The sequence below is a fragment of the Streptomyces sp. NPDC048197 genome (assembly GCF_043202395.1).
Classification (GTDB): Bacteria; Actinomycetota; Actinomycetes; order Streptomycetales; family Streptomycetaceae; genus Streptomyces; species Streptomyces siderophoricus.
This window is the reverse complement of the sequence record NZ_JBIDAJ010000030.1, coordinates 1-57,671: the sequence shown is the minus strand read 5'-3', so window position 1 is coordinate 57,671 and position 57,671 is coordinate 1. Positions and strand designations below refer to the sequence as shown.

Genomic DNA, 57,671 nt, shown 5'->3' with positions numbered 1-57,671 from the left:
GCGCGGTGGCGTCGGTGGTGACCAGCTCGGCCGGCACGCCCTCGCGCACCCGGTCGGGGCGGCGCACCGCGATCCCGGCCAGCTCCACGGGCGCGCCGATCCGGGCCGTGAGGTCGTCCGCGTGCGTCGTCATGATGCGCGCCACCTCTGAGCCGACAACACCACAGCCCAGCAGCGCCACCTTCAGCGGACGCGTACGCATCATTCGACCCCTGCTTCTCATCGATCAGCGATTTCCGTCTTGCTCCGCGCAAGACTCATGCACCAGTCTCACGCACCGGACGCCGGTTTCCGTCCGTCGTCCGGATACCGAGACATTTATTTCATCCCGGGCCGGGCCCCGGCGATCCGGCCCTACCCGACATCCAGGCGCAGGAGATCTTCCTCCGTCTCGCGCCGGACGATGACCCGGGCCGCACCGTCCTTCACGGCCACGACCGGCGGCCGCAGCGCGTGGTTGTAATTGCTCGCCATGGACCGGCAGTACGCCCCGGTCGCCGGCACCGCGAGCAGGTCCCCCGGCGCGACGTCGGCCGGCAGGAAGGCGTCGCGGACGACGATGTCCCCGCTCTCGCAGTGCTTGCCGACCACCCGCGAGAGCATCGGCTCGGCGTCCGAGGTCCGGGAGACCAGGGCCACGCTGTACTCCGCGTCGTACAGGGCGGTGCGGATGTTGTCCGACATCCCGCCGTCCACGGACACGTACGTCCGCAGCCCCTCCAGCTCCTTGACCGTGCCGACCTCGTAGAGCGTGAAGGCCGTCGGCCCCACGATCGCCCGGCCCGGCTCGACCGACAGCCGCGGTACGCCGAGCCCGGCCGCCTGGCACTCCTTCGTCACGATCTCGTTCAGCGCCTTGGCGATCTCGTGCGGCTCACGCGGATCGTCCTCGGAGGTGTACGCGATCCCGAGCCCGCCACCGAGGTCGATCTCCGGCAGCTCGATCCCGTGCTCGTCGCGCACCTCGGTCAGCAGCTGCACGACCCGCCGCGCCGACACCTCGAAGCCCGCCATGTCGAAGATCTGCGACCCGATGTGGCTGTGGATCCCGATCAGTTCGAGCCCGTCCAGCTTCAGCGCCCGCCGCACGGCCTCCGCGGCCTGTCCGCCGGCCAGCGCAATGCCGAACTTCTGGTCCTCGTGCGCGGTCGCGATGAATTCGTGCGTATGCGCCTCGACACCGACCGTGACCCGGATCTGCACCCGCTGCCGCTTGCCGAGCCGCTCGGCGATGTGCGCGACCCGCACGATCTCCTGGAACGAGTCGAGCACGATCCGCCCCACCCCGGCCTCCACGGCCCGGGTGATCTCCTCGGTGCTCTTGTTGTTCCCGTGCAGTGCGATCCGCTCGGCGGGCATCCCGGCCGAGAGGGCGGTGGCGAGCTCGCCCCCCGAACACACATCGAGGTTGAGCCCCTCCTCGTGCAGCCACCGCACGACGGCCCGGGACAGGAACGCCTTGCCCGCGTAGAACACGTCGGCGTCCGTACCGAAGGCGTCCCGCCAGGCCCGGCAGCGCGCCCGGAAGTCGTCCTCGTCCAGGAAGTACGCCGGCGTACCGAATTCCTCGGCCAGCGCACGGACGTCCAGCCCGCCGACGGTCACCGCGCCGTCGGCGTTGCGCCGGACCGTACGCGACCAGACGTGCCGGTCAAGGGTGTTGAGGTCGGCGGGCGGCCCGGCGTAGTGCCCCTCGGGAAGGACGTCGGCGTGCCGGGGCCCGGCGGGATGCGCGGAACGGCTCATAACAGGAAGTTCCCCTCAAAATTTCACAAGCTCAGAGGTGTTCGGGTGCGGAGATGCCGAGCAGGCGCAGGCCGTTGGCGAGCACCGTCCCGGCGGCCTCGGCAAGGGCCAGCCGGGCACGGTGCACGGCCAAGGGTTTCTGCTCCCCGACGGGCAGCGGCGGACAGACGTCGTGCCACCGGAAGAACGCCTCCGCCGTCGCCTCCAGATGCCGCACCACCCGGTCCGGCGCCCGCAGCCGCGCGGCGACCTCGAGGACGGAGGGGTAGGTGGCGAGCAGACCGTGCAGCTCCCGGATCCGGTCACGCAGCGCGGCGAGCTGGTCGGACCGGGAGGCGGGAACGGCGGCCGGGTCGTCCCCGAGGACCTCCCCCGGCCGGGACGCGAACCCCAGGTCATCGGCATTCCGGACCAGCGCCCGCACCCGCGCGTACGCGTACTGCACCAGGAACCGCGGGTTCCCCTCCCGCTGCACCGGCCGCTCGGGTATCCGCACCGGATCATGGGCGGCGGGCCGCAACAACACCCACCGCGCTTCGTCACTCCCGAGCCGAGCGACCAGCGCGGCCAGCTCGTCGGACTCGTGGAGCTTGCCGGACTCGTGGAGCTTGCCGGACTCGTCGGGCTCGTCGGGCTCATAGGGCCGCTGCTGGGCGGGGGGCTGGACGCCCTCCCCCACCGCCGCATCGATCCGCGCCAGCGCCTCGGCGACGACAACGTCCCGGGCACCGCGACGATCCACAGCGCCCGACGAGGACGCGGCATACGGACGGGCACCGTACGAGATGTCGCTGGCGGGGGCACCGCACGAGACGCCGTGGGAGGCACCGTACGAGGCGCCCTGCGTCAGGATCTGGCGCACGAGGTCGACCAGCGCCCCGTCCCCCAGCGTGAAGTTCAGAAAGCCCGGCCCGGCGATCTCCACCCGGTCGATCCCCGGGCTCCCCGCCAGCCGCTTCCGCAGGATCTCGGCGACCTCCCGGGCCGGCCGTCCCGCGGGCTTGGCGAGCTGCAGCGCAACGTTCGACGCGTAATCCCCGGACCCGGGCCGCTTGGGCGGCCGCACCACGATCCGCGCCGGCACCGGCACACAGAGCTCGCGATCCTCGACGGCACCGCGCACGGAGCGCAGGACGGTACGGGAGAGCTCAGCCGGGGTCACGGGACAAGCGTATGGGAGAACGGAGTCGTCGACGCGACCGGTTTCGCCCTGTGGACAGCGAGGCGCCGCGCCCCGCGGGCCCGCCCGCCAGCCGCCCTGGGCACGAGGTGGCCGCGCGGCTCAACCACCCGGCTCAACTACCCCGCCCCATGTTGCTCCCCGCCCGTACCGACATGCCCACGGGACGAGGACGGGGCGCCTTCCCCCGCCCCGACGTGCCCACCGACGTGCCCACCGGCCGGTGCACCCTCACCCTCGGACCCGGCCCCGGTTACCCCGGCTCCCCCGGCCTCCTGTCCACCGCCGTACTCCGACTCTCCGCCCCCGCCCTCGGGCCCGACCGGACTCCCTCCGGAACGCTCTCCCGGCCCACGCTCCCGCTGCTGCCGTCCTTCACGCACCAGCTTCCCCACCGTCCGCACCAGCTCCGTCGGCTCGAACGGCTTCGCCAGGAACGCATCCACCCCCACCGACTCGCCGTTGTCGACCTCGCCCTCCGTGCAGGCGCTGACGATGGCGATCGGAATGTCCCAGGTCCGCGGATCGGACCGCAGGCGTGCCGCGGTGTGCAGACCGTTGAGCCGCGGCATCACGACATCAAGGGTCACGACATCAGGTCTCACGTGGTGCACGACATCCAGACATTCGGCACCATCAGCCGCGGTCACGACCTCGAAGCCCTCCAGCTCAAGGTTGACCCTGATCAACTGCCGGATCACCTTGTTGTCGTCCACGACAAGGATCCGACCGGACAAGCCAGGCACACCATGAGACTAGGGGCCCACCTGCGGCGCCGTCCCGGTTTTGCCCACTTCCGCCCCCATGCGAGGGACCTTTCCCGGACCACCACCGCCGCACCATCGCGATGCGCTAAGGCCCCCCTCCACCCACCCGAGTCGGGCACCGAAACACCTCTCCCCCACCCCTCCCCAAACCTGTTCATGAACACCCCATCGGAGCTGGTAGGGTTCTACCCGTCGCCGCAAAACACAGCGGCAACGCCCCCGTAGCTCAGGGGATAGAGCAACGGCCTCCGGAGCCGTGTGCGCAGGTTCGAATCCTGCCGGGGGCACTCTGCGGAAGGCGGCTTGATCAAGCTGCTGATCTGCTTGAGTGCGATGAAGGAAGAGCCGGACCTGTTTTAGCGGGTCCGGTTTTTTGCTGTTCTGTCGCCGATTCTCAGGGCAGCTTTTGTGTTGTTCTGTTGCCAGTCTCGGTGCGTGATCGGCGCGGGTTGGTGATCAGCTGAGTGCGGCTCCGCCGGAAGATCCGGACGGAGCCGCTTTTCGTGCGGGTGCCGGGGAAGCCGCCGGAAGCGGACATCGATTCCGTAGCGGTGCAGGAGGGTGAGGCCCTTGTCGGCCGGCCGGCCCGGGAAGAGGGCGCTCAGGCGGTCCGCCGGACGGGGGCTGTGCGGGGCGTGGCCCAGCAGCTGGGCGAGGGCCGCTCGTAGGTACGTGCTCGTGGTCGGTGCTGCTCTTGGCTTCGGTGATCTCGACGCGGTCAGGGCCCGTCGCGATCTTTAGCGCGCGCTCTTTCCGTCGGTAGGCGGCCGATGGGGTGTGCAGCGCCTCCATCGGTGTGACGGAAGGAGGCGCCCGGGCACCTGTGGGGCGTCAAGTGCCCGACGGCTTTGGGGTGTTGGGGTGTTGGGGTCAGCCGTTCAGGTAGACCGGGAGGGATTCGACGCCGTAGACGATGGAGAGTTTGCGGAAGTCGAGGGTGTCGGGGGTGGTGGCGAGGCGCATGTGGGGGAAGCGGCGGGCCAGGGCCGGGTAGGCGGTGCGGAGTTCCATGCGGGCGAGTTCGGCGCCTACGCAGCGGTGGATTCCGTAGCCGAAGGCCAGGTGGGAGGGGACGTTGCGGGAGGGGTCGAAGACCTCCATGTCCGGGCCCAGGTTGCCGTCGCGGTCGGCGCCGCTGAGGGAGCAGAGGACGACGTCACCGGCGGCGATCTGGACGCCGCCGATTTCCAGGTCCTCGCGGGCGAAGCGCGGGAAGGCGACCTGGACGACGGTGAGATAGCGCAGGAGTTCCTCGACGTAGCGGTCGACCGCGTCGTCGCCGTCGTTGAGGGCGGCGAAGTGCTTCGGGTCCTGGAGGAGGACCAGCGCGCCGAGCGCCAGCATGCTGGCGGTGGTTTCGAAGCCGCCGGTGAGGACGCCGTCGGCCAGGCCCGCCAGTTCTTCGTCGCTGACCGTGTCGCCGTGTTCCTTGACGATCATGCCGAGGAGACCGTCACCCGGGTTTTCCCGCTGCTTCTTGACGATGTCCCGGAAGTAGGAAAGGGATTCGGATATGGCGCCGAAGGACGCGTTCGCTCCGCTGAAAAGGTCGAAGCGGGCGGCGCTGAGTCGTTCGAAGTCTTCGCGGTCCTCGTAAGGGACGCCGAGGAGTTCGCAAATGACGAGTGACGGAATGGGCAGCGCGAAGGCGTGGACGATGTCGACCGGGTCGCCGTTTTTGCCCGCGGCTTCCATCGCGTCGAGGCGTTCTTCGACGATTTCGTGGATGCGCGGGGTGAGCCGGCCAAGGCGGCGCATGGTGAATTCGGGCGTGAGCAGGCGGCGGAGGCGGGTGTGGACCGGCGGGTCCGCGAATCCCAGGCCGCCCGGGTTCTGTTCGGCGCCGGCGCCCGCCTTGCCGACGAGATTGGTGAAGTCCGAGCTGAAGGCGTTGGCCTTTCCGAGCACGGCCTTGACCTCGTCGTAACCCGTCACCAGCCATACGTTGGCGGCTATCGGCACCGGGAGCTTGCTGATGGGCTCGCGTTCACGGACGGCCGCCAAATCGCCTACGGGGTCGAGCCCTTCGCGCCGCAGCGGCATCAGGACGGACTCGGGCAAGAAAGACATTCGAGACAGATCGAATCCCTTCTTGCGCGTTCTCGACAGATACATACGGCCGGCCCAGGCGATGATCCGGGAACGGAGAGTCGTCATGACGCTAATACTGCCTTTCGTCGAGGGGGACGGTCACCCGCGCGCCCGGCCGCACAGGGCGGCCGGAGCAGCGCGGACCCTCCACTCGGCGTGCTCGGAGGTGACGTACGCCATAGCCCCTCGCTCGCGGCGGTCATGGCGCGGGTCCATGCCGTCGACCGGTGTCTTCGGTCGTCCGCTTCAGCGTGACGAGCTCGGCCTTCTGCTTTTCGGTCTGTTCGTTCGAGAGGAGTTTACAAACTGTCATTGGGTGCGTTCGCGGAACAACCCGGGAAGCCCCCGGGACGACCCTGGGAAGACCCTGAGGACTGCGCGATTCTTCCCTTAGGGGTTGGTCGGAGTGGGTCGGAGTGGGGCGGAGTGGGGCGGGATGGGCCTCGCAGTACCCTGCGCCGCCGGGTGCGGGGTACGTGCCGGTGAGCCGGTGGGCCGGTGAGCCGGTGATGGCACGCCAGCCCTCGTCTCCGCCCTCGCCTCCGCCCTCGTCCTTGTGCTCGCGCGCCGGTGGTGTCACGCAGACCGGTGCCTGGGCGGGCGGCGATGCGGCCGTTGGGCTCCGCGCCCTTGCCCTCCATCCGTACGAGGGGGTGGGGCGGGTCACGGCGAACTGACGCTTCCGGTAGGCGAGGAGGGCGCCGAGCGGGAAGCGAGGCGGAGGGGGTGGAAGGGGGTGGAAGGGGGAGGGGGTGGAGAGGCTGTGGGGCGAGGAATTTCGGTGGTGTTCGTTGGTGGCGGAATGTGGGGGTGGGTTTTTGTGGTGGCCGGCGAGGTGTAGCGGCCGGCGAGTTATGGGGAGACATTTGCGCTACGTAGCGTAAGCGGTTGCGGACGCTATGGGGTCTCCTTAGCGTGAGGGAGAGGTTCTCGGGGTTTCGCTCGGGGTCTTGCTCGGGGTCTTTTCTCCTTGGGAGGACGCGCATGTTTCCGCAGCGTTCGCACTCGCGGTATTCGCCTTCGCGGCATTCGCCTTCGCGTTATTCGTGGTGGGGGGATTCGCGTTCGCGGGGTTCGCGTGCGTGGCAGAGGAAGGCCGGCCGGGTGGGTCTCTGGGTCGTTTCCGGTGCGTTGGGCGGGGCCGTCGTGGCGGGGCCGTTGGCCCTGGCGGAACCGGCCGTGGCGGCGGGCGACCACCCTGGCAGTCCGGCCCGGCCCACAGGGCGGGTGGTGGCCAAGGAGGGGCTGGTGGTGCGGACCGGGCCGAGCAACCGGTACCGGGCCGTCGGGGCGAAGCGGTACGGGACCGTGGTGGGGATCGCCTGCCGGGTCAACGGGCAGCGCGTCAAGGGGAACCCGGTCTGGTACCGGCTCAGCGATGCCTCGTACGCCTGGTCTTCGGAGCGCGGGATCGTGAGCGAGGGGGCGGCCCCCCGCTGGTGCTGATCACCGGCCCCGTACGCACGCCCCCGCCCCCGCAAGCACAGCCACCCGCCCCCACACGCACGGCCACCCGCCCCGGACGTGCGGGCCCTCCGGTCGCCGCATCCGACATACCGGTCGCGACATCCGACATAACGGAAATACCGGCCACTGCTTGCTACGTTGCCAGGCATGACGGCGAGGGCAAGGGCGGGCGTCGCCGGACGGCATCCGGCGGAGCCTTCCCCCGCGCTGCCGCCGGGGACCAAGCAGCGCGGTATCGAACTGGCCCTCCTCGTAGGGGCCGTGCTGATCAGCGTCTGCGGGTACGTCGTCGTCGGTCTGGCCCGTTGGCATGCGGTGCCGGGCGGGGCGGTCCGGTACGGCGCGGGGCTCGGCGGGCTGGCGCTGCTCGCGCACCTCGTGGTGCGCTTCCGCGCGCCGTACGCCGATCCCCTGCTGCTGCCGACGGCCGTGCTGCTCAACGGGCTCGGGCTGGTGCTGATCTTCCGGCTCGATCAGGAGACGCCCGGGGACCGGGCCGCGCCCGCCCAGCTGATGTGGTCGACGGTCGGGGTGGCGCTGTGCATCGCGGTGGTGCTGCTGCTGCGCGACCACCGGGTGCTGCAGCGGTACGCGTATGTGTGCGCGGCGCTCGCGCTGCTGCTGATGGTCGCGCCGATCCTGTTCCCCGCCGTGAACGGGGCGAAGATCTGGATCCGGCTGGCCGGTTTTTCGCTTCAGCCCGGTGAGTTCGCCAAGGTGCTGATCACGGTGTTCTTCGCGGCCTACCTGGCCGCCAACGGCGGCGCGCTGGCGCACACCGGCCGCACGGTGGGGCGGCTGCGGCTGCCGGCCGGGCGGGTGCTGGGGCCGGTGGTGGCGGTCTGGCTGGTCAGTGTGGCGGTGCTGGTCCTCGAACGCGATCTGGGCACCTCGCTGCTGTTCTTCGGGATCTTCGTGGTGCTGCTGTACGTGGCGACCGGGCGGACCGGCTGGATCGCGGTCGGGCTGCTGCTCGCGGCCGTCGGGGCGGCCGCGGTGGGGACGTTGGAGCCGCATGTGCACAGCCGGGTCGAGGACTGGCAGCATCCGTTCGCCGGGATCGCGGCCGGGAAGGGGGCCGGGCAGCTCGCCCAGTCGCTGTTCGCGTTCGCCGCGGGCGGGGTCTTCGGCACCGGTCTCGGGCAGGGCCACTCGTATCTGATCGGCTTCGCCATGAAGTCCGACTTCATCCTGGCGACGTGCGGTGAGGAGCTGGGGCTGGCCGGGCTGTCGGCGCTGTTCGTGCTGTACGCGCTGCTGGTGGGCCGCGGTTACCGGGCCGCGCTGGGGCAGCCCGATCCGTTCGGCAGTCTGCTGGCCGTGGGGCTGGCGGCGCTGCCGGCGATCCAGGTGTTCGTCATCGCGGGCGGGGTGATGGGTCTGATCCCGCTGACCGGGATGGCGATGCCGTTCCTCGCCCAGGGCGGGTCGTCGGTGGTGACGAACTGGATCATCGTCGCGCTGCTGCTGAAGGTCAGTGACCGGGCGCGGGCGCCGCGGCCGGCGGGGCGGCAGCCGGCCGGGGGCGGGAGCTGGGTGGTGGGGTTCATGACGCCGGTGCGGGCCCGGGACGCGGCCGGTGGCGCGCCCGCCCCGGAGGCCGGGCGTTGATCCGCGGTATCCGGCACACCGCCGCGTTCTCCTTCCTGCTCCTCGTCGCGCTGCTGGTCAACGCCGCCCGGGTGCAGGTGTACGAGGCCGGGAGTTACGACGCCAGCCCGGCCAACCGGCGGGCGGCGATCGCCCGGTACGCCCAGCCGCGGGGCGCCGTCCTCGTGGCGGGCCGGCCGGTGACCGGCTCGCGGGACAGTGGTGGGCGGCTGCGCTACGAGCGCGCGTACGCCGACGGGCCGCTGTACGCACCGGTGACCGGCTACTCCTCGCAGACCTACGGGACCTCGCTGCTGGAACGCGCCGAGGACCCCGTGCTCGCCGGCACCGACCCGCGGCTCGCCACCTTCCCCTGGTGGGACCGGCTGACCCGGACCCACCAGCCCGGCGGTCAGGTCCACACCACCATCGATCCGCGGATGCAGCGCGCCGCGTTCGCCGGGCTGGGCGGCCGGAAGGGCGCGGTGGCCGCGATCGAGCCGCGCACCGGGCGGATCCTGGCGCTGGTCAGCTCCCCGTCGTACGAGCCGGGGGTGCTGTCCGGCAACGGGCCCGCGGTCGACCAGGCCTGGCACCTGCTGAACGCCGCCGCGGACCGGCCGATGCTCAACCGGGCGCTGGCAGAGACCTATCCGCCCGGGTCGACCTTCAAGGTCGTCACCGCGGCCGCCGCGCTGGAGAGCGGCCGGGTCACCGACATCGACGCGCCGACGGACTCTCCGGATCCGTACGTCCTGCCGGGGACCGCCACCCGGCTCGGCAATGCCGCGAAGGACTGTGCGGACGCCTCGCTGAAGGAGGCGTTCCGGGCCTCCTGCAACACCGTGTTCGCGCGGCTGGGCGTCGACGTCGGGCTGCGCGGGATGGCCGCGACGGCGCGGCGGTTCGGCTTCAACGACCGCGGGCTGCGCATCCCGTCGCCGGTCGCGCCCAGCCGTTTCGACACCCGCATGGATCCGGCGCAGGTCGCGCTGTCGGCCATCGGGCAGTACGACACCGCGGCGACCCCGCTCCAGATGGCGATGGTCGCGGCGGCGGTCGCCAACGGGGGGCAGCTGACGCCGCCGTACCTCGTCGACGAGGTGACCGACGCGGACGGGGTGATGGTCGCGGCCGGTCCGCATCCGGCCACCCGCCAGGTGATCAATCCGGCCACCGCCGAGCAGCTCCAGGAGATGATGGTCGACGTGGTCGAGCACGGCGGTGGCCGGCGCGCCGCCGTCAAGGGCCTCACCGTCGGCGGCAAGACGGGCACCGCCCAGCACGGCGTGCACAACGAGGGCACGCCGTACGCCTGGTTCATCTCCTGGGCGCGCACGAAGGACACCTACGAACCGACGGTCGCGGTGGCCGTGGTCGTCGAGGACGCGGCGGCCGATCGCGCGGACATCAGCGGCGGGGGGAATGCCGCGCCGATCGCCCGGGCGGTGATGACGGCCGCGCGGTGAGGCGCTCCCCCCGGGCGCGGTGAGCCGCTCCCCCGCCACCGTGGCCGGGCCCGGGCCACAATGGCCGCATGGCTGATCCGACCGCGTCCCCTTCCCCGTCCCGGGCGTCCCGTCCGCCCCTGTCGCTGGCCGAGGTGGAGGCGCTGGCCCGGCGCGCGCACGAGGGGCAGACCGACAAGGCGGGCCGCCCGTATGCCGAGCACCTGGCCGCGGTGGCCGCGGGCGTACGCGAACGGGGCGGCAGTGACGAGCAGATCGCGGCGGCCTGGCTGCACGACGCGGTCGAGGACGCCGCGCTGAGCGAGGAGTGGCTGGCCGGTGCGGCGCTGACCGGGGCGACCAAGGCGATGGTGCGGGCGGTCACCAAGCGGCCGGGCGAGCCGGTCGAGGAGTACACCGCGCGCATCCTGGCCACGCCCGGTGCGCTGCTGGTCAAGGAGGCGGACCTGGCGCACAACGCCGATCCGGCCCGGCTGGCCGTGCTGGACGCAGCGACCCGGGAGCGGCTGACCGCGAAGTACGCGCGGGTGCGGGGGCTGTTGGGCCTGGCCTGAGCGCGTGGGCCGGCTTCGGCCGGGTGGCGCCGGCCCGGTCCACACCCCGGACGCCCGCACGGAAAGGTGGTATGCACAGCTAGTCTGCGGCGATGACTCCCACCCAGCCTTCGGACCCGCAGTCCTCGGATGCCACGGCCCCGCGGGCGGCGCGCGTGATCGCCGCCCTGGAGGGCGTCGGCGTCCGCCGCTACACCACCGGACAGGTCATCCTCGACGGCATCGACTGGACCGTGCGGTCCGGTGAGCACTGGGCGCTGCTCGGCGCGAACGGCGCCGGCAAGACCACCGTGCTGCGGCTCATCGGTGCGCTGATGTTCCCGACGGTCGGCAGCGTCGAGGTGCTCGGGCACCGGCTCGGCTCGGTGGACGTCCGTGAACTGCGGGCGGTGATCGGGCTGGTCTCCGGCGCCCAGAAGGTTCCGCAGGACGCCACCGGCCACACGGTCGTGCTGACCGGCGCGACCGGGACCGTGCAGCCGCTGTGGCGCACGTACGACGAGGCCACCCGCGAGCGCGCCCACGCCCTCCTCGCCGAGCTGGACTGCAAGGAGCTGGCGGACCGGCCGTACGGCGTGTGTTCGGGCGGGCAGCGGGCCCGGCTCCTGATCGCCCGGGCGCTGATGGCCGATCCTTCGCTGCTGCTGCTCGACGAGCCGTTCAACGCGCTGGACCTGCCGTCCCGCGAGGACCTGATCGACGCCCTGCACCGACTCGCCACCGGGCGGCCGGAGTTGGCGACGGTGACGGTCACCCACCACCTGGAGGAGCTGTCCCCGGCCGTCGGGCACGCGGTGCTGCTGCGGGACGGCCGGGTGCAGGCGCGCGGGCCGGTGGACGAGGTACTGACCGGGGAGCGGATGACGGCCTGCTTCGGGCGCCCGATCGAGGTGTCCCGCCACGAGGGCCGCTGGCTGGCCCGCTCGGGCCGCCGCTGACCAAGGCTCCGCTACGGGCCTTCCGCCGCCTCGCGGACGCCGTCCAGGAACCGCCGGATCGCGTCCCGTTCGCCGGCGTCGAAGGTGGCGAGCAGGGCGAGCGTGCGGTCGATCAGCGGGCCGAAGAACGACTGGCCCAGGTCGACCGCGCGCTCGTCCACCTCCAGCAGCACCCGGCGCCGGTCCTCGGTGTCCCGGACCCGGCGGATCAGACCGAGCCGCTCCAGGCGGTCGACGAGTGCGGTGGTGCCGGCGGAATTCAGGCCGAGGTGCGCGCCGAGCCGGCCGGGCGTCGAGGGGACGCCGGCCCGGGCCGCGTCCAGCAGGCTGATCAGGGCCCGCAGGTCGGTGGGGTGCAGACCGTTGCGGCCGGCGAACTGCGCGCCGGCGAGGTCGAGTTGGAGGGTCACCTCGCGCAACAGATGGATCAGCTCCATCCCCGCCGGTTCCTGCCGCTGCACCATGTCCGACCGCCTTTCCGTTCCCGCACGTATTCTAATATCTCGCTCATCGAGATACTTGGTGAACGAGATGATGTACGGGAGGACGGCCGTATGGCAGCCACCGACCCCAGCACCTTCCCCGCCGCCTACGCGCAGGCCATGGCGCGCTGGCCGATCACCGTGGAACGACTCGACCTGCCCTCGGAGTTCGGCACCACCCGCGTCCACGCCTGCGGTCCCTCCGACGGCCCCCCGGTGCTGCTGCTGCACGGCGGCGGGACCACCTCGGCCGTCTGGTACGCGCTCGCCCCGGCGCTCGCCGGCACGCACCGGGTCCACGCGGTGGACCAGATGGGCACCCCGGGACTGAGCGTGCCCGGTGGCCGCCGGGTGCGGCGGCCGGCGGACCTGATGGAGTGGCTCGACGGCGTGCGGGACGGCCTCGGGCTGACCTCGGCCACGCTGCTCGGGCACTCGTACGGCGGCTGGGTCGCGGCGACCTACGCGGCCCGAACGCCGCGGCGGGTGGACCGGCTGGTGCTGCTCGATCCGACCGGGTGTTTCGCCCCCTACCGGCCGTCCTATCTGGCGCGGGCGGTGCCGCTGTTCGTACGGCCCGGGGAGCGGAGCACCCGCCGGTTCCTGGAGTGGGAGAGCGGGGGCGCGCCGCCGGCGCCGGAGTTGGTGCGGCTGATGGGCGTGGGCGCGGTCGCCTTCCGGGGCGCGAAGGTGGTGACGGGTCCGCGGCCCGACCTGTCCGGGCCGGCGGCGGCGGGGCTGCCGGCGCTGGTACTGCTGGCGGGGCGCAGCCGGGCGCACGACCTGCGGCGGGTGACGGCCGGGGCCGCACGGGCGCTGCCGGGCGCGCGGATCGAGACCGTGCCGGGCGCCGCCCACCACTCCATGCCGGAGGACACGGACGGTGAAGTCGCCCGGCGGGTGCTCAGTTTCCTGGCAGCGGTTCCCGGCGCGCCCGCCACTCCTCCGGCAGCGCCGCCACACCCGTACGGGCCGCCACCACACCGCCCGTGATGGCGCAGGTGGTGTCCACGTCGCCGAAGCCGGCGGCGGCGGCCCAGAGGGCGGATTCCAGGTCGCCGCAGGTGGGGGTGGCGCCCTGCCCCTTGAGAGCCTGGGGGACGGTCGCGCACCACAGGGCGAACGGGACGGTGTCGTCGGCGCGGATGCGCCCGCCGCTGCCGAGTACGGCGGCGGCCGCTTCGGGGGTCGTGCCGGGCGGCAGGGCGGCGGCGCGGAGCAGGCCACGGCGTACCGGGCCGTCGGGGGTGCGGGCCGCGACGGCGGCGAGGGAGGGCACCTCGCCGCGGGCGGAGAGCGCGGCAGCGACGGCCACCGCGACCGCGCCCGCGATGCCTTCGGGGTGGGCGTGGGTGACCCGGGCGGAGCGCTCGGCCTGTTCGGCGGCGCGGTCCAGGTCGTCGTGGAACCAGGCACCGAGCGGCGCCACCCTCATGGCCGCGCCGTTGCCGAGACTGCCCTCGCCGCCGAAGAGGAGGCCAGCGAGTTCCTCCCACTGCTCGGGGGTGGCGGCGACACGGGGCAGCAGCGCGTGCATGCCGGATCCGTAGCCGCGCCCGGGGTCGGCCCGGTAGGTGGCGGCAAACTGCTCGGCCAGCGGCCGCTCCTCCACCTCGCCGTACTCCTCCAGGACGGCGAGCAGGTCGAGCGCCATGGCGGTGTCGTCGGTCCAGTGCCAGCGCGGGTCCGGGGGCGGGGTCCGGGTCGCGATCAGCTGCCGGGCCGCCTCCGGCGGGCGGAAGAGGCGGAAGAAGCGCTCCCCGAAGGCGTCGCCGTACGCCAGCCCTTCGAGGGCGGTGCGGGCGGCCCGCCGGCGGTCGTCCGTGTCCATGCCGGGATCCTGCCACCCGCACCGGGTCCGTGGGGGCCGGTCCGGGTCAGCCGGCCGCCGCACACCGACCCCGTGGGCGCCGCTCCGGGTCAGCCGGCCGCCTCGCCCTGTGCGATGGCCGCCGCGACCTCGGCCGTACGGGCCGCCTCCTCGGCGGCGAACCGCTCGGCGTCCAGTTTCTCGGCGAGTTCCTCGTCCTGGGCCATCAGCAGATCGAGGTTGGCGTCACCCAATTCGAAGACGCCCAGGTCCACATAGGCGCGCTGGAGCCGTTCGCCCCACAGGCCGATGTCCTTGACGCACGGGACGATCCGGCTGAACAGCAGTTTCCGGAAGAGGTGCAGGAATTCGGAGCGTTCGGTGAATTCGGCGGCCTCCTTGGGCGGAATGCCGAAATTCTCCAGGACTTCGAGACCACGCAGCCGGTCACGCATCAAGTAGCAGCCCTCGATGACGAAGTCCTCGCGTTCGCGCAGTTCGGCGTCGGTGAGCTGCTTGTAGTAGTCGCGCAGCGCCATCCGGCCGAAGGCCACGTGCCGGGCCTCGTCCTGCATGACATAGGCCAGGATCTGCTTGGGCAGCGGCTTGTCGGTGGTGTCCCGGATCATGCCGAAGGCGGCCAGCGCCAGGCCCTCGATCAGCACCTGCATACCGAGATAGGGCATGTCCCAGCGGGAATCCCTGAGGGTGTCGGCGAGCAGCGCCTGGAGATTGTCGTTGATCGGGTAGAGCATCCCGATCTTCTCCTGGAGAAAGCGGCTGTATATCTCGGCGTGCCGGGCCTCGTCCATGGTCTGGGTCGCCGAATAGAACTTCGCGTCGAGGTCCGGAACGGATTCCACGATCCGGGCCGCGCAGACCATGGCGCCCTGTTCGCCGTGCAGGAACTGGCTGAACTGCCAGGCGGTGTAGTGCTGGCGCAGATCGCCGCGGTCCTTCTCGGTCATCTTGCCCCAGTACTTCGTGCCGTACAGGGACATCGACTCGTCAGGGGTGCCGAGCGGGTCCTTGGGATCGACCTCCAGGTCCCAGTCGATCCGCAGGGTGGCGTCCCACTGCTTGTCCTTGCCCTTCTGATAGAGCGCGAGCAGCCGGTCCCGCCCGTCGTCGTACTCCCAGTTGAACCGGGCCGCGCCGGTGGCCGGCACCGCCCACAGGTCGTCGCCCGGATCGCGCACGTACAGGTCTCGGGTGGACACGGGGCCTCCTCGGCTCGCCAAACGCCACGCCATCGGCGGTCGTTGGCAGGCTCACACGTTCCTTACCGGCGGGTCAATAACTCGTGCAGAAGGGATTGACGAGCTTGCTGACACGCAGTCTCATAAGAGCTGACCGCGGGTAACACGCCACTAGCGAGGTAGCCACAGCCATGACGAGCGCGCCCACCGCACCGACCGTGACGGACACCAAAGCCCTCCGGGACGCCCTCGGCCTGCTCAAGGACCGGGAACAGGTCGCCGAGCGACTGCTCGACTCCTCCGCCAAGCACTCCTTCGACCCCGACACCGAACTCGACTGGGACGCGCCCCTCGAAGAGGGCAAGTGGTTCTGGCCCCCGGAGCTGGTCTCGCTCTACGACACCCCGCTGTGGAAGAAGATGTCGCTGGAGCAGCAGCAGGACCTCGCCCGCCACGAGGCCGCCTCGCTCGCCTCGCTGGGCATCTGGTTCGAGATCATCCTGATGCAGCTGCTGGTCCGGCACATCTACGACAAGCCGGTGACCAGCGCCCACGTCCGGTACGCCCTCACCGAGATCGCCGACGAGTGCCGGCACTCCAAGATGTTCGCGCGCATGATCCAGCACGGCGGGGCGCCCGCGTACCCGGTCTCCCGGCTCAACCACAACCTCGCCCGGATCCTCAAGACGGTCTCCACCACCCCGGGTTCCTTCGCCTGCACCCTGCTCGGCGAGGAGATCCTGGACTGGATGCAGCGGCTGACCTTCCCGGACGAGCGGGTGCAGCCCCTGGTGCGCGGGGTGACCCGGATCCACGTCGTCGAGGAGGCCCGGCACGTCCGCTACGCCCGCGAGGAACTGCGCCGCCAGATGGTCACCGCCCCGCGCTGGGAGCGCGAGTTGACCCGCCTCAGCTGCGGCGAGGCGGCCCGGGTGTTCTCCGTCGCCTTCGTCAACCCCCAGGTGTACAGCAATGTCGGGCTCGACCGGCGGGAGGCGGTCGCCCAGGTGAAGGCCAGCGGCCACCGCCGCGAGGTCATGCAGTCCGGCGCCCAGAGGCTGACCGACTTCCTCGACGAGATCGGCGTACTGCGCGGCGTGGGCCGCCGGCTGTGGCGCCGCTCGGGCCTGCTGGCCTGAAGCGGCCGGCCGCGGCGACCGTTGGGGGCGAGCACCTGTACGAGCCGAAATCCGGGACGGATACCCTGCTGCCCATGAACGGCAGCGGCACCGCCCCAGCAGTACCCCGACCCGCCTACCGCAGGCTGAGCGTCGAGCAGCGCCGCAGCCAACTGCTCGCGGCGGCCCTCGGGCTGTTCGCCCAGCACGCGCCGGAGGACGTCTCGCTGGACGACGTGGCCACCGCCGCCCAGGTCTCCCGGCCCCTCGTCTACCGCTACTTCCCCGGCGGCAAGCAGCAGTTGTACGAGGCCGCGCTGCGCAGCGCCGCCGACATCCTGGAGCGCTGCTTCGCCGAACCGGAGACCGGGCCGCTCACCCAGCGGCTGTCCCGTGCGCTGGACCGCTATCTGGCGTTCGTCGACGAGCACGACGCCGGTTTCAGCGCACTGCTCCAGGGCGGCAGCGTCGTGGAGACCTCCCGTACGAGCGCGATCGTGGACGAGGTACGGCGCGCCGCGGCCGACCAGATCCTGCGCCACCTGGGCGAGCCGGAACCGGGTCTGCGGCTGCGGATGACCGTCCGGATGTGGATCACCGCCGTCGAGGGCGCCTCCCTGATCTGGCTCGACGAGGGCAAGCAGCCACCGCTCGACGAGCTGCGCGACTGGCTGGTGGACCACTTCGTCGCCCTGCTCACCGCCACCGCGGCGCGCGATCCGCAGACCGCGCGGGTGACCCGGGGAGCGCTGCGGATGGAGGCCTCCGAAGGCCCGGTCGGCGACCTGGCCCGCCGCATCCTGCCGGTCGTCAGCGACGCCGGGCACCTGCTGTGACCTGCACGGCGACCCCCGTGATGTGAGACTGGGAACGTGCGAAGCGAGAACACGCCCTTCGTCGGCGGGCCCCTCGACGGCCGGGTGCTGCCCGTGCTGGTCGGGATGACCGGCCAGCCACCGAAGACCTACGAGGTCCCGGTCCCGAACGACGACGGGCGGCCCCCGACCGTACATGTCTACCGCCGCGTCCCGGGCCCCACGGGCCGCCTGGGCCTGCCACGGGGGTGGCGCTACGAGTACACGGGTACGCGGTAGCTCTTTGCCCCACGTACTCGGCTGCAGCGCCGTGGTTGTTGCTCGCCGTTGCGCTTTGCGGCGCCCCGCACGTAGCCGTCTGCTGCGCCGCGGGGCGTCTCGCCGTTGCGCTTTGCGGCGCCGCGTACGTAGCTGTCTGTCCCGCCGCGGGTGTTGTTCGCCGTTGCGCCTGCGGCGGGCTGGGTTGTTGTTGGGTGCGGTGACGGGCCTCCGGGGCCTTGTTCGTGGACTGCTGACGCTTTACGTCCACGAACAAGGCCCCTCCGGCCCGTCCCCTCCCGTTGGGGGAGTGTGCGGGTGAGTGGGGGCGCGCGTTGTTGTCCGTACACCTCACGTCGCCGGTCAGCGGGAATAGCTCCGCCCGCGTGTCCGGTTGTGGCCCCGCAGGGGGCCCTCACGACCCTTACGGGTTCTGTTCGACCGTCCCCTACGGGTCCCAACGACCCCTTGCATCCCCAACGCCCACCCCCACCCACCGCATTCCCCTCCCCTCAACGGGAGGGGACGGGCCGGAGGGGCCGGTTGTGTGGACGAAAAGCGTCAGCAGTCCACACAACCGGCCCCGGAGGCCCGTCACCGCACCCGACACGCACCCAGCCCGCCGCAGGCGCAACGGCGAACAACACCCGCGCCGCCGCAGACAGCCACGTACGCGGCGCCGCAAAGCGCAACGGCGACCAAGCCCCGCGGCGGGACGGCCAAGTACGTGGGAGGCGCCGCAAAGCGCAGCGGAACGGCGGGAAAGCCAACTACGTGGGGATCACCCCAGCGACGCGAGGTACGCCGCCGTCTTGTCCGGGTCGAAGAAGAAGTTTTCGAAGTCGGACGGGTCGTCGAAGCCGTTGGCGAAGCGGTCGGCGATGGGCTGGAGCTGGCCGGCGGCGCCGATGAGGTTCAGGACGTGCTCCGGCGGCGGGGCCAGCATCGCGTTGGTCCACTTGGTGACGTGCTGGGCGGTGGCCCAGTAGCGGTCGAACGTGGCCTGCATCCACGCCTCGTCGAACGGTTCCTCGCCGCGCTCCACGATGGAGGCGAGGTAGGCGGCGGCGCACTTGGAGGCCGAGTTGGAGCCCTGGCCGGTGATCGGGTCGTTGGCGACGACCACGTCGGCGACGCCGAGGACCAGGCCGCCGGAGGGCAGCCGGCCGATCGGGTTGCGCACGGTGGGGGCGTAGCGGCCGGCCAGCGTGCCGTTGGCGTCGGTCAGTTCGACCTTGGTGCAGCGGTCGTACTCCCAGGGCAGGAACGTCTTCATCAGGTCCAGGGTGACCGCCAGGTGCTCGGCGGGGTCCTTGACGTTGCCGAAGGCGTCCAGCGGGCCGCCGGGGATGCCCTCCCAGAAGAGGATGTCGGCCCGGCCGGAGGTGGTGAGGGTCGGCATCACGAAGAGCTCGCCGACACCGGGGACGAGGTTGCAGCGCACCGCGTCGAAGTCGGGGTGCTCGGGGCGCGGGCCCATGCCGTGCACGTAGGAGACGGCCAGCGCGCGCTGCGGGGCGTCGTACGGCGAACGGGAGGCGTCGCGGCCGAACATGGAGACCAGCTCGCCCTTGCCGGCCGAGACCAGCGTCAGGTCGTAGCGGCTCGCGAAGAAGTCCAGGTCGGAGACGGCGGCGCCGTGGATGACGAGCTGGCCGCCGCGCTGGGCGAAGGTCTCCATCCAGCCGGCCATCTTCACCCGCTGGTCGACGGACTGGGCGTAGCCGTCGAGCTTGCCGACCCAGTCGATGGCGCGCTGGGAGCCGTCGGGGCCCTCGTGGCTGCCGGGGGCGGCGACGGAGACGCCGAGGCCCTCGATGCGCGGGGCCTGGCTCTCCCAGAAGTTGATGCCGAGGTCGCGCTCGTGCTGGAGGGCGGTGTGGAACATGCACTGCGTCGACATGACCCGGCCGGAGCGGATCTCGTCGGCGGTGCGGTTGGACATGAGGGTGACCTCGTAGCCCTTGGACAGCAGGCCCAGGGCGAGCTGGAGACCGGACTGGCCGGCTCCGATGACGAGTATTTTCCGCATGGCGGCACTCTTCTCTGCTACTGCGATGTTCGGGTGAGGGGTGGGGTCGTGCGAGGGGTGTCCCCTCAGGGGGCGGGCCCGTGGGAGTGGACGGACCCGTAGGAGGACCGGCCCGTACGAGGACCGGCCTGTACGAGATCCGGCCCGTGGGGGGCCGGCTCGTAGGAGGGCCGGCTCGTGGGAGGAGCGACCCGTTATTCCGGCGCGGCTTCCAGGGCGTGGCCGACCAGGGCGAGCAGCGACTGGATCACGGTGGTCCGCTTGCGCGCGTCCATGATCACGATCGGTACCTCCGGCGGCACGGTCAGCGCCTCCCGGACGTCCTCGGCCTGGTAACTGTCGGTGCCCTCGAAGTGGTTGACCGCCACGATGTAGGGCAGCCCGCAGCTCTCGAAGTAGTCGAGCGCCGGGAAGCAGTCCTCCAGCCGCCGGGTGTCGGCCATGACGATCGCGCCGATCGCGCCGCGCACCAGGTCGTCCCACATGAACCAGAACCGCTGCTGCCCGGGCGTGCCGAACAGGTACAGGACCAGTTCCTGGTCGAGGGTGATCCGCCCGAAGTCCATCGCGACCGTGGTCGTGGTCTTCTCCGGAGTGGCGGTCAGATCGTCGGTGCCCTCGCTGGCCTGGGTCATCACCGCCTCGGTCTGCAGCGGCGTGATCTCCGAGACCGAACCGACGAAGGTGGTCTTGCCGACACCGAAGCCGCCGGCCACCACGATCTTGGTGGCGATCGGCGCCCGCGACCGGTCCGTCTGCCAGCTCTGCAGCCCCGCGTCGGCGGCCGTGGCCACCGGGCCGGCCTGACCCACGGAACCGGCGGTCGTCGTCGGCCCGGCCGATATCGTGTCAGAGCCTGTGAAGTCCACTCAGCACCCTTTCGAGCAGCGCGCGGTCGGGCCGGCCGGTGCCGTGCCCGGTGCCGTAGACGCGAATCTTTCCCTGGTCGGCGAGGTCGCTGAGCAGGACGCGGACCACGCCCAGCGGCATCTTGAGGAGGGCGGAGATCTCCGCCACCGAGCGCATCCGGCGGCAGAGCTCGACGATCGCCCGCATCTCCGGCATCACCCGGTCACCCCAGCCGCCGGACGTGAGCTCGCGCCGTTCTTCGGGGGCTTCCAGCGCGGCCACGAAGGTCTCGACGAGCAGCACGTGGCCGAATCGCGTGCGGCCGCCGGTGAGCGAATACGGCCGTACGCGCGAGGGTTTGCGGTCCCCGCCGCGCACGGGGAGTTTCGGAGTCTTGCTCACTGGGCGCTCTCCATCGACTTGCGGAGTTCGGTGCGGAGTTCGGGGGTGAGGACATGACCGGCCCGGCCGACGAACAGCGCCATGTGATAGGCGATGACGTTCATGTCGCAGTCCGGTGCGGCGTGCACGCCGAGCAGCGAACCGTCGCTGATCGACATCACGAACACGCTGGCCTCGTCCATCGTGATCATCGTCTGCTTGACGGCCCCGCCGTCCATCAGCTTCGCGGCACCCTGGGTGAGGCTGCCGAGGCCGGACACGATGGTGGCCAGGTCTGCGCTGGACCCGCGGGGCCCGCCGGCTCCGCCGGGGCGGGCCGCCTCGTCCGCCCGGTCAGGGTCGGAGCTGAGCAGCAGCAGCCCGTCGGAGGAGACCACCGCGACCGAGCGGATGCCCGGCACCTCCTCCACCAAGTTGCTCAGCAACCAGTGGAGATTGCGGGCCTGGCTGCTCAGTCCATGTCCGTAAGCAGTGGGCGCTTGCGCCTTCACTCGCGTGCCTCCTCGACAATGTGGCTCTCTTCCGGGGCCCCCGCTCCGTCGGTGTCGGGTCGTCGGTCGGTCTGTTCGGTCGTGCCTTCCGCGAGCTCGGCCGCCACGTCGCGCCGGCCGGTCCGCGCCCCCTGCTGGAATCCGCCGAGCCGGCGCCGCAGCGCCTCGGCGTTGGCCGCACCGCTCTTGCGCGGGACGGTGGGCGCCTGCTGCTGCGCCACGATCTTGGGCGTGCGCTTGGGCAGGCCCAGGCTGGTCCGCTGCTTCTCCTCGGGGCCCGCGGGCGCCGCGTCGTCGGGCGCCGCGTCGTCGGACGATGCCCCGGAAGTGGGCGCCGGGGCCGTGGCCGGGGTGGCCGCCTCGGCGCGGGTGTGCTGGTCGGGGCCGATGGCGTACGGGTCCGCCGCGGCCGGGGCGGCGGCCGGTGCGGGCTCCTCCGGCGCGTCCTCCCGGGGCCGGGTGTGCTCGGTGGTCCCGCCGGCCGGTATCCCGGCCGCGTCGATCGCGCGCTCGGCGGCGGCGACGAACGGGTCGCCCCCCGGGCTGCCGGCGGGTCCGTCCTGGCCGGGTGCCGGACCGGCGGCCCGTTCCGGTGCCGGCGCGGGCTCCGCCGCGCCGCGGCCCGCCGCCGGGTCCAGTCGCGGCACCCGCGTCTGCAGGGCGTTGGAGTTCGCCTCGGCCACCGAGCCGGGCAGGCCCGGGGCGTGCGCGTCGTGCGCGACGGTCAGCGCGGACGCCGGGCCGGGGCGGGTCGGCAGGATCGAGCCGGGCAGCACGATGACGGCGGTGACCCCGCCCTGCTTCGCGTCCCGCAGCTGGACCCGGACGCCGTGCCGGGCGGCCAGCCGTACGACCACGTACAGCCCGAGGCCCAGCGCCTCGTCGATGTTCTCGGCGGTCGAGGCCGCCTCCGCGTCCGACAGCCGCTCGTTGAGCTCGGCCATCCGCTCCGCGGTCATCCCGATGCCCTCGTCCTGGACCGAGAGCATGACCTCACCGCTCTCCAGCAGCCAGCCGGACAGCTCGACATAGGCGTCCGGCGGCGAGAACGCGGTGGCGTTCTCCAGGAGTTCGGCGACCAGGTGGCTCAGGTCGTCCGCGGCGAACCCGGCGACCTGGGAGTGCGGCGGCAGCGACTGGATGCGCACCCGCTCGTAGCGTTCGATCTCACTGACCGCGGCGCGCAGCACGTCAAGCAGCGGGACCGGGCCCGGGTGGTTGTTGCCGTGCTGTTCGGCGCCCGCCAGGACCAGGAGGTTCTCGCTGTTGCGGCGCATCCGCGCGGCGAAGTGGTCCAGCTTGAAGAGGGTGTCCAGCCGTTCCGGGTCCTGCTCGGTCTCCTCCAGGCCCTCGATGACGCCGAGCTGGCGCTCCACCAGGCCGAGGGTGCGCAGTGCGAGGTTGACGAACCGGCCCTGTACGCCGCTGTGGGCGGCCTTGAGCCGCTCGGTGAGGTCGGCGATCTCCTCCTTGAGCGCCTCGCCCTGCTCCTGGAGCACCTCGCGCTCGGCGACCAGCCGCTGCCGGCCGCCGATCAGCCGCTTGCGCTCGCCCTCCAGTTCGGTGGTGCGCCGCGACAGCTCGCCCACCTGGGTGTGCAGCGCGTTCACCGACCGTACGGTGGCGGCGAATTCGTCGTTGCGGCCCTTGTAGGTGATGGGGTCCTCGTGGGCCGGGTCGGCGGCCACCCGGCGGGCGCCGATCCGCAGCGCGGCCAGCGGCTGGGTCATCGAGCGCGCGGCCCAGATGCCGGCGCCGACGGCCAGCAGCAGGCAGAGGCCCTCCAGGCCGATCCGGATCTCCAGCTCCGTGACGTCGTCGTCGCGCAGCTGGCCGAGGCGCTGGATGTCGGCGGTGGCCATGGCCGATTCGACGCCCCGCATCAGCCCGATCCGGGTGGTGAGGGCGTTCTCCACCCGCTGGCGGCTCAGCCGCAGATCGGCGGCGTCCAGGCGCGGCTGGTCGGTGAGCCGGGTCAGATAGCGCTCGGCGGTGCTGATGTCGGTGCCGGTGACGGTGCGGTCGTAGCGGTCCCGGGCGCCCTGGCCCGCGGTCTCCCGGAAGTCGCCCAGCGACGCCTGCTCACGGACCCGCGCGACCTGGGCGAGGCCGGTCAGCGTGGGCTGGCTGCCGCCGGCGTTGAGCCCGGCGAGCAGCAGGGCGCGGGTGCCGGCCGCCTGGTCGGTGGCGCGGGCGAGTGCGGGCAGCGCCCGGGTGTCGGCGTCCGCGGAGTCCGCCCGGGCGGGCAGTCCGCGGGCGATGTCGTCGCTGATCGCCCCGAGTGCCTGGATGATGTCGGTGTACGCGCGGTAGACCTGCTCGGCCGATTCCGTCCGGGCCAGCGCCTTTTGACGGGTTTCCGGGAGGGTTTTGAGCAGTTTGGCGGCGGTCGCGTAGACCGCGCTGTCACCGGAGGCGTCCTGGGCCTCGGTGCGCAGGTCGTCGATCTGCCGGTCCACGCGGGCGCGCTGGGGGCGGGCGACGGCGGCGTCGTCGGCACCGGGCCCGCTGGTGACGGCGGCGCCGGCCGCGGCCGTGTTCGTCCGGGTGCCGTTGACGCCGGGGAGGCCGGTGCCGGTTCCGCTTGCGGTTCCGCCCGTTGTGGTGCCGGTCGTTCCGCTTCCACCGGTCGTGCCGGTTCCGCCGGTTGCTGCCCTTCCGCCGGTTCCGGTCGTGCCGCCGGTGCGGGTGCCGTTGACCGCGCCGGTGCCGGCGCTGCTGCCGGTTCCGTTGACCGTGCCGTTTCCGGGACCCGTGCTCCTCCCCGGGTCCGCGCCGTTGTTGACCGTACCCGTACGGCCGTTGCGTCCCGCGGCGGCGTAACCGGTCATGCCGTCGCGTTCGTCGGCGAGGGAGTGTGCCAGCGCGATGGCGCGGGCGTTGAGTTCGGCCAGGTCGACCAGGTGCTGGCTGTTGCCGGCGTCGTCCGCCGTGCCGAGCAGACCGGGGGCGCCGGCTCCGAGGACCGCGACGGCAACGACGGCCACCGCTCCGACCAGCCGGTTGCGCACCCGTGCGGGACGGTGCCCCGCGAGGTCCGCACCGCCGGTCGCGCCCGGTCCCGCACCGGAACCGGAGCTCTTGCCAGGACCCGAACCCGTACCCGGTCCGGAGACCGAACCGGCCGGTGAACCCGGCTTCCCTGCGCCGCCCCGAAGCCGCATCTTCCGCACCGCTGCTCGCATTCCTGTCTCGCCTGCCCACGCCGTATGGCGTCGCGGACCCGGCTCGCTCTCCGCTCGCGGGCGGACCTGCGCGCACTCCGCAGCAGCGCATACTTCCGCGAGGGGGAACGGTCCGGCTCTGCGCGTCGCGACGAATGTCCTGGCCCCCCGTGATCCGGGCAACGACCATTCCACCGGCCCCGCGCAGTGGCTCGGCATCACATGCCCGGCCACCTGAACGAGTGAACATCAATCGGAGTTTGACCATCAACTTCCGCGCGGCAACGATTTTCACCGCACCCCCGCGCACCCCCCGGACGGGTTTGGAGATGCCGCGCCGTCCTGGCAGGATGCGCGCCCGCACGCCGCCGGAGCGCCGGTCCGTACCTTCCGCGCGGCGCTGACCTGCCCGTACGCCACACGGGCCCGGTGCGCCCGGTCACCCGGCCACATCCGCGTCCTCCGGCAGACTTGCCGGCATGCGCATCGCACTCGCCACCGAGCCGGGCGATCCCCAACGCCCCAACGAGGACTACGCATCGGTCGCCCTGCCGGCCTCCGGCCAGGGCGGAGTCCTGGTCCTGCTGGACGGCGTGACCCCGCCCGAGGCGGACTGCGGATGCCGTCACACGGTGCCGTGGTTCACCGCGCGGCTCGGCGGCGCAATGCTCGAACTGTCGGTTTCACACCGGGATATGACGCTGGCTGAGGCGCTCGCGGCGGCCATCTCCCGGACCGCCGCCGTTCACCGGGGCACCTGTGACCTTTCTCACGCCCGCACTCCGCAGGCAACTGTGGTGGCCGCCAGGTGGTCCACGGACACCGTCGAGCACCTCGTACTGTCCGATTCGGTGCTCCTCCTGGAGCACGCCGACGGGTCGGTGCACCCCGTGCTGGACCCGCGGCTGGACGAACTGCCGCCCGGGGTCCGGGCCCTTGGCGCCGCCGTACGGGCACTGCCCCGCGGGTCGACGGAACGGGCCGCGGCGGGCCGGGAGTACGGGCGGGCCGTCGAGGCGCTGCGCAACGTGGAGGGCGGTTTCTTCACGGCGGCCGCGGATCCGGCGGTGGCGGCCCGCGCGGTCACCGGCACCACGCCGCGGGCCGCGGTCCGCTCACTGACCGCCCTCAGCGACGGCGCGGGCCGCTGGGTCGAGGTCTTCGGCGAGGGCTCCTGGGCGGACTGCGCGGGCCTGGTGGCCGAGGAGGGGCCACAGGCCCTGATCGACCGGGTGCGGGCCGCGGAGGCGGCGGACCCGGAGTGCGCGGCCTACCCGCGGGGCAAGGCCCGGGACGACGCCGCGGTGGTCTTCGTCATGCCGTGACGGGCCCGGACGCGGCGCAGCACGACGCGGCTTTCACCCCTCTTCGCCCTCTTGCTCCGCGTTCAAGCGGTGCAGCAGCCGGGCGAGTTCGGCCACCTCGTGGCGGTCCCAGGCGGCGAGGCGCCGGGCGTACTGGGCGCGGCGGGCGTTGCGGACGCGGGTGAAGCGCTCCCGGCCCTCGTCGGTCAGGCGCACCAGGACGGCGCGGCCGTCGGCCGGGTCCGGCGCCCGGGCGACCAGGCCCAGCTGTTCCAGGGCGTGCAGCTGGCGGCTCATCGTGGCCTTGCCGACGCCGAAGAAGCCGGCGAGGTCGGTGGCGCGCTGCGCGCCGGCGTCGGCCAGCCGGACCAGCAGGCCGTAGGCGGACGGCTCCAGGTCGGGGTGCACCTCCCGGGCCAGTTCGCCGGACGAGGCCCGGGCCCGGCGGAGGAACACCGCCAATTCGCGTTCCAGGGCGAGGAATACGTGGTCCACACCCACCGGCTCGCCGTCCGCCGCCATCCCGTCGGCCCCGGTGTCGTGCACGTCAGCGCCCCTTCCCGCATTTCCTGGTCTGAAAGTTTCCGCCCCCGTCGGCCGAAGCCGCAGCTCGGCCAGTATTTCGCAGGATTAGACCAACGGCAGCCCAGGGACCCTCTTTTGTCACGCCGGTCTACGCGCGTATCGTCATTTATGGCATGGCCACACCAAACGGCGGGCCGTTCGCCAAAGGTTCCGCCGCGCGTCCCGCACGTCCGCACCGCCGTGCCGGCCGCGCCCACGCCATGCCGGCAGATCCCCCCTCAGATCAGCACGCATCCCCCCTCAGGTCACACCGAGATCTCCGGAGACACGTATGTCCGTGCTCAGATCCGGCTCCCCCCATCGCCCCGCACGCTCGCTCGCGACCGTGACCGGGGCCCTCCTCACCCTCCTCGCGCTGCTCCTGGCGCTGCCCGCCACCGCCGGTGCCACGGCCGTGCGGCGCGCCCCCGAGCCGAGCCACCCCGGCCAGGACTGGGCCGGCTCGCAGATCGCCAGGCACGAGGGCACCGCGGCCGGCCGCACCGCCCCGCCGGCGGGCTCGCTCGCGTCGTCCGTCGAAGGCGTGGACGTCAGCAGCCACAACGGCAACGTCGCCTGGTCGACGCTCTGGAACAGCGGCGTCCGGTTCGCCTACGTCAAGGCGACGGAGTCCACCAGCTACACCAACCCGTACTTCGCGCAGCAGTACAACGGCTCCTACAACGCGGGCATGATCCGCGGCTCCTACCACTTCGCGACGCCCAACACCTCCAGCGGCGCCGCCCAGGCCAACTACTTCGTCGACCACGGCGGCGGCTGGTCCCGGGACGGCAGGACGCTGCCCGGCGCGCTGGACATGGAGTACAACCCCTACGGCGCGACCTGTTACGGCCTCAGCGCGGCCGGCCTGGTCAACTGGATGAAGGACTGGTTCGCCACCTACAAGGCGCGCACCGGCCGGGACGCGGTCATCTACACCTCCACCAGCTGGTGGAAGCAGTGCACCGGCAATTCGTCCGCCTTCGGCGCGATCAACCCGCTGTGGGTCCCGCGCTACGGCTCCTCGGTCGGCGAACTCCCGGCCGGCTGGGGCTTCCACACCATCTGGCAGTACACCTCGACCGGCCCCACGGTCGGTGACCACAACCGCTTCAACGGCGCGATGGACCGGCTCCAGGCACTGGCCAACGGCTAGCGCGGCCGGCCCGGCGGGCGGACCGCCCGCCCGCACCCGGGACCCCTCCCGCCTGCCGCGGGAGGGGTCTTCCGCTCCGGTCGCGTTACCGTCACGCCGCGACCGGAACCTCCGGTGCCGCGCCGTTGCGGGCCGGGGTCAGCGCGAGCTCCAGCACCTGGCGGACGTCCGAGACCGGGTGCACCTCCAGGGCCGCCAGGACCTCGGCGGGCACGTCGTCCAGGTCCGGCTCGTTGCGCTTGGGGATGATCACGGTGGTGATCCCCGCGCGGTGCGCCGCGAGCAGCTTCTGCTTGACGCCGCCGATCGGCAGCACCCGCCCGGTCAGCGAGACCTCACCGGTCATCGCCACGTCCGGCCGGACCTGCCGGCCCGACAGCAGCGAGGCCAGCGCCGTCGTCATCGTCACGCCCGCGCTCGGCCCGTCCTTGGGGACCGCACCGGCCGGTACGTGCAGATGCACCCCGCGCTCCTTCAGGTCGCCGACCGGAAGCTCCAGCTCCGCGCCGTGCGAGCGCAGGAAGGACAGCGCGATGTGCGCGGACTCCTTCATCACGTCACCGAGCTGGCCGGTCAGCGTCAGACCGGAGGCCCCGGTTTCCGGATCGGCCAGCGACGCCTCCACGTAGAGGACGTCACCGCCCGCGCCGGTGACCGCGAGACCGGTCACCACGCCCGGCACGGCGGTCCGCCGCTCGGCCGGGTCCTGGGCCGACTCGGGGGTGTGGTGCGGCCGCCCGATCAGCGGGCGCAGCTGGTCCGCGCCGACACCGAACGGCAGCTCCCCCTCGCCGATTTCGTGCTGTGCGGCGATCTTGCGGAGCAGCCGGGCGATCGACCGCTCCAGATTCCGCACGCCCGCCTCCCGGGTGTACTCGCCCGCCAGCTTGCGCAGCGCGTCCTCCTCCAGCGTCACCTCGCCGGCCTCCAGACCGGCCCGCTCCAGCTGACGCGGCAGCAGGTGGTCCCGGGCGATGACGACCTTCTCGTCCTCGGTGTAGCCGTCGAGCCGGACCAGCTCCATACGGTCGAGCAGCGGCTCGGGGATGGCTTCCAGGACGTTGGCGGTGGCCAGGAAGACCACGTCGCTCAGGTCGAGTTCGACCTCCAGGTAGTGGTCGCGGAAGGTGTGGTTCTGCGCCGGGTCCAGGACCTCCAGGAGGGCGGCGGCCGGGTCGCCCCGGAAGTCGGAGCCCACCTTGTCGATCTCGTCGAGCAGGACGACCGGATTCATCGAACCGGCTTCCTTGATCGCCCGGACGATCCGGCCCGGCAGCGCGCCGACGTACGTACGGCGGTGGCCGCGGATCTCCGCCTCGTCCCGGACGCCGCCGAGCGCGACCCGGACGAACTTGCGGCCCATGGCGCGCGCCACGGACTCGCCCAGCGAGGTCTTGCCCACACCGGGCGGCCCGACCAGCGCGAGCACCGCGCCGCCCCGGCGGCCGCCGACCAGCCCCAGGCCGCGCTCGGCCCGCCGCTTGCGGACGGCCAGGTATTCCGTGATCCGCTCCTTCACGTCCGCCAGGCCCGCGTGGTCGGCGTCCAGGACCTCCTTGGCGCCGGCGATGTCGTAGGCGTCCTCGGTCCGTTCGTTCCACGGCAATTCCAGGACGGTGTCGAGCCAGGTGCGGATCCAGGAGCCCTCGGGGCTCTGGTCGCTGGCCCGCTCCAGCTTGTCGACCTCCTTGAGGGCGGCCTTGCGGACGTCCTCGGGCAGATCGGCGGCCTCGACCCGGGCACGGTAGTCGTCGCTCTCGTCCTCGGGATCGCCGTTGAGCTCGGCGAGCTCCTTGCGGACCGCCTCCAGCTGGCGCCGCAGCAGGAACTCCCGCTGCTGCTTGTCGACGCCCTCCTGGACGTCCTTGGCGATGGACTCGGCGACGTCCTGCTCGGCGAGGTGGTCCCGCAGCGCCTCGGTGGCGAGCTTCAGCCGGGCGACCGGGTCGGTGGTCTCCAGCAGGCGCACCTTCTGCTCGACGGTCAGGAACGGCGAGTAGCCGGAGTTGTCCGCCAGCGTCCCGACGTCCTCGATGCCCTGGACGCGGTCGACGACCTGCCAGGCGCCGCGCTTGCGCAGCCAGCTGGTGGCCAGCGCCTTGTATTCGGTGACGAGTTCGCTGACGGCCCCCGGATAGGGGCCTCCCCTGCTCGAACGGAGTTGAGAGCTTGGGGAAGGATCGGGGACGTTCTCCTCAACCACGGTGCCCTCCACCCAGAGGGCGGCACCGGGACCGGTCGTGCCGGACCCGATCCGCACCCGGCCGAGGCCCCTGATCAGCGCTCCGGGATCGCCGTCGGACAGCCGTCCGACCTGCTCGATCCGCCCGAGTGTGCCGATGCCGGCGTAGTTCCCGTCGACACGGGGCACAAGGAGCACCCGCGGTTTGTTGCCCGAGGAGGCGGCGGCCTGCGCAGCCTCCACCGCGGCACGCACCTCCGTGTCGGACAGGTCCAGCGGCACCACCATGCCGGGGAGCACGACCTCGTCATCGAGGGGCAGCACGGGCAGAGTGAGCGGTGTGGACGTCGAAGCCATGATCTCCCCTTCGGCAAGCAAGTTGAGCTTTACCCACTCAATGCCGGGAGCCGGGGAGATGTTCCCCGCCGCGCGTTCGCTGTGAGCGATCAGGCGGCGGGCCGCCAGTGGCCGGGGCGGGCCAGACCGGACGGGAGCTTGGTGGCGGCATCACCCTTGGCCGCGTTCAGTTGGGACTGGGTCAGGAAGAGCGCGCCCGTCAGATCGGCGCCGCCGAGGTCGGCGTCCCGCAGGTCCGCCCCGATCAGGTCGGCCCGGCGCAGGTCCGCCCCGGTGAGGTCGGCGGCGATCAGGTACGCCCCGCGGAGGTTGGCGCCCTGGAGCCGCGCGCCCTTGAGGCGGGCCCCCATCAGGTCGGCGCCGCGCCGCTCCTTCTTCCGGCCGGGCACCTGGGCCCGGACGAGCTCGCTGGTGCGCAGCAGCAGGACGTTGACCTCGGCCCGGTGGGCGGGCACGTCCAGCGCGCCGAGCTCCTCCGCGCTGCCGCGGGTGAGGGCCTCGGTCTTCTCCAGCGCGGCACGCAGGTCGTCGTGGACCGGGCGGGCCGCCGGCAGGGTCAGCGCCTCGGACAGGTACCAGAGGAGTTCGTGCAGCTGCCGCATGACGGGGAAGACGTCGAACATCTGCCGGGCCGTACCGGGCGCCTGCCGCCAGTCCTCGCCGCCGAAGGTGACCTGCGAGACCTTCTGCCCGGCACCGAAGCAGTCGAAGACCGTGCAGCCGGAGAAGCCGCGGTCCCGCAGGTCGCGGTGGATGCCGCAGCGGAAGTCGCTCTGCAGGTTGGGGCAGGGCCGGCCGGCGTCCTTGTCGATCGCGAAGTCCGCCGAGCGGGCGAACGGCAGCGCGACGCAACAGAGCCCGAAGCAGCTGCCACAGTCGGCCGTCAGGCCACGGTCGGCAGGCGTCAGGCCCAGGTCGGCGGTCTGCCGACCGGATGCGACGGCGTCGGGCAGCGGACGGGCGGTGCGGTCTCGGGACACGATGCGGATACTCCTGCAGGCCGGCGGGCGCGGTACGCGGCAGCGCCCGAAGAGGACCCCCATTCTCCCAGGCCGCACCCCCGACTCCGGCGGGCGTCGTAGGCAGTCAGCAGTCCACACAACCGGCCCCGCAGGCCCGTCACCGCACCCACCACAAACCCAGCCCGCCGCATGGGGGTACCTCCCACGCCCTTCAGGCAGTGGGGGAGCAACGGCGACCAACACCCGCGGCGGGACAGACAGGTACGTGGGAGGCACCGGCGAAGCCGAACCGCGTTGTCAGTGGTCGCCCCTAACCTCGGTCACATGAGCATGATCGGAGAGTACGCACGTGTGACACCTGCCGAACTCACCCGTGTCCTGGGCGATCCGGAGTGGGGGCTCACGCTCGTCGCCCGGCGGCGTGAGGCGGAGGCCCAAGCGGCGCCCGAACCGGCCGAGGCGCGCTGCCTGGACGTCGACAAGAGCTGGGACGCGCTGGGATTCCTGCTGCGCCGCGCCGGCTTCCCGGTGGACGTCGTGCACGGCGAGGAAGCCGTCCCTTACGCCGAGGACTGGGGCTACGGCCCGCCGCGCTACCTCACCCCCGAGCGGGTGCGGACCGCGGCCGAGGCGCTCGCGGAGATACCCGCGGCGAGCCTGACGGCCGGGGTCGGCCCGGAGGACCTGGCCAAGGCGGAGGTCTACCCGACGATCGTGTGGGACCGGGGGGAACCACTGGACTACGTCACCGATTACTACGCCCTCCTGCAGCCGTTCTTCGGCGCGGCGGCGGAGAAGGGGGACGCCATGCTCATGTGGCTGGGGTAGGGGACCGGGCCCGTACGCCCCTCACGGCACGTCAGGACTGCTAGGTTCGCGGCATGTTGCAGCGGATGTCCGGGGTGTTCATCGGTGCCCTGTTCGGGACGGTCTTCGTGGTCGCCAACGCACACGATCCGCTGAGCCCCGCCGTCGGCGTCACCCTGCGCGTGGTCGCGGTGCTCACCTTCGCGGGCCTGCTGGCGCTGGCGCTGCTGGCGGGCCGCCGGGGCCGGGCCGTGACGGACGGGGACGGGGCTCCCCGGGCGGACTGGTTCCGCGGGAAGTTCGGGTTCGTGGTGGCGGCCGAGGCGGTGCTGCTGATCGGCGGCCGGCTCGCGCTGCGTGCGGCCGGCGCCCCCGACGAGACCGCCGTGGCCTGGATCGCGCTCATCGTCGGCCTGCACTTCATGGCGCTGGCCGCGGTCTGGCAGCGGCGCTCGATCGCCGTCCCGGGCTCGGCGCTCACCGCGCTCGGCGTGGCCGGTCTCGGTATGGCCGCGACCCGCGCCGTGGTGTGGGTGCCGTTCGTCAGCGGCGTCCTGTCCGGCGTCGCCCTCCTGGGCGGCTGCGCCTACGCCATCGCGCAGAGCTACCGGTCCACCGTACGGCCGTAGTTGGCCCACGGCGGGCGGGGACCGCGCGGTAGGCGGTGCGGTAGGCGTACGGCGCGCCGGTGCGTGGTCGCGCCCCGGCAGGCGGCGTAGCTCCGTTCGTCCCTCCGTCCGTCACGGGCGCACGCCCGGAGTTCAGCGCGGGCGCCCGCACCGCGGTTCAGGTGCGCCGGCACCCCGCGATTCACGGCATGCCGGCGCCCCACGGTTCAAGGTGGCCACGCCCCGCGATGCCCCGGGAACGCCCGCACGCCCCGGCTCAGGCCGCGCCCGCCCCCCGCAGCGCCGGGTGGCCCAGGTCGCCGAGGAGCGGGGTGGGGCCGGTGCGAACGGCCCGCCAGTGGCGGAGCAATGGCCAGCTCGCCACGCCCAGGGTGAGCGAGAGCAGATGGCCCCAGTCCGTCATCGGGTCGGCGTAGGCGAGCAGGGCGGTGCCGGCGAACCAGCCGACGCCGCCCAGCAGCGGCCAGCGCAGCCAGGCCGGCAGTACCCCGGCCAGGGCGCCGGTGCAGGTCATCACGCCGAAGCTGATGCCGTAGTCGAGGCGGTGCAGCGAGCTCTCCGGCAGCCCGCCGGCGGCGACAGTGAAGGCGACCGGCACCTCGGTGGCGAGGGTGGCCAGCGCATGCCCGCCGAAGAAGACCGCGGCGGTGCGCAGCCCGCCGATCCGCCGTTCCAGCGTGGGCAGTACGACGAGGAAACCGAGGGCGTAACCGGAGGTCAGTCCGCCGGCGACCCACAACGCGCTGGCGACCAGCACCAGCAGCGGGGCCTGCGCGAGGTGCACGACGTCCGTGCTGGAGCCCTGGAGCAGTCGGGAGACCAGGGTGGGGTCGGCGTGCTCGGCGAAGAGTGAGGTGGCCACGAGCAGCAGCGCGTAGCCGGCGGAGAAAGGGGTGTTGAGCAGCAGCCGCCAGGGCCGCGGGCGGGCGCGTGAGGGACCGGGCCCGGGCTCCGCCGCGGCCATGGGCGCCGCGGCGTCCCGGCCGGTGCGCTGCCGGGGGATGCCCGGCAGGACGACGGGCGGCCCGTCCGCTCCCGTTCTCCCGGCCGGCGCCCGGTCGCCCAGCGTCCCCAGCGCCTGGTCGCCCAGCGTCCCCGGCTCCGGGTCACCCGGCGTCCGCTCCCCCCGCGCTCCCCCGACCTGCATTCCCCCGACGGTTCCCAGCCTGCTCACGGTCACAAGGCCCCTTCCGTCCTGACGCATCCACCGAGCCACGCCCGGAGTCCCTGGGCCGTGCGTGAGTGCTCCGCCGTGCAACACGTCCGCTCGCCCTGCACAACGTCGCGGACCAGCCTGCACGCTCAACCCATGAAGAAGCTGTGAGAGTGAGATGCATCACACGAGGCAACCCTCATGGGACGCCCGCGGTCCCGCCGGGCCCCGTTCCACCTACCCCCGCCACCGTTCCCCGGACCGCCGCGCCCGGCCCCGCCGCGTACCGGTCGACCCGGCCTGCCCGCACGCGACCACCCCTCGTCCCCGCCCCCATAAGCCGTTGGACCACCGGGCTCCCTCTTGGCCACCATGGCCGTATGGCTGCTCCCGTCACCCCGCCGCAGACCCCGTCCGAGCTCCCCGAGGCCCCGCGCACGCTCGACCGCCGCGAGGGCCCGTACGGCGAGGTGGTCCTGCGGGAACGGCCCGGGTCCCCGGGCGGCCCGCCCGTCATCCACGAGATCATCGCCAACGGCTGCTTCCTGATGGACACCTCCGACGGCCGCTCCGAGCGCCTGCTGGTCGACGCTGCGCTGAGCGGGCTGCCGGCCGACCGGGCGCGGCCCGCCGTCCTCATCGGCGGCCTGGGCGTCGGCTTCTCGCTGGCCCGGGCGGCCGAGCAGCCGCGCTGGGGCCGGATCACGGTCGTCGAACGTGAGGCGGCGGTCATCGACTGGCACCGGACCGGCCCGCTGTCCGCGATCTCCGCCGCGGCGCTGGCCGATCCCCGCAGCGAGATCCTGCACACCGACCTCGTCGCCCACCTCCGCCCGGACACCGCACCGCCCCCCGGCGACGACGGCCCCGCCACCCACGGCGGTCCCCCCAACGACGACGAGCCCGTCACCCCCAGCGGCCCCGTCACCTACGACGCCCTCTGCCTCGACATCGACAACGGCCCCGACTGGACCGTCACCGAGGACAACAACGGCCTCTACTCCCCCGCCGGCCTCACCGCCTGCCGGGACCGGCTCACCCCGGGCGGGGTGCTCGCCGTCTGGTCCGCCCAGCCCTCCCCGGCGTTCGAGGAAGCGCTGCGAAATGCCGGTTTCCAGGGGGTGCGTACGGAAGAGATCCCGGTTGTCCGAGGCGTCCCCGACGTCGTTCACCTCGCTCGGAAGGCTGCGTAGCCGACAGTCACACCATGCCCGTACGCTGCTGCCCAGCAAGACGCGACCACGCAGGGAATGCAGGGGCGGGCGATGGACCAGACTCAGACAACGCAGGGCGGCACCGCCGCTGCCACACCGGGCGCCCAGCGCCGGGTGCTGGTGGTGGAGGACGACCCCACGATCGTCGAAGCCATCGCGGCCAGGCTGCGCGCCGAGGGCTTCCAGGTGCAGACGGCCACGGACGGCCCGGCCGCGGTGGACACCGCCGAGGCCTGGCAGCCCGACCTGCTGGTCCTGGACGTGATGCTGCCGGGCTTCGACGGCCTGGAGGTCTGCCGCCGGGTCCAGGCCCAGCGCCCCGTTCCGGTGATGATGCTCACCGCCCGGGACGACGAGACGGACATGCTGGTCGGCCTCGGCGTGGGCGCCGACGACTACATGACCAAGCCGTTCTCCATGCGCGAGCTGGCCGCCCGGGTGCACGTCCTGCTCCGCCGGGTCGAGCGGGCCGCGCTGGCCGCGCACACCCCGCGCAGCGGCATCCTCCGACTGGGTGAGCTGGAGATCGACCACGCCCAGCGCCGGGTCCGGGTCCGCGGGGCCGACGTCCATCTGACCCCGACCGAGTTCGACCTGCTGGTCTGCCTGGCGAACACCCCGCGCGCGGTGCTCTCCCGCGAGCAGCTGCTGGCCGAGGTGTGGGACTGGGCGGACGCCTCCGGGACCCGTACGGTCGACAGCCACATCAAGGCGCTCCGCCGCAAGATCGGCGCCGAGCGGATCCGTACCGTCCATGGCGTCGGCTACGCCCTGGAGACCCCGCCGGCATGAGCCCCTGGCGCCTGCGTTCCTGGCCGCTGCCGAAACGCCGGTGGTGGCGCACGCCCGTCCGTGAGCTGGGAAAACGGGTCTGGGAGGCGCTGCGCCCGCTGGACCCGTACCGCTCGGTCAAGGCCGCGCTCGGCGCGCTCGTCAGCGTCTCGGTGATCATCACCACACTGCTGGTGTTCGTCGCCATGCACTCGGCGACCGAGCTGCGGGTGATCACGATCTTCTCGATCATCGCCTCGCTGCTGATCACCCAGTTCGTGGCGAACAGTCTGTCCGCCCCGCTCGGCGAGATGACGGACGTCACCCGCGCGATGGCGCACGGTGACTACACCCGCCGGGTGCGCTCGGGCCGCCGCGACGAGTTCGGCGACCTGGCCGACGCCTTCAACCGGATGGCGGCCGACCTCGAAGCGGTGGACACCCACCGCAAGGAGCTGGTCGCCAATGTCTCGCACGAGCTGCGCACGCCGATCGCCGCGCTGCGCGCCGTACTGGAGAACGTCGTCGACGGCGTCTGCGAGCCCGACCCCGAGACGATGCGGACCGCCCTGAAGCAGACCGAGCGGCTGGGCCGCCTGGTCGAGCACCTCCTCGACCTGTCGCGGCTGGACAACGGCGTGGTGCCGCTGCACGCCCGGCGCTTCGAGGTCTGGCCGTATCTGTCCGGGGTGCTCAAGGAGGCCAACATGAGCCGCGGTGCCTCCACGCTCTCCGGGCTGACCGGCTCGGGCACCCACACCCGTACGGACGTCCATCTGCACCTCGATGTCTCGCCGCCGGAGCTCACCGCGTACGCGGACGCGGAGCGGCTGCACCAGGTCGTGGCGAATCTCATCGACAACGCGATCAAGCACAGCCCCCGGCACGGCCGGGTCACCGTGCGTGCCCGGCGCGGCGAGGGCCCGGAGGGCCTGGTGCTGGAGGTGCAGGACGAGGGTCCCGGCATCCCGGAGTCGGAGCGCTACCGGGTCTTCGAGCGCTTCAACCGCGGCGGCCCGGGCCCCTCGGGCCCGGGGACGGACGGCGGTACGGGCCTGGGCCTGGCGATCGCCCGCTGGGCGGTGGACCTGCACGGCGGCCGGATCGGTGTGGCCGAATCGGCACGGGGTTGCCGAATCCGGGTCACTCTTCCGGGGCAGGAGTCAGCACGGAGCTGACGACCGTACGGACGGTCGCTGGCGTAGGGTCGGTGGTAGGAGCACTCACCCCGTGGGTGCGACGACGGTGAGTGCTACCCGCACACGGGCAAACTCCGTGTGTTTCCCGCCAAGTCATGCCCTGAAACCCTTCGGTGAATGTGACGTGCGCGACGAGTGGCCCTCCCGGACTGCACCAAAGGTCACAAGAGGCGTAGCCTTTATTCCCGCTGTCCACCACCTTAGGAAGCGGAAGAGGGCGGTTGCCGCCGTGTCGCTACAGTCCCCCAACACTTCGAGCATCTCGAACGAGGCCGATCAAGCGGGGCAGGGCAAGAGCCCTGCTGCTGCGTTCGGCCCCAATGAGTGGCTCGTCGACGAGATCTACCAGCAGTACCTCCAGGACCCGAACTCGGTAGACCGAGCCTGGTGGGACTTCTTCGCCGACTACAAGCCGGGCGGCGCCACCGCGCCGAGCACGCCGGCGGAGGCCCCCGCCCCCGCTGCGGCCGCCCCGGCCCAGTCGTCCCCCGCGGCCCCCGCCGCGGACGGGCCGAAGCCCGCCGCCGCGCCGGCCACCCCGGCCGCGAGCGCCCCGGCCCCCGCCAAGCCCGCGCCGGCCAAGGCCCCCGACGCCAAGCCCGCCGCCGCGAAGCCCGCGTCGAAGCCGGCCGCCGCGAAGCCGGCCGCTGCGAAGGCGGACGGCGAGGCCCCGGCCGCCGGTCCCGAGTTCGTGACCCTGCGTGGCCCGTCGGCCGCCGTTGCGAAGAACATGAACGCCTCCCTGGAGCTGCCGACGGCCACGTCCGTGCGCGCGGTCCCGGTGAAGCTGCTCTTCGACAACCGCATCGTCATCAACAACCACCTCAAGCGCGCCCGGGGCGGGAAGGTCTCCTTCACCCACCTCATCGGGTACGCGATGGTGCAGGCCCTCAAGGCCATGCCGTCGATGAACTACTCCTTCGCGCAGAAGGACGGCAAGCCGACCCTGGTCAAGCCCGAGCACGTCAACCTCGGCCTGGCCATCGACCTGGTGAAGCCGAGCGGCGAGCGCCAGCTGGTCGTCGCCGCCATCAAGAAGGCCGAGACGCTCTCGTTCTTCGAGTTCTGGCAGGCCTACGAGGACATCGTCCGCCGGGCCCGGGACAACAAGCTGACGATGGACGACTTCACCGGAGTCACCGCGTCGCTGACCAACCCCGGCGGCATCGGCACGGTCCACTCCGTGCCGCGTCTGATGCCCGGCCAGTCGATGATCATGGGCGTCGGCGCCATGGACTACCCCGCCGAGTTCCAGGGCACCTCGCAGGACGCCCTGAACAAGATGGGCATCTCCAAGGTCATGACGCTGACCAGCACCTATGACCACCGCGTGATCCAGGGCGCCGCCTCCGGCGAGTTCCTGCGCATCATGAGCCAGCTGCTGCTCGGCGAGAACGACTTCTACGACGAGATCTTCAAGTCGCTCCGCATCCCCTACGAGCCGATCCGCTGGATGCGCGACATCGACGCGTCGCACGACGACGACGTCACCAAGGCCGCCCGGGTCTTCGAACTGATCCACTCCTACCGGGTCCGCGGCCACGTCATGGCCGACACCGACCCGCTGGAGTACCACCAGCGCAAGCACCCCGACCTCGACATCACCGAGCACGGCCTCACCCTGTGGGACCTGGAGCGGGAGTTCGCGGTCGGCGGCTTCGCCGGCAAGTCCATGATGAAGCTGCGCGACATCCTGGGCGTGCTGCGTGACTCGTACTGCCGCACCACCGGCATCGAGTTCATGCACATCCAGGACCCGAAGCAGCGCAAGTGGATCCAGGACCGGGTCGAGCGCCAGCACAAGTCGCCCGAGCGCGAGGAGCAGCTGCGCATCCTGCGCCGGCTGAACTCCGCCGAGGCGTTCGAGACGTTCCTGCAGACCAAGTACGTCGGCCAGAAGCGCTTCTCGCTGGAGGGCGGCGAGTCCGTCATCCCGCTGCTGGACGCGGTCATCGACTCCGCGGCCGAGTCGCGGCTGGACGAGGTCGTCATCGGCATGGCCCACCGCGGCCGCCTCAACGTCCTCGCCAACATCGTCGGCAAGTCCTACGCGCAGATCTTCCGCGAGTTCGAGGGCAACCTCGACCCGAAGTCGATGCACGGCTCCGGCGACGTGAAGTACCACCTGGGCGCCGAGGGCACCTTCACCGGCCTGGACGGCGAGCAGATCAAGGTCTCGCTGACCGCCAACCCCTCCCACCTGGAGGCCGTGGACCCGGTCGTCGAGGGTGTCGCGCGCGCCAAGCAGGACATCATCGGCAAGGGCGGCACGGACTTCACGGTCCTGCCGATCCAGCTGCACGGTGACGCGGCGTTCGCCGGCCAGGGCGTGGTCGCCGAGACGCTGAACATGTCCCAGCTGCGCGGCTACCGCACCGGCGGCACGGTGCACGTCGTCATCAACAACCAGGTCGGCTTCACCGCCGCCCCGGAGTCGTCGCGCTCCTCCATGTACGCCACCGACGTGGCCCGCATGATCGAGGCGCCGATCTTCCACGTGAACGGTGACGACCCCGAGGCCGTCGTCCGCGTCGCCCGTCTGGCCTTCGAGTTCCGCCAGGCGTTCAACAAGGACGTGGTCATCGACCTGATCTGCTACCGCCGCCGCGGCCACAACGAGTCGGACAACCCGGCCTTCACCCAGCCGCTGATGTACGACCTGATCGACAAGAAGCGCTCGGTGCGCAAGCTCTACACCGAGTCGCTGATCGGCCGTGGTGACATCACCCTCGAAGAGGCGGAGCAGGCGCTCCAGGACTTCCAGGGCCAGCTGGAGAAGGTCTTCACCGAGGTCCGCGACGCCACGACGGCTCCGGCCGCCCCCGAGGTGCCGCAGCCCAAGGCGGAGTTCCCGGTCTTCGTCGACACCGCGATCTCCCAGGAGGTCGTCAAGCGGATCGCCGAGTCGCAGGTCAACATCCCCGAGCACATCACCGTGCACCCGCGACTGCTGCCCCAGCTGCAGCGCCGCGCGGCCCAGGTCGAGGACGACGCCATCGACTGGGGCATGGGCGAGACCCTCGCCATCGGTTCGCTGCTGATGGAGGGCACCACGGTCCGGCTCGCCGGCCAGGATTCCCGCCGCGGCACGTTCGGCCAGCGGCACGCGGTGCTCATCGACCGGGAGACCGGCGAGGACTACACCCCGCTGCTCTACCTCTCCGAGGACCAGGCCCGCTTCAACGTCTACGACTCGCTGCTGAGCGAGTACGCGGCGATGGGCTTCGAGTACGGCTACTCGCTGGCCCGCCCCGAGGCGCTGGTCATGTGGGAGGCCCAGTTCGGTGACTTCGTCAACGGCGCGCAGACCGTCGTCGACGAGTTCATCTCCTCGGCCGAGCAGAAGTGGGGCCAGACCTCCGGCGTCACCCTGCTCCTGCCGCACGGCTACGAGGGCCAGGGCCCGGACCACTCCTCGGCCCGGATCGAGCGGTTCCTGCAGCTCTGCGCGCAGAACAACATGACCGTGGCGGCGCCGACGCTGCCCTCCAACTACTTCCACCTGCTGCGCTGGCAGGTGCACAACCCGCACCACAAGCCGCTCATCGTCTTCACCCCGAAGTCGATGCTGCGTCTGAAGGCCGCGGCGTCGAAGACGGAGGAGTTCACCTCGGGCGGCTTCCGCCCGGTGATCGGCGACTCCACGGTCAAGCCCGAGGACGTCCGCAAGGTCGTCTTCTGCTCCGGCAAGGTCTACTACGACCTGGACGCCGAGCGGCAGAAGCGCGGCGCGAACGACACCGCGATCGTCCGCATCGAGCGGCTGTACCCGCTGCCCGGCAAGGAGCTCCAGGCGGAGATCGCCAAGTTCCCGAACGCCGAGAAGTACCTGTGGGCGCAGGAAGAGCCGGCGAACCAGGGTGCCTGGCCGTTCCTCGGCCTCAACCTGATCGACCACCTCGACCTGGCGGTCGGCGCCGACGTCCCGCACGGCGAGCGGCTGCGGCGCATCTCGCGCCCGCACTCCTCGTCCCCGGCCGTCGGCTCCGCCAAGCGCCACCAGGCCGAACAGGCCCAGCTGGTCGCGGAGGTCTTCGACGCGTAAGCGTCTTCGGACCGACAGGCACAAGCGGAAGGGCCCGTCCCCCTCGGGGGGCGGGCCCTTCGCCGTGCGCGGCAGAGGCGTCACACGGGCTGCGGCTCGAAGTCCCAGTACGGGCGCCGGCGCCGGCGGGCGGAGAGGGTGTGCGGGTGCTCGGCGCCCAGCGTCTCGGAGAGCTGCTGGATGGCCTCCTGCTCCAGCTTCGCCGCCTCCTGGCCGCGGCGGCGCAGTGCGCGCAGGTCCTCGGCCAGCGCCGTCTTCGCGGAGAGGGTCAGCGGGTGCAGGTCGCCCAGCGTCGCCTTGGCCCGCTCCAGGATGTCGCGGCCCAGTTCCACCGCGTCCTCCTCGTCGTCGGCCCGGCTGCGGGCGGCCGCGGCGTTCAGCGCACAGCCCAGCGTCCACGGGTGGTCCGGGCCCATGGCCGCGGTCATCCCGGCAAGGGCCCGCTCGGCGAGGTCGAGCGCCTCCGCCACCTCCCCGAACCCCGCGCGCACCAGCCCGACGTTCCCCAGGGTGCCGACGGTGTACGGGTGCCGTTCGCCGGCCAGCGCCTGATAGCGCTCGGCGACCTCCTCCGCGAGGTCGCGGGCCTGCCCGAGGTCGCCGTGCTCCCGCAGGAAGGTGGCGTGGTCGGCACGGACCATCAGGGTCTCCGGGTGCCGGGGGCCCTGGACCCGGCGGGAGCGCTCGACGAGGTCGGCCATCAGGGCGGCGGCCTTGGTGACCTCGCCGGAGCGGCGCCAGCACAGCGCGAGGTTGTGCTCGGCGCGCAGCGTCTGGGGCGTGTGCGCGCCCATCACCGCCAGGTGCAGCCGGGCGTTGAGCTCCTGGCTGGAGGTGGCGTCGCGGTAGCGGCCCAGCAGGCGCAGCATCCGGGCGTAGGCGGTGCCCGCGTTGAGCGTGAGGTGGTGCCGGGCGCGCAGTTCGCGCTCCCGGAAGGCCAGTACCTCGCGGTGGGTGACCAGGGACTCCTCGTAGCGGCCGAGCAGCGCGAGCACGTTGCCGAGGTTGTGCCGGGAGGAGAGGGTGCGCGGCGCCTCCGGGCCGAGCAGGTCGGTGTAGGCCCGCCAGACGGCGTCGAAGAGTTCGTACGCCTGCTCGTAGGAGCCGAGGGCGATCAGGGTGCCGGCGAGGCCGTCCTGGGCGCGCAGCAGGTCGGCGTCGGAGGGCTCGCGCTCGGCGGCGAGCTGGTCGACGACGGCGCTGCCGACCGCCTCGGCCTCGCGGTAGCGGCCGAGCCTGCGCAGCATGTTGGCGTGCTGGTGGGTGAGCACGAGCATGGTGCGCTGGGTGGGCTCCAGGCGGGTTTGCCAGCGGGACATGAACTGCTCGCACAGCCGCAGTCCGATCCGGTACTCCCCGCGCACCCGGAGGTATTCGACGCAGTTGAGCAGCAGCTGCTGGACGGCCGGATCGGCGCTGTCGAGGACCCCGGCGGGCTCCAGGTGCGGGATGAGTTCGGCGTAGCGCTCCCAGTAGCGGGTGTCGGAGGGGTTCTGCGGGTCGGCGGTGACCAGCACCCGGCAGGCGGTCGCGGCCATCAGGTCGCGCTCGTCCTCGGTCATGTCGCTGCGCAGGAACCGGTGGTAGAGCCGGTGCATCAGCGCGGTCTCCACGGCCGGGTCGGAGTCCTGGGAGACCTGGTAATCGAGGCGTACCGCGGTGGACTCGGTCAGCCGGCGCAGCGCGGTGTTCCAGCTGATCGGCTCGGCGGCCAGGTCGGCCAGGTGCTCGGGCAGGTCGCCGCGGCGGGCCTTGGCGAGCATCGGGACGGGGATGGCATCGGGGGCGAAGAAGGCGAACAGCTTGAGGAGTTCGACCGCGGCGGGGCTGCGTTCGCGCAGCGTGTTGAGAGTTATGGCCCAGCTGGTCTGGAAGGCCATCGGGTAGTCGGAGGAGATCCGGATGCCGACGAGGCTGGGCTCGCCGCGCCGGATCAGCTCGATGTACTCCTTGGGGGACATCGGGTTGGCGTCGAGCCAGGCGGCCGTCTGGGCGAGCAGCAGCGGCAGGTCCTGGACGGCGTCGGAGAGCATGTCGGCCTCGACCGGTGTCAGCCGCGGTGCCCGCCGGCGGGCGTAGGCGACGGACTCGACCCGGGTGAACGGCAGCACCTCGATCTCCTGGGCGCTGCCGGAGCCGGACCAGTCGCGGGTGAGCGTGGTGATCAGGACGTGGCCCCGGCCGTCCGGGATCAGGTCCTCGATCTGCTCCATGTCGTCGGCGCTGTCGAAGATCAGCAGCCAGCGGCGGTACGGGCGGCCGATGCGCAGCGCTTCGTGGACGGCGCGGATCCGGTCGCCCAGCTCGCGGCCGACGGGGAGGCCGAGGCGGGTGGCGAGTTCGGCGAGCTGTTCGCGGGCGGCGCCGCGGTTGGTGGCGCTGATCCACCACACGACGTCGTAGTCGTTGCCGAAGCGGTGGGCGTATTCGGCGGCGATCTGGCTCTTGCCGACGCCGGAGGTGCCGTAGAGCGCGAGCCGGGTCTCCAGCGGCGGCGCCGCGGTCACCGCGGTGCCGGCCAGCTTGCCGTAGAGCTCTTCGAGGACGTGGTCGCGGCCGGTGAAGCGGTTGTTGCGGCGCGGGATGTTCCACACCTCGGGCGGGTTGTTCGGGAAGCGCGGCTCGCCGGGGGCGTTCTCGTCCACGGTGCGTGGCGGGGCGGCGATGCCCAGCCGGGTGAGGACCCGGCGGTGGGCCTCCTGGGCGTCCAGGTCGCGCAGATCGGTGGGCCGCAGCAGGGAGGCGGTGGCCGGCAGGCTCTGGGTGGCCACGCTCACCGCGGCGAACCGGTCGGCGTGCGGCGGCACCACCTCGCGCAGTGCGGCGGTCCACTCGTCCTGCGTCTTGGGGCCGAGCCGGAAATACCAGTCGTCCAGCACCATCAGCAGCCGGCCCTCGGCCTCCAGCAGGCCCGACAGCTCCTCGACCAGGGCGGTGTCGACGTGCGGATCCCAGCGGAGCAGTGTCGTGCCGTGGCCCTGCTGCTCCAGCTGGTGGGAGATCCACGCGGCCCAGGGCCGGGCGAAGCCCGCGTAGCTGATGGTGATGTGCTCGGCGGAGCCGACCGGGCCGGAAGGGCCGGGGGAAACGGCGGCACCAGACGAACCGGCAGCACCAGAGGAACCGGCGGAACCAGCGGAAATGGACTGATCGACCATGCGACCGTCTCCCTGAGATGCGATGGTGCGCGCGTGCGGCGGCGGGGGGCATCGGGCACGCCCTGGTTCTTTCGCACGATAGCCGAAGTGGTGCTCCGGATGACGACAGTGCGTCAGGTCAGGTGAGCAGCCGGTCAGTTGGGGGAAACGGTGGCGTCCAGCCGGGCGGCGATGTGCCGGATCAGGCGTTCCAGGTCGGCGCAGTACACCGACGGGTTGGTGAAGCCGCCGGTGTCGGCGCGGTAGCGGTGGGCGTAGTTGCCGCCGCCGCAGACCTCGACCAGGGCGCAGCTTCGGCACTGGGCGGCGAGCCCGGCCCGGCCGCTTCGGCGGGCGGCCATGCCGGGGTGCGCGAGGGCCTGGTCGAAGCTGTGGCGGAAGACGTCGAGGCCGGTGGCGGCGGCGCCCTCGTAGGCGGACTTGAGCGAGTCGACCTGTTCGATGGCGCCGTCGGTGTCGACGACCAGGGCGACGACCGGGGAGAGGCCGACCGACTCGCTGGTGCTGGGGCGTCCCAGCAGGAGGCCGAGGATCTCGGTGAAGACCCGCACCCGGGGCCCGGGCCCGCCGTCCCACCACAGGTCGAAGACGGTGCACAGCCAGTCGCCGTACGGGGAGCGGCCGGCAGGTCCGGGCGGGGCGGGGCGGGGGGCGCCTGCGGGGAGGGCGGCCGGGGGCGGGCTGGACCAGTTGGCGTGCGGCAGCAGGAAGTCGAGCATCGGCGCGTCCAGTGCGCGCAGCGAGCCGTAGACCTCGGCGGGGTCCGCGGTGGCGTCGATGGTGCACAGGATCCCGGCGAACACGTCGGGGCGGCCGCGGAGCAGTGCCACGGCGCGGGAGAGCGCGGGCCATGAGGGCCGGCCGGCGTGGTCGAGGCGGCGGCGGTTGAGGCCGGGGGTGCCGCCGTCGAGGCTGAGGCCGATGCGGAAGCCCGCGCCGGCGAGCGCGTCGACGGTGTCCGGGGTGATCCTCGTCCCGTTGGTCTGGACGCCGAAGTGCGCGGTGCAGCCGGCGGGCAGCGCGGCGCGGACGGCGGCGGCCTGGTCGAGGAGCGGGCCGGGGCCGGTGAGCAGCGGCTCCCCGCCGTGCAGGTCGACGCGGATCTCGCGGAGCCGGTGGGTGCGGGCGTGTTCGGCGATGCGCAGGGCGGTCTGCCGGACGGTGGCGGCCGGGACGGTCCGCGGACGTTCGCGCCAGCTCCGGTCGGGGCCGGCGTAGATGTAGCAGTAGGTGCAGGCGAGGTTGCAGCGGCTGTGGACCTTCAGGACGAACTGCCGGAACGGCACGACGGTGCTCCGCCCGGTCGTCTCCCCCGCCACGGCGTCGCCCCCCTGCCCCGTATGCCTGCGTCGAGGTACGGGACCGGCGCAACCTGGCCGTCAGTTCCCGTCCACTTCCTGCTACATGGCGCAGCCCTCGATCGAAGAATCGAATCGTCCGGACAACTGGCCGGTTTCCGTGCGCGTTTGCCCAAAAATCGGTGCCCCCGTGCCGGGACGGCACGGACGATGTCCGTCCGGCCGTTCAGCGCAGCCAGTTGCCGGGGCCGTCCTCGTAATACGCCACGGCCTCGTCCCCCCGGGGCCAGTTGCGCAGCAGCAGGGACGCGACCTCACCGAGCACCGCGTGGTCCGTGCGCGCCGCCAGCGAACCCACATCGACCGCTGCGAAATCCGGCAGCGGCTCGGCCGACGGCCCGGGCGGGGCGGCCGCAGCGGGTTCGGTGCGGGGGGTGTTCGCCACGCTGCTCTCCTCTGGCCGGCTGGACGGGGGTGTTCCCGGGCTCCGGTCCACGGAAACACGTGCGGGCGGCGGCGGCCGGGCGGCCGGCCGGGCGTGCCGGGGGCTCAGGCGGGGGATTCGAGGGCGCGCATCCGGGCCCGGGTGCGCTGCGCCTCGGGGCCGGGGTCGGCGGCGGTGCGCTGCCAGTGTTCCCAGCTCTCGCGGTAGGCCTGGAGCGCGGAGCGGGGGCCGGCGGTGACTTCGAGGACCTCGCCCCGGCGGTGGTGGGCGCGGGCGGCCAGCAGGGCGCTGCCGGCCCGGCCGGCGGCCGCGGCGGCGCGGCGGTAACAGGCGGCGGCGCGGTCGTGGCGCTCGCGGGAGCCGAACCGGCGGTCCAGCAGCAGTTGTACGTCGCCGACCTCGATCCACGCCTCGGCACACACCACGTCCGGCACCCCGGCGCCCCGGGCGGCAAGCTCCAGGATCCAGTCGGCCTCGTGCAGATCGGCGACCGAGGGCCGGCGCTCGTGGCGCAGCCGCAGCGCCCGGCCGAACAGCAGCCGGTGACTGCCGAGGTCGGGGTCCTGCGGCGCGACCCGGGCCAGTGCCTCGCGCAGGACGTGCACCGCCTCGTCGGCCAGCCGCCGGCCGGCTTCCTCGGCGGGCTCCTGGCGGGCCCGCAGCAGCAGTGCGGCACCGCGTTCGGCGAGCAGCGAGCTGTGTACGGGGGTGTCGGGGGCGGTCAGCCGGAGCGCGGCGGCCAGCGCGTCGATCGCCGCGTCCAGGGCCGCGAGCGCACCCGTACGGGTGTGCACGGCGCGCTGCGCGGCGGCGATCCGGCGCAGGCTGTCGGCCTCCAGCGCCGGGTCGCCGAGGGCCTGCGTGATCGCCCGGGCCCGTTCCAGGGTGGGCAGCACGGACGGCAGCCCCGCGCCACCGCCCAGCCGGCGGGCCGCCGCGAGGTCGAGCAGCGTCTCGCACACCAGGCGGTCGGCGGCGCTGCCGCGGCGGCGCAGCAGGACGGTGGCGGTGTCGAGGTCGTCGGCGGCGCGCACCGCGAGCTCCTCGGCGGAACGGGCCGCGCCGGGCTCTTCGGGCCGCCGGGCGGCGGCCCGGTGGGCCTGGTCGAGCAGCACCCCGCCGCGGGCGGCGTAGACCTCGCCGGGGACCTGCTCCCCGCTGGGCCAGCGGTCGAGGAGCGTGGTGAGGGAGCACTCCGCCTCGTCGAGCGGGTCCGGGGGCGGCGGTGGTCCCGGGGCCCTGTCCGGACCGGTGCGGTGGGGCGACGCCGGGGCCGCCCCGAGCGGCACCGCAGCCGTCTCCGGCAGGGCGGCCAGGCGGCGCAGGACCTCGGTGCGCAGCACCATGCTCTCCAGCACCCGGGCGTCGAGCAGGCTCATCAGGCCGCAGGCGGCGTCCAGTTGGCGGGCGGCCTCGGCAAGCGCGGTGCGCTCCCCGGCCGGGTCACCGGCGGCGCGGCGCTCCCGGGCGCGGGCGTGGGCGACCCGGCCGAGCACGATCAGCACACGGGTCCGCTCGGCCGCACCGGCGTCGTCGTCCGGGGAGCCGTGCCGGGAGTCGTGCCCGGCGTCGTCTCCGGAGCCGTCCCGGGAGGCGTGCCGGGAAGCGTCGCGTTCCGCGGTGTCCGCGGGGGGCGCCGCCCCCAGGGCACGTTCGGCCGCGCGCACCGCCCGTTCCGCCTCCTCCAGGGCGTCCGGCTGGCGCCATTCCGCCCAGGCGTGCAGCAGGGCCCGGGCGAGGTCCGTACCGGCCGGAGGGAGGCGTTCCGCGGCGGCCCGCAGCAGCCGGACCGCCTCGATCAGATCGCGGACGGCGCGGCCCTGTTCGTAGCGCTCCAGGAGGGCGGCGCCCTCCGCCGCCGGGCCGTCGGAGGCGTACGGCCGCCGGTCGGGCGGGCGCAGCGCCGGTTCGAAGCGGCGCAGTACGCGTTCGGAGACCCGGGCGAACGGTTCGGGGACCGCCCGCCGGCCGGTCTCCGGCTCCCGGCCGCTGCCGGAGAGCATGGCCACCGCGACCGCGGGAAAATTGCGGGCGCTGCGGCCGAAGGTGCGCTCGATGTAGAGCGAGCAGTGCTTGAGCACCAGCGCGGCCTCGCCCGCGCTCAGCCGGGCGAGCAGTTCGTCCCGTACGCCGGGCACGAAGTCGTACCAGGGGCCGGTCGCGGCGAGCTGCTCCTCCGGCGGTCCGGCGCCCGGGGCCCGCTCCCCCGGCGGGAACTCCTCCGGCGGCACCTGGGCGACCAGCCCGCTCAGCAGCACCTCGGCCAGCTCGGCCGGCCCGGTCTGCGGCAGCATCGCGCGCTGCACGAGCTGGATGACGGGCAGCGCGAGGGGCACCGCCGAGAGGTGCACGGCGAGCAGCCGGGCGGCCGGCGACGCCTGCCGGTCGAACTCCCGGACCATCCGGGACGGTTCGCCTTCCCCGGGCGTGGGCGGCGGACCGGAGCGAGGTTCGGCGCCGTGGTCGGCGCGGACGACGGAGGCCGCGCCGCGCAGCGAGAGACCGGCGTCGGCGGCGGCCAGCCGGGCCCAGGAGCCCAGCGCGGACGGGGTGGCGGCGAGCACCGGGACGGCGCGCTCGCGCGGCGGCCCGGTCTCCGTGCCCGGGGGCGGGACGGGCCGGCGGCGGCGCCGGGCGGGCCGGAAGTCGAGGGGTTGGTACGGGCCCTGGCGCCGGACCAGGGTGCCGGCGACGGCGGGCAGCAGCGTCCGCCCCCACATCCGCTGCGGCAGCGGCTGGACGACGGCGAGCGGGGCGTCGGCCGCCCAGCGGTAGAGCAGCCGCTGCATCCGGCCGTCGCGCCAGAGCGGGCCGGCGCAGTCGCTGACGACGAGGGTGAGGTGGTGGCCCGTCGGGTCGTGCAGCTGGTCGGCGGGGCGCAGCGGGCGGCCCGGGCCGGGGGCCGCGGTGACGCCGACGTCCGCGCCGTGCGGATGGAGGTAGTGGACCGTGACGTCCCGGAAGGCGCCCACCCGCTCGCAGACCTGGCGCAGGTCGTGCAGCATCTGCTCCCATACGGCCATCGAGGACGAGCCGTCCATCAGCAGCCGGAGCCCGGCGGTGCGGCGGTGCACCCCGCGCAGCACCGGGATGACCATCTCGGCGTGCGCGGAGAGTTCGGCGGTGGCCCGCTCGTCCAGCTTGTGGCGGGCCGGCGCGGCCGGCGGGCGGTAGCGCTGGACCGGCCGCAGGGCGCGCTGCAGGGGTAGGAGTCCGGGGAACGCGGAGGCGATCGGGACCGCGACCTCGCCGAGGCGGTACCGGTCCGGGTCGGTGCTCGGCTCGTGCCGGGCGGGCAGCAGGTCCGCGACGCGGCGCCGGGCGGCCTCCCGGAGGGCGGCGGCGGACGCGGCCTCGCCGGCGGCCGGATCCGGCGAGCGGTCGCCGTCCAAGGACGCTCCCTCCCCGCCCGTCAGGCCCGGTGAGACGGGAGGGCCCACCCTGAAAGTGGCCGGATCCGCACGGTCGGGACGGCGGTCGGCACCGGCAGCTCCGGCCCCCTCCGCACCGTCGGCCGCACGCGCCCAGCCGGCCCCGTCCGTCCCCTCGGCGGGCGACGCATCCGGGGTGATCCACTGGGCGAGCCAGAGGGCGTCGGCCATGCCCCGGGCATCGGGCGGCAGCCCCGCCGCGGTCAGCCGGGCGACGAGCTCGTCGAGGGGGCCTGGACCGGGCTCCCCGAGGGGCACCGCACTCACCTCGTCCGATCGAGAGGCCGCATCAGCTCCGCCGTCAGTCGCCGCCGGGTCTCCTCCTCGTCCTGGTCCGTCCAGCCGGCCTTCTGGGTGAGGTGGATGGCGTTGAAGAGCTGGTCGACGGCGCGTACGTCACCGGGCTCGCGGTCCAGGAAGCGGTCGATCACGGATTCGTAGCGCTCGGCCGCGCCCTCGCCGAAGTGGGCCCGCACCATGGCGGCCAGTCGCTCCTTGTCGGGCGCCGGTATGTGGAGGTGGATGCAGCGGCGCAGCAGGGGCGCCGGGAAGTCCCGCTCCCCGTTGCTGGTGAGGACGATGAAGGGGAAGGCGTGGCAGCGCACCCGGCCGCCGCGGACCGTCACCCGCGCGCCGTCGTCGGTGAGCACCGCCACCTCGGGCGCGGATCCGGCCAGCCGCTCCAGCTCCGGAATCCGGAACTCTCCTTCTTCCAGGACGTTGAGGAGGTCGTTGGGCAGGTCGATGTCGCTCTTGTCGAGCTCGTCGACGAGCAGGACCCGGGGCCGGGCGGCCGGCAACAGGGCCGTGCCGAGCGGGCCGAGGCGGATGTAGCGGCCGATCCCGCCGCCCGGTTCACCGGTGCCGTCCTCGTCTGCCCCTCCGGCGGCACCGTCCGCGCCGGGCGACGGGGCGGCCCGGGCGATCTGGAGGTCCTGGAGCCGGCCGATCGCGTCGTAGTCGTACAGGCCGTCGCGGAGCGTGCTGCGGCTGACCACCGGCCAGCTGAGCACCCGGCCGAGGCCGAGCTCGTAGGCGACCGAATGCGCGAGGGTGCTCTTGCCGCTGCCCGGGGCGCCGGTCACCAGCAGCGGCCGGCGCAGGTAGAGCGCGGCGTTGACCAGCTCGCGCTCGGTCTCGCCGGGGCGGTGGTGGCTGGCCTCGCGGTGCTGCACGCCGAGCCTGCGCTCGGAGGCGGGGTCGAGCGCGGCCGGCGGCGCCACGAGGGGGCCGCCGTCGAAATCACGCCAAGGGGGTGGCGGCGGAAGGTGCTCAATTCCGTCGTGCGGTGCTCCCGCGCCACGGTAGATGAGCCAGTCGCTCACGTCGGAACTCCTCGTCGCCGGACCGGGTCGGTACCTTCGGTCACGTCATCGCGCCACCGCGCGGCGCACCCTCACGTCGTCCCGCTCACATCGTCACGCGCACGCAGCCGGGCCACGCCGAACTCCCGTCCGCCGTCGCGTCGTTGCGCCACATCGTCCACGAACAAGTCTTCCACGAAGCTATGACAGTACCCATCCCTACGGAAGCGCACGGGGCGGTTTCCGGTCTCGCGGGTCGCAGGCGGGGCGCTGGGCGCCGGGCGGGGGCACGGAAGGGGGGCACGGCATCGGCCACCCGGCGCACGCGGTCGTGCACGCCCCCTCACCCCGGGGACACCTGGGGCCGGTCCGGGAAGAGCGAGGGCAGCGGGTCCTCCGGGTCGTCGTAGAGGAGGATCAGGTCCCGCGCCCAGTGACTGCCCTCCTCCGCCGCCTCGGCAGCCTTGGCGCGCAGCTGCCGGACGAGTTCGGGGAGCCGGACCAGGCCGCCCGAGCCCTGGAGCAACTCCCTTACACCGCGGTGGAATTCCTCGCAGGCGGCGTCGCACTCCCGCTCCTCGCCGTGGCCGCGGGCCGGCCACAGCCCGGCCGGGAAGCCGGTGTCCAGGGCCACCCCGACCGCGTCCCGGCCGAACCCGTCGGCGACCGTCCGGCACAGCGCGGGCAGCGCCCCGTCCTCCGCCGTCTCCAGCAGCCGCCAGACCCTTTCGGCGGAGCCACCGGGGCGCACGCCGGCGCCCGTGGGCGGGATGCGCAACGCCGTCAGCGCGGGGGCCGCGGTCATGCCCTGCCAGCGGCGCAGCCAGGCCGGATCGACCTCCTCGCGCCGGCCCTGGTCACGCAGGACCACGGCCCGGCCGGGACCGACCGGCCGCCGCCGGGCGGTGCGCCGGGTCGACGCGGCGACCTCCCAGTGGCCGGCGGCGGTGTGCCAGCGCCCTTCGGGGACGGCGACCTCCAGCCGCACCCGGGCACCCGGCCCGGCGTCCCCGTCGGCCCGCAGCAGCCGCCCGCCGAGCCGTCGCAGCACCTGCTCGCGCGCCTCCTCGAACGGCACCCCGCCCGCCGACTCCTGGACGTCCACCCGCAGCCACTGCCCCCGGCCGTAGCCCTCGCTGACCGACCAGTTGTAGAGCTCATGGCCGTTCTCGTCGTAGAAGAGCGGCTCGAACTCGACGAGGACGGAGCGCGGGCGGCGGCGCACCGGGCCTATCCGGCGGCGGTCCTGCGGCTGCAGGACGACCGCCCTGGCCTGGACGAACTCCGCGAGCCTGGCCGTCGCTTCGCGGACCGCGGCGGCCTCCTCGCCCGGTACGTCCCGCACCTCGTCGGCGGTCCGCTGGGCCACGATCCGCAGGTAGTGCACGAAGGCGCGGAGTTCCGTGTACGGGTCGCTGCCCTGATAGAGCGCGCCGTGCCCGTCCCGCCAGGTGCGCAGCGACCAGGCGCCGGGCCGTTCACCGCGCTCCAGCGCCTCGTCGACCGCCGCCTCGACGAGCAGCGGGTCGCGCGGTGCGGGCAGCCGGGCGAGCAGGTCCAGGGCCTGCAGCCGCTCCTGCACGCCCCAGAGGCGGCCGCGGCCCGCCATGATGGCGTGCTGCGCGTCGAACCAGGTGGGCCCGCCGGCCCGGGCGAGGTCCTGTCCGGTCCAGTGCCATCGGTCGTGCAGCCCCATCAGCGCGTGGTACGGCTCGGGCCCGAGCCCCTCGGCGCCGGCCACCAGATGCTCCGGGCCCAGCCCGCGCAGCGCGGTGACCGGCACCGCGAGGCCGACGTGGTCCTGCTGGTGGCGGCCCTTGACGATGCCGACGACCTCGCCACGGTCACAGTCGATCAGCGGCCCGCCGGACGCCCCGGGGCTGACCCGGACATCGCTGCCGAACTGGAGGCCCCGGGCGTCCCGGGCACCGAAACGGACGGCGATGAACGAGTCACCCGCGGCGGACGGACCCGGCGCCCCGGCCGGCCCGCGCACCGCCGACTCGCGTAGTACGCGTTCCTCGGCGGCGCCGCGCCCGGGCCCGGTACCGGCCGCCGCCGACGGGTCCGGCCCGCCGGACCGGTCGTGCCCGCGGAAGATGTAGGCGTCCTCCAGGAGCGTCGCCGGCTGGTCGCTCAGCCAGGCGCACGGATGGTCGGCCTCCGGATCGAGCAGCCGCACCAGGGCGAGATCGGCGCGGGCCGCGCCGGGCCCGGCCTCCGGCGCGGGCCGGCTCAGGTCGTACACCAGGTGCGCGGGCTCCACCCGGCCGCCGAACGCCACCCCGAAGACCCCGTCCGGACCGGTCTCGCGGCGCCGCCCGTCACTCGCCGCGAGGACGTGTGCGCAGGTCAGGACCCATCCCGGGGCGATCAGTACACCGCTGCCCCACAGCCGGGCGTCGGCTGCGCCCGGCGCCGCGCGCAGGGCGACGGTGGTGCGGCCGGCGTGCTCCAGGAGCTGGGCGTACCGGGCGCGGTCGCCGCGGTCGGCGGTACGTCCCTCGGCGGTCGCCATCAGCGGCCCGCGTCATCGGGCTCCCGGCGGCCGGCCGGAGGTCCCGCCTGGGGTGCGGCCGGGGGTGCGGCCGGAGGTTCCGGCTGGGGTGCGGACGAAGGTTCCGGCTGGGGTTCCGGCTGTGGTGCGCCGCCGCCGTGGCCCTGTCCGGGCCGCCGGTCCTGGTCGCCCTGCCGGTCCCGCTCACCTTGCCGATCCTGCTCGCCCTGCTCGCCCTGCCGGTCCTGGCGGTCCTGGCGGTCCTGCCGCCAGGTGAGGGTGACGGAGAGGTTGGTCTTGGCCTCCCCGTCGGCGAGCAGGGCGACCGCCTTGCCCGGTTTCGCGGACAGTTCCACACCGAAGGTCACGCTGGTCTCGTGCGGTGCGACCCGTGCGGTGGCCTGGCGAACGCTGGCGGCGACCCCGCCGATCACCTCACGGAGGCCCTCCACCCGGGCGCCCAGCGCGTCCCAGGCGCCGACGTCCTCGAAGTCCCCGTCCCCGTCCACGTCCCCGTGCAGCGGGTCGGTCCCGTCGAGCCCGGGGGCGTCCAGCCGGGAGACCCGGGCCCAGACCTCCGTCCCGTCGGGCAGTTCGATGCGCTGTGCGCGATCTTGCATCACGGCCTCCTGCTCCCCCTGGACGGCAATTCCCCGATTGCCGCAGGACCGCTGACAGGTGATCAGGCTAGCCCCCGGGCGGCTGGGGCGCGAGAGGTCCGTGGGCCTGCCTATCCTGGCCGGGAATGACCCATGACCCCTGGTGGAGAGCGCGTGTATTTCACTGACCGTGGCATCGAGGAGCTGGAGAACCGGCGCGGCGAGGAGGAGGTCACCCTCGCGTGGGTGGCCGATCAGCTGCGCACGTTCGTCGACCTGAACCCGGACTTCGAGGTTCCGGTGGAGCGGCTGGCCACCTGGCTGGCGCGGCTGGACGACGAGGACGACGAGTAGACGACGAGCAGCTACTGGCGGACGAGGAAGAGGAGCGGCGGGGCGGGGGTGCGCCGTACGGCACGGGAACGCCGTACGGCGCGAGGACGCCGAAGAGGCCGCCAGGCCGCCGCAAAGGGCGCTGAAGAGGCCGCTGCAAAGGGCGCCGCAGAGAACACCTCAGAGAACGCCGTAAGGGACAACTACCAGGGATGACGTAGGGGGCGAGTAGGGGACGGGTCAGGGTCGGGGCCGCTTGACTTCCCGAAGCCGCGATATATCGTGTCTGTTGAGGACGCGATATGTTGCGTTGCACGGCTATCCAGGGGAGGCCAGGAATGTCAGCCCGGACCGCGTGGTCGGAGAATCCGATCGAGGTGACCGCCCCGCGCACACTGGAGATCCCGGACTCCGTCCGCGGGCTCAACGTCCGCCTGGTGGGCGGCACGGTCAACGTCGTCGGCACCTCCGACGGCAGCCCCCCACGCCTGGAGATCAGCGAGCTGCACGGCCCGCCGCTGACCGTCTCCTTCGACGGCGGCACCCTCTCCGTCGCGTACGAGGACCTGCCCTGGAAGGGGTTCATGAAGTTCCTCGACCGCAAGGGGTGGCAGCGCAGCGCGGTGGTCTCGGTGGCGGTGCCGGCCGGCACCCGGGTCGAGGTCGGGGTGATCGGCGCCAGTGCCGTGGTCTCCGGGATCTCGGGGCGTACGGACGTCCGCGGCATCTCCGGCGACATCACCCTGGTCGGCCTGACCGGCGGGGTGCGGGCGGACACCGTCTCCGGCAATGTCGAGGTGCAGTCGCTCCAGGGGGAGCTGCGGTTCAACTCCGTCTCGGGCGACCTGACGGTGATCGACGGCGCGGGCGGCGCGGTGCGCGCGGACTCCGTCAGCGGCGACATGGTCCTGGACCTCGACCCCGGCAAGGGCGCCGACATCACCCTCACCACGGTCTCCGGCGAGGTCGCCATCCGGCTGCCCGACCCGGCCGACGCCAGGGTCGAGGCCAACACCACGACCGGCACGGTCTCCAACGCCTTCGACGACCTCCGGGTCAGCGGCCAGTGGGGCGCCAAGAGGATCACCGGATCGCTGGGCGCGGGCACCGGCCGCCTCAAGGTCACCACGATCTCCGGCGGACTGGCCCTGCTGCGCCGCCCCGCCTACGAGGACTCCCCCGCCGACCCGCCCGCCGAGAAGAAGGTGCTCTGAGCATGCCCCCCGTCTTCGCCCATGGCCGCCTGCGCCTGTATCTCCTCAAGCTGCTGGACGAGGCCCCGCGGCACGGCTACGAGATCATCCGCCTCCTGGAGGAGCGCTTCCAGGGCCTCTACGCCCCCTCCGCCGGCACGGTCTACCCACGACTGGCCAAGCTGGAGGCCGAGGGCCTGGTGACGCACGCGACCGAGGGCGGCCGCAAGGTCTATTCGATCACCGACGCCGGACGGGCCGAGCTCGCCGACCGCGGCGGCGAACTGGCCGATCTGGAACTGGAGATAAGGGAGTCGGTCGCCGCGCTGGCCTCCGACATCCGCGAGGACGTGAACGGCTCGGCGCGTGACCTGCGCCGCGAGATGCGCGAGGCCGCCCAGCAGGCCCGTGCGGGCGCGTCCACGGGGGGCGGGCCCGGCGCCGGCGGGAAGAACGGTGCCGCGGGGGGCGCCGGACGCGGCGGCGCCGGACGGCCGTTCCCGGAGGCCTCGGACTACTTCGACGGCGCCTTCGGCGACAAGGAGGCCTGGCGGCAGGCGAAGGAGGAGTTCCGGCGCGCCAAGGAGGAGTGGAAGGAGCAGGCCCGGAGGGCCAAGGAGGAGAGCAAGCGGGCCCGGCAGGACGCGCAGCGCGCCCGTAAGCAGGCCCGGGAGGCGCAGGTCTTCGCGCGCGAGGAGATCCAGCGGGTCATCAAGCGCGTCCAGGACCAGGCCCAGGATGCGGTGCGGTCGGGCGACTGGTCGGGCGCGGTGCGCGAGGCACTGTCCGAGGTGTCCCGCGAGGTCGGCCGGTTCACCGGCGAACGGCCCGCGGAGGACCGCCCCGCCGGACCGTCCGCCCCCGACGACGGCTCCGAGGTGACGGTCGAACGCATCGACCTCACCAAGGAGGACACCGAGCACCCCCAGCAGCCCACCGCGTCCGCGGCACCCCCAGCCCCCGAGTGGGCGAAGGAGCCGGTCAGCGGTGACCCGGCCCGCGACTTCGACCGGCTGCTGGACCGCTTCCGCGACGATCTGCGGGACGCCGCCCGCGATCACGGCGTCACGCCCGAGCAGTTCAGCGAGTCACGCCGCCGCCTGTCGGCCGCCGCCGCCCACATCGGCGCCCTGCTCCGCCACCCGGACCAGCAGCCACCCACGACGGGCCCGGAGCAATAGCCCACCGACCACCCACCGAAGCCCACGGCGGCGGCGCGCCCGGGATCGCCGTCACACCCGCCCCGGGAGCCCGCCGCCGTCTCCTTCGTACCCGCGGCCGAAAGCGCACCCCACCCCACACCGCCATCCACCGAGCCCACCAGGCCCGCAGCACGGACCCAACTCACCGACAACTACACAGAGTTGCCTTCTGTGCGCTGGATTCACGCGCCGTAATCGGGGAAGTCACTATTTCGCACGGCTTTTCGTCCGGCACGGGGTTCCGACGGACCCCTCCCCACGCCGCCGGCCGGCGGCCGCGCCCCGGCCCCGTTGGACCGGCCCCGGTCAACTCCCTGTCTGCGCGCACCCGTAGCCCATGAGGTAACGCGATGTCGGAATACCTTTCGGTCGCCCGCCGGATGTGGCATCTGCTGGAGCCACTGCACGCCTTGCTGTACTTCGCGCCCGAGGCCCGTCAGGTCGCGGCTGACCTCGGTTACGACGTCGCCTCCCGCTGGCCCAGCTACTTCGCCTGGCGGACGGCTCCCCTCGGGGCGGCCGGGCCCGAGCTGGTGACCGCCACGTTCTACACCTTCAGCCCGCGCCTGGTCGCCCGCTACGTCCCGCAGATCTGGACGGTCGCGGAACCGGCCAAGGTGCTGGACGCCCGGCTGCTGGCCATGGACCGCGCCCTGACCGCCCTCATCGACGGCCGGCTGACCACCGCTCAGCTCACGGAGGCGGCCCGGCTCGCGCGCCAGGCCGCCGAGAACGCCGGGCCGGCCGGCCGGCCATTGGCCGCCGCCAACCTCGACCTGCCCTGGCCGGAGGCCCCCCACCTGGTCCTCTGGCAGGCCGCGACCGTCATCCGGGAGCACCGCGGCGACGGCCATGTGGCGGCGCTGCTGACGTGCGGGCTGGACCCGTGCGAGGCCTTGGTGTCGGTCGCGGCGATCGGGGCCGCGTCCGACACCGAGGTCGCCGGGCGCGGCTGGAGCGCACAGGAATGGCGCGACGCCCGCCATCGCCTCGCCGCACGCGGCTGGATCACCCCGGACGGCACCGCGACCACCCGCGGCCGTGACGAACACCAGGCGATCGAGCGCCTCACGGACCACCTGGCCGCCGGCCCCTGGCGCGCCCTCGGCCACTCCCGCGCCGACCGCCTGGCCCACCTTTTGCGGCGGCTTTGACCTCCCACGTAGCTGGCTTTCCCGCCGCGGGGCGCTGCGCTTGGCCTCGGCCCCACGTAGCTGCCTGTCCCGCCGCGGGGCTTGCTCGCCGTTGCGCGCTTTGCGGCGCCCCGTACGTACCCGTCTGTCCCGCCGCGGGGCTTGCTCGCCGTTGCGCGCTTTGCGGCGCCCCGTATGTACCTGTCTGCTGCGCCGCGGGTGGTCTCGCCGTTGCGCCTGCGGCGGGCTGGGTGGTTGTTGGGTGCGGTGCCAGCCCTACAGACTTCGTCCTCCGGTCTGTCCCCTCCCGTTG

At 73.0% G+C, this 57,671-nt stretch carries 45 protein-coding genes and 1 tRNA gene (1 of these 46 running past the window's edge); 22 read left to right on the top strand and 24 right to left on the bottom strand.

Features of this window, described 5'->3' with window-relative positions:
- The 4 genes from ACGF4C_RS30035 to ACGF4C_RS30020 all read right to left on the bottom strand — a co-directional run.
- Positions 1-205: the 5' portion of a homoserine dehydrogenase gene (locus ACGF4C_RS30035; RefSeq protein ID WP_362145765.1), read on the bottom strand. It extends 1,088 nt beyond the left edge of the window; the window shows 205 of its 1,293 coding nt (coding positions 1-205); the start codon lies at positions 203-205; its stop codon lies off the left edge, out of view.
- Positions 206-354: 149 nt separating this feature from the next.
- Positions 355-1,746, bottom strand: a complete 1,392-nt coding sequence (gene lysA / locus ACGF4C_RS30030) for a diaminopimelate decarboxylase (RefSeq protein ID WP_362145768.1) — start codon at positions 1,744-1,746, stop codon at positions 355-357.
- A 31-nt stretch (positions 1,747-1,777) separates the two neighbouring features.
- Positions 1,778-2,908, bottom strand: a complete 1,131-nt coding sequence (gene nrtL, locus ACGF4C_RS30025; RefSeq protein WP_393570329.1) for an ArgS-related anticodon-binding protein NrtL — start codon at positions 2,906-2,908, stop codon at positions 1,778-1,780.
- 137 nt (positions 2,909-3,045) lie between these two features.
- Positions 3,046-3,642 (bottom strand): PleD family two-component system response regulator, encoded by a 597-nt coding sequence (locus tag ACGF4C_RS30020; protein ID WP_393570327.1) that lies wholly within the window; start codon positions 3,640-3,642, stop codon positions 3,046-3,048.
- Between the two features lie 266 nt (positions 3,643-3,908).
- Here ACGF4C_RS30020 and ACGF4C_RS30015 point away from each other — a divergent pair.
- Positions 3,909-3,980, top strand: a tRNA-Arg gene (locus ACGF4C_RS30015).
- Between the two features lie 583 nt (positions 3,981-4,563).
- Here ACGF4C_RS30015 and ACGF4C_RS30010 read toward each other — a convergent pair.
- Complete coding sequence (locus tag ACGF4C_RS30010) at positions 4,564-5,850, bottom strand: cytochrome P450 (protein ID WP_393570325.1); 1,287 nt, start codon at positions 5,848-5,850, stop codon at positions 4,564-4,566.
- A gap of 1,038 nt (positions 5,851-6,888) precedes the next feature.
- Here ACGF4C_RS30010 and ACGF4C_RS30005 point away from each other — a divergent pair.
- The 5 genes from ACGF4C_RS30005 to ACGF4C_RS29985 all read left to right on the top strand — a co-directional run bounded on the left by ACGF4C_RS30005 (position 6,889) and on the right by ACGF4C_RS29985 (position 11,802).
- Positions 6,889-7,230, top strand: coding sequence for a hypothetical protein (locus ACGF4C_RS30005; protein ID WP_393570323.1), 342 nt, complete (start codon positions 6,889-6,891; stop codon positions 7,228-7,230).
- A 168-nt stretch (positions 7,231-7,398) separates the two neighbouring features.
- Positions 7,399-8,862 carry an FtsW/RodA/SpoVE family cell cycle protein gene (locus ACGF4C_RS30000; protein WP_393570321.1) on the top strand — a complete coding sequence of 488 codons (1,464 nt, stop codon included), beginning with the start codon at positions 7,399-7,401 and terminating at the stop codon, positions 8,860-8,862.
- Positions 8,859-10,310, top strand: a complete 1,452-nt coding sequence (locus tag ACGF4C_RS29995) for a penicillin-binding transpeptidase domain-containing protein (protein ID WP_393570319.1) — start codon at positions 8,859-8,861, stop codon at positions 10,308-10,310. Before ACGF4C_RS30000 ends, ACGF4C_RS29995 begins: the two co-directional genes overlap by 4 nt.
- Before the next feature lie 68 nt (positions 10,311-10,378).
- A complete protein-coding gene (locus ACGF4C_RS29990) occupies positions 10,379-10,864 on the top strand; it encodes an HD domain-containing protein (protein ID WP_393570317.1) in 486 nt (161 codons plus the stop codon).
- A gap of 92 nt (positions 10,865-10,956) precedes the next feature.
- Positions 10,957-11,802 (top strand): ABC transporter ATP-binding protein, encoded by an 846-nt coding sequence (locus ACGF4C_RS29985; protein ID WP_393570315.1) that lies wholly within the window; start codon positions 10,957-10,959, stop codon positions 11,800-11,802.
- Positions 11,803-11,813: 11 nt separating this feature from the next.
- Here ACGF4C_RS29985 and ACGF4C_RS29980 read toward each other — a convergent pair whose 3' ends face one another.
- Entirely contained in the window at positions 11,814-12,266 is a 453-nt protein-coding gene (locus ACGF4C_RS29980; RefSeq protein WP_393570313.1) for a MarR family winged helix-turn-helix transcriptional regulator, read from the bottom strand.
- Positions 12,267-12,356: 90 nt separating this feature from the next.
- Between ACGF4C_RS29980 and ACGF4C_RS29975 the strand changes: the two genes are divergently transcribed.
- The gene (locus ACGF4C_RS29975) at positions 12,357-13,277 is read left to right on the top strand and encodes an alpha/beta fold hydrolase (protein ID WP_393570311.1); all 921 of its coding nucleotides are present in this window, start codon (positions 12,357-12,359) and stop codon (positions 13,275-13,277) included.
- Here ACGF4C_RS29975 and ACGF4C_RS29970 read toward each other — a convergent pair.
- Both ACGF4C_RS29970 and ACGF4C_RS29965 read right to left on the bottom strand, forming a co-directional pair.
- Entirely contained in the window at positions 13,189-14,115 is a 927-nt protein-coding gene (locus tag ACGF4C_RS29970; RefSeq protein WP_393570309.1) for an ADP-ribosylglycohydrolase family protein, read from the bottom strand. The two genes, ACGF4C_RS29975 and ACGF4C_RS29970, sit on opposite strands and share 89 nt — an antisense overlap.
- An 89-nt stretch (positions 14,116-14,204) precedes the next feature.
- Complete coding sequence (locus ACGF4C_RS29965) at positions 14,205-15,314, bottom strand: ferritin-like domain-containing protein (protein ID WP_393570307.1); 1,110 nt, start codon at positions 15,312-15,314, stop codon at positions 14,205-14,207.
- 170 nt (positions 15,315-15,484) lie between these two features.
- On the opposite strand from ACGF4C_RS29965, the gene ACGF4C_RS29960 reads away from it, so the two are divergent.
- The 3 genes from ACGF4C_RS29960 to ACGF4C_RS29950 all read left to right on the top strand — a co-directional run bounded on the left by ACGF4C_RS29960 (position 15,485) and on the right by ACGF4C_RS29950 (position 17,505).
- Positions 15,485-16,432: a diiron oxygenase gene (locus ACGF4C_RS29960; protein ID WP_393570305.1), complete on the top strand. Its 948-nt coding sequence runs from the start codon at positions 15,485-15,487 to the stop codon at positions 16,430-16,432.
- Between the two features lie 74 nt (positions 16,433-16,506).
- Entirely contained in the window at positions 16,507-17,247 is a 741-nt protein-coding gene (locus tag ACGF4C_RS29955; RefSeq protein WP_393570303.1) for a TetR/AcrR family transcriptional regulator, read from the top strand.
- Positions 17,248-17,283: 36 nt separating this feature from the next.
- Entirely contained in the window at positions 17,284-17,505 is a 222-nt protein-coding gene (locus ACGF4C_RS29950; RefSeq protein WP_393570301.1) for a hypothetical protein, read from the top strand.
- A gap of 760 nt (positions 17,506-18,265) precedes the next feature.
- Here the strand turns inward: ACGF4C_RS29950 and ACGF4C_RS29945 are convergent.
- From ACGF4C_RS29945 to ACGF4C_RS29925, 5 genes are all read right to left on the bottom strand, one after another.
- Positions 18,266-19,516: a styrene monooxygenase/indole monooxygenase family protein gene (locus tag ACGF4C_RS29945; protein ID WP_393570299.1), complete on the bottom strand. Its 1,251-nt coding sequence runs from the start codon at positions 19,514-19,516 to the stop codon at positions 18,266-18,268.
- Positions 19,517-19,710: 194 nt separating this feature from the next.
- Positions 19,711-20,328 carry an ATP/GTP-binding protein gene (locus ACGF4C_RS29940; RefSeq protein ID WP_393570297.1) on the bottom strand — a complete coding sequence of 206 codons (618 nt, stop codon included), beginning with the start codon at positions 20,326-20,328 and terminating at the stop codon, positions 19,711-19,713.
- Between the two features lie 37 nt (positions 20,329-20,365).
- A complete protein-coding gene (locus ACGF4C_RS29935; RefSeq protein ID WP_030415977.1) occupies positions 20,366-20,767 on the bottom strand; it encodes a DUF742 domain-containing protein in 402 nt (133 codons plus the stop codon).
- Entirely contained in the window at positions 20,764-21,258 is a 495-nt protein-coding gene (locus ACGF4C_RS29930; RefSeq protein ID WP_393570294.1) for a roadblock/LC7 domain-containing protein, read from the bottom strand. Before ACGF4C_RS29930 ends, ACGF4C_RS29935 begins: the two co-directional genes overlap by 4 nt.
- The gene (locus ACGF4C_RS29925) at positions 21,255-24,269 is read right to left on the bottom strand and encodes a nitrate- and nitrite sensing domain-containing protein (protein WP_393570292.1); all 3,015 of its coding nucleotides are present in this window, start codon (positions 24,267-24,269) and stop codon (positions 21,255-21,257) included. The genes ACGF4C_RS29930 and ACGF4C_RS29925 overlap by 4 nt, the downstream gene beginning before the upstream one ends.
- Before the next feature lie 632 nt (positions 24,270-24,901).
- Between ACGF4C_RS29925 and ACGF4C_RS29920 the strand changes: the two genes are divergently transcribed.
- Entirely contained in the window at positions 24,902-25,747 is an 846-nt protein-coding gene (locus ACGF4C_RS29920) for a hypothetical protein (RefSeq protein ID WP_393570290.1), read from the top strand.
- A 33-nt stretch (positions 25,748-25,780) separates the two neighbouring features.
- Here the strand turns inward: ACGF4C_RS29920 and ACGF4C_RS29915 are convergent, their stop codons facing one another.
- Positions 25,781-26,248, bottom strand: a complete 468-nt coding sequence (locus ACGF4C_RS29915; RefSeq protein ID WP_393570378.1) for a MarR family winged helix-turn-helix transcriptional regulator — start codon at positions 26,246-26,248, stop codon at positions 25,781-25,783.
- A 334-nt stretch (positions 26,249-26,582) separates the two neighbouring features.
- On the opposite strand from ACGF4C_RS29915, the gene ACGF4C_RS29910 reads away from it, so the two are divergent.
- Positions 26,583-27,446, top strand: coding sequence for a lysozyme (locus tag ACGF4C_RS29910; RefSeq protein WP_393570288.1), 864 nt, complete (start codon positions 26,583-26,585; stop codon positions 27,444-27,446).
- A 91-nt stretch (positions 27,447-27,537) separates the two neighbouring features.
- On the opposite strand, the gene lon is transcribed toward ACGF4C_RS29910, so the two are convergent.
- Positions 27,538-29,985 carry an endopeptidase La gene (lon, locus tag ACGF4C_RS29905; RefSeq protein WP_393570286.1) on the bottom strand — a complete coding sequence of 816 codons (2,448 nt, stop codon included), beginning with the start codon at positions 29,983-29,985 and terminating at the stop codon, positions 27,538-27,540.
- An 89-nt stretch (positions 29,986-30,074) separates the two neighbouring features.
- Positions 30,075-30,899 (bottom strand): pentapeptide repeat-containing protein, encoded by an 825-nt coding sequence (locus tag ACGF4C_RS29900; RefSeq protein ID WP_393570376.1) that lies wholly within the window; start codon positions 30,897-30,899, stop codon positions 30,075-30,077.
- A gap of 372 nt (positions 30,900-31,271) precedes the next feature.
- Here ACGF4C_RS29900 and ACGF4C_RS29895 point away from each other — a divergent pair, with 372 nt between their 5' ends.
- Together ACGF4C_RS29895 and ACGF4C_RS29890 are read left to right on the top strand one after the other, a co-directional pair.
- On the top strand, positions 31,272-31,775 hold the full coding sequence (locus ACGF4C_RS29895) for a YfbM family protein (RefSeq protein WP_393570284.1): 504 nt from the start codon (positions 31,272-31,274) through the stop codon (positions 31,773-31,775).
- A gap of 53 nt (positions 31,776-31,828) precedes the next feature.
- Positions 31,829-32,383 carry a hypothetical protein gene (locus tag ACGF4C_RS29890; protein ID WP_393570282.1) on the top strand — a complete coding sequence of 185 codons (555 nt, stop codon included), beginning with the start codon at positions 31,829-31,831 and terminating at the stop codon, positions 32,381-32,383.
- A 256-nt stretch (positions 32,384-32,639) separates the two neighbouring features.
- Here the strand turns inward: ACGF4C_RS29890 and ACGF4C_RS29885 are convergent, their stop codons facing one another.
- The gene (locus ACGF4C_RS29885; protein WP_393570280.1) at positions 32,640-33,557 is read right to left on the bottom strand and encodes a rhomboid-like protein; all 918 of its coding nucleotides are present in this window, start codon (positions 33,555-33,557) and stop codon (positions 32,640-32,642) included.
- Between the two features lie 359 nt (positions 33,558-33,916).
- Between ACGF4C_RS29885 and ACGF4C_RS29880 the strand changes: the two genes are divergently transcribed.
- The 4 genes from ACGF4C_RS29880 (at position 33,917) to ACGF4C_RS29865 (ending at position 40,765) form a co-directional block, all read left to right on the top strand.
- Positions 33,917-34,729, top strand: a complete 813-nt coding sequence (locus tag ACGF4C_RS29880; protein WP_393570278.1) for a spermidine synthase — start codon at positions 33,917-33,919, stop codon at positions 34,727-34,729.
- Positions 34,730-34,801: 72 nt separating this feature from the next.
- Entirely contained in the window at positions 34,802-35,542 is a 741-nt protein-coding gene (locus ACGF4C_RS29875; protein ID WP_030415965.1) for a response regulator transcription factor, read from the top strand.
- On the top strand, positions 35,539-36,699 hold the full coding sequence (locus ACGF4C_RS29870) for an ATP-binding protein (RefSeq protein ID WP_393570275.1): 1,161 nt from the start codon (positions 35,539-35,541) through the stop codon (positions 36,697-36,699). Before ACGF4C_RS29875 ends, ACGF4C_RS29870 begins: the two co-directional genes overlap by 4 nt.
- Before the next feature lie 250 nt (positions 36,700-36,949).
- On the top strand, positions 36,950-40,765 hold the full coding sequence (locus ACGF4C_RS29865; RefSeq protein WP_393570273.1) for a multifunctional oxoglutarate decarboxylase/oxoglutarate dehydrogenase thiamine pyrophosphate-binding subunit/dihydrolipoyllysine-residue succinyltransferase subunit: 3,816 nt from the start codon (positions 36,950-36,952) through the stop codon (positions 40,763-40,765).
- An 80-nt stretch (positions 40,766-40,845) separates the two neighbouring features.
- On the opposite strand, the gene fxsT is transcribed toward ACGF4C_RS29865, so the two are convergent.
- From fxsT to ACGF4C_RS29830, 7 genes are all read right to left on the bottom strand, one after another.
- Positions 40,846-43,923 (bottom strand): FxSxx-COOH system tetratricopeptide repeat protein, encoded by a 3,078-nt coding sequence (gene fxsT / locus ACGF4C_RS29860; RefSeq protein ID WP_393570271.1) that lies wholly within the window; start codon positions 43,921-43,923, stop codon positions 40,846-40,848.
- Between the two features lie 134 nt (positions 43,924-44,057).
- Positions 44,058-45,242, bottom strand: coding sequence for an FxsB family cyclophane-forming radical SAM/SPASM peptide maturase (locus ACGF4C_RS29855; protein ID WP_393570269.1), 1,185 nt, complete (start codon positions 45,240-45,242; stop codon positions 44,058-44,060).
- 205 nt (positions 45,243-45,447) lie between these two features.
- The gene (locus tag ACGF4C_RS29850) at positions 45,448-45,666 is read right to left on the bottom strand and encodes a YxD-tail cyclophane-containing RiPP peptide (RefSeq protein ID WP_393570267.1); all 219 of its coding nucleotides are present in this window, start codon (positions 45,664-45,666) and stop codon (positions 45,448-45,450) included.
- A gap of 104 nt (positions 45,667-45,770) precedes the next feature.
- Positions 45,771-49,355 (bottom strand): SAV_2336 N-terminal domain-related protein, encoded by a 3,585-nt coding sequence (locus tag ACGF4C_RS29845; RefSeq protein WP_393570265.1) that lies wholly within the window; start codon positions 49,353-49,355, stop codon positions 45,771-45,773.
- Between the two features lie 5 nt (positions 49,356-49,360).
- A complete protein-coding gene (locus ACGF4C_RS29840; protein WP_393570263.1) occupies positions 49,361-50,422 on the bottom strand; it encodes an AAA family ATPase in 1,062 nt (353 codons plus the stop codon).
- 322 nt (positions 50,423-50,744) lie between these two features.
- The gene (locus ACGF4C_RS29835) at positions 50,745-52,919 is read right to left on the bottom strand and encodes a trypsin-like peptidase domain-containing protein (protein ID WP_393570261.1); all 2,175 of its coding nucleotides are present in this window, start codon (positions 52,917-52,919) and stop codon (positions 50,745-50,747) included.
- Positions 52,919-53,518: a CU044_2847 family protein gene (locus tag ACGF4C_RS29830; protein WP_393570259.1), complete on the bottom strand. Its 600-nt coding sequence runs from the start codon at positions 53,516-53,518 to the stop codon at positions 52,919-52,921. The genes ACGF4C_RS29835 and ACGF4C_RS29830 overlap by 1 nt, the downstream gene beginning before the upstream one ends.
- A 153-nt stretch (positions 53,519-53,671) precedes the next feature.
- Between ACGF4C_RS29830 and ACGF4C_RS29825 the strand changes: the two genes are divergently transcribed.
- From ACGF4C_RS29825 to ACGF4C_RS29810, 4 genes are all read left to right on the top strand, one after another.
- Complete coding sequence (locus ACGF4C_RS29825) at positions 53,672-53,851, top strand: DUF6104 family protein (RefSeq protein ID WP_030415955.1); 180 nt, start codon at positions 53,672-53,674, stop codon at positions 53,849-53,851.
- Positions 53,852-54,168: 317 nt separating this feature from the next.
- Complete coding sequence (locus ACGF4C_RS29820) at positions 54,169-55,044, top strand: DUF4097 family beta strand repeat-containing protein (protein WP_051823636.1); 876 nt, start codon at positions 54,169-54,171, stop codon at positions 55,042-55,044.
- Positions 55,045-55,046: 2 nt separating this feature from the next.
- Positions 55,047-56,204 carry a helix-turn-helix transcriptional regulator gene (locus ACGF4C_RS29815; protein WP_393570256.1) on the top strand — a complete coding sequence of 386 codons (1,158 nt, stop codon included), beginning with the start codon at positions 55,047-55,049 and terminating at the stop codon, positions 56,202-56,204.
- A gap of 371 nt (positions 56,205-56,575) precedes the next feature.
- The gene (locus ACGF4C_RS29810; RefSeq protein WP_393570254.1) at positions 56,576-57,379 is read left to right on the top strand and encodes a hypothetical protein; all 804 of its coding nucleotides are present in this window, start codon (positions 56,576-56,578) and stop codon (positions 57,377-57,379) included.
- The last annotated feature ends 292 nt before the right edge of the window (positions 57,380-57,671 follow it).

Coding starts and splice junctions, on each gene's coding strand:
- ACGF4C_RS29835 (WP_393570261.1), bottom strand. CDS start 52,919: ATGGCGACCGCCGAGGGACGTACCGCCGACCGCGGCGACCGCGCCCGG.
- ACGF4C_RS29975 (WP_393570311.1), top strand. CDS start 12,357: ATGGCAGCCACCGACCCCAGCACCTTCCCCGCCGCCTACGCGCAGGCC.
- ACGF4C_RS29870 (WP_393570275.1), top strand. CDS start 35,539: ATGAGCCCCTGGCGCCTGCGTTCCTGGCCGCTGCCGAAACGCCGGTGG.
- ACGF4C_RS29945 (WP_393570299.1), bottom strand. CDS start 19,516: ATGCGGAAAATACTCGTCATCGGAGCCGGCCAGTCCGGTCTCCAGCTC.
- ACGF4C_RS30000 (WP_393570321.1), top strand. CDS start 7,399: ATGACGGCGAGGGCAAGGGCGGGCGTCGCCGGACGGCATCCGGCGGAG.
- ACGF4C_RS30010 (WP_393570325.1), bottom strand. CDS start 5,850: ATGACGACTCTCCGTTCCCGGATCATCGCCTGGGCCGGCCGTATGTAT.
- ACGF4C_RS29980 (WP_393570313.1), bottom strand. CDS start 12,266: ATGGTGCAGCGGCAGGAACCGGCGGGGATGGAGCTGATCCATCTGTTG.
- lon (WP_393570286.1), bottom strand. CDS start 29,985: ATGGCTTCGACGTCCACACCGCTCACTCTGCCCGTGCTGCCCCTCGAT.
- ACGF4C_RS29820 (WP_051823636.1), top strand. CDS start 54,169: ATGTCAGCCCGGACCGCGTGGTCGGAGAATCCGATCGAGGTGACCGCC.
- ACGF4C_RS29970 (WP_393570309.1), bottom strand. CDS start 14,115: ATGGACACGGACGACCGCCGGCGGGCCGCCCGCACCGCCCTCGAAGGG.
- ACGF4C_RS29895 (WP_393570284.1), top strand. CDS start 31,272: ATGAGCATGATCGGAGAGTACGCACGTGTGACACCTGCCGAACTCACC.
- ACGF4C_RS29815 (WP_393570256.1), top strand. CDS start 55,047: ATGCCCCCCGTCTTCGCCCATGGCCGCCTGCGCCTGTATCTCCTCAAG.
- ACGF4C_RS29810 (WP_393570254.1), top strand. CDS start 56,576: ATGTCGGAATACCTTTCGGTCGCCCGCCGGATGTGGCATCTGCTGGAG.
- ACGF4C_RS29890 (WP_393570282.1), top strand. CDS start 31,829: ATGTTGCAGCGGATGTCCGGGGTGTTCATCGGTGCCCTGTTCGGGACG.
- ACGF4C_RS29955 (WP_393570303.1), top strand. CDS start 16,507: ATGAACGGCAGCGGCACCGCCCCAGCAGTACCCCGACCCGCCTACCGC.
- ACGF4C_RS29875 (WP_030415965.1), top strand. CDS start 34,802: ATGGACCAGACTCAGACAACGCAGGGCGGCACCGCCGCTGCCACACCG.
- ACGF4C_RS29920 (WP_393570290.1), top strand. CDS start 24,902: ATGCGCATCGCACTCGCCACCGAGCCGGGCGATCCCCAACGCCCCAAC.
- ACGF4C_RS29960 (WP_393570305.1), top strand. CDS start 15,485: ATGACGAGCGCGCCCACCGCACCGACCGTGACGGACACCAAAGCCCTC.
- fxsT (WP_393570271.1), bottom strand. CDS start 43,923: ATGGTCGATCAGTCCATTTCCGCTGGTTCCGCCGGTTCCTCTGGTGCT.
- ACGF4C_RS29880 (WP_393570278.1), top strand. CDS start 33,917: ATGGCTGCTCCCGTCACCCCGCCGCAGACCCCGTCCGAGCTCCCCGAG.
- ACGF4C_RS29910 (WP_393570288.1), top strand. CDS start 26,583: ATGTCCGTGCTCAGATCCGGCTCCCCCCATCGCCCCGCACGCTCGCTC.
- ACGF4C_RS29915 (WP_393570378.1), bottom strand. CDS start 26,248: ATGGCGGCGGACGGCGAGCCGGTGGGTGTGGACCACGTATTCCTCGCC.
- ACGF4C_RS29985 (WP_393570315.1), top strand. CDS start 10,957: ATGACTCCCACCCAGCCTTCGGACCCGCAGTCCTCGGATGCCACGGCC.
- lysA (WP_362145768.1), bottom strand. CDS start 1,746: ATGAGCCGTTCCGCGCATCCCGCCGGGCCCCGGCACGCCGACGTCCTT.
- ACGF4C_RS29830 (WP_393570259.1), bottom strand. CDS start 53,518: ATGCAAGATCGCGCACAGCGCATCGAACTGCCCGACGGGACGGAGGTC.
- ACGF4C_RS29990 (WP_393570317.1), top strand. CDS start 10,379: ATGGCTGATCCGACCGCGTCCCCTTCCCCGTCCCGGGCGTCCCGTCCG.